Origin of the sequence: Pseudomonas sp. B21-019, from assembly GCF_024749225.1 — a bacterium.
Lineage (GTDB): Bacteria > Pseudomonadota > Gammaproteobacteria > Pseudomonadales > Pseudomonadaceae > Aquipseudomonas.
This window is the reverse complement of the sequence record NZ_CP087193.1, coordinates 1,082,501-1,139,884: the sequence shown is the minus strand read 5'-3', so window position 1 is coordinate 1,139,884 and position 57,384 is coordinate 1,082,501. Positions and strand designations below refer to the sequence as shown.

Below are 57,384 nucleotides of genomic sequence, written 5' to 3'. Positions count from 1 at the left end.
GCAGCACTCGTTGGCGAACTTTTGAAAGCCGGCGAGTATAACGTAATCACGCTGTCAAGGCAGCCCGCCTGGCGGCTTTAGGGGCGAATGGTTTACGGAATAACGCGGGGGGCCCGTAGCAGCTGCCGAGCCCGCGAGGCTGCATTCGGCGGCGCAGCCGTCGTAAAGTCAGACAACGCGGTCATTCAGGCAAACCGCATACACAGGACTTGCGAGGACTTCGTCCTCGAACGCAGCCTCGCGGGCTCGGCAGCTGCTACAGCGCTACAGTCAGCGGGTTACTCAATTCCCACCTGATTGCGCCCATTGTTCTTCGCCAGGTACAGCCCCTTGTCCGCCGCCAAGATCAATTGCCGGCAGTCGCTGCCCGGCTGCGGGATCACGGTCGACAGCCCGATGCTGATGGTCAGGCACGAACCTTCGGTCGGGAAAACGTGCGGGATCTTCAATCCGACCACGGTCTGGCGCAGTTTTTCCGCCACCAGCCGCGCACCGCCCGGCGAGGTGTTGGGCAAGACCAGGACGAACTCTTCGCCGCCGTAACGGGCCGGCAGGTCCGATGGCCTGGCGCTGGCGTCGCGAATGGCCGTGGCGACTTTGCGCAGGGCTTCATCGCCTTCGAGGTGGCCAAAACTGTCGTTGTAGGACTTGAAATAGTCGACATCGATCATCAGCAACGACAATTGCGTCTGGTCACGCAACGAACGCCGCCACTCCAGTTCCAGGTATTCGTCGAAGTGCCGACGGTTCGACAGCCCGGTCAGGCCGTCGGAGTTCATCAAGCGTTGCAGCACCAGGTTGGTGTCGAGCAACTGTTGCTGGCTGACCCGCAACGCACGGTACGCCGCGTCACGCTGCAGCAGGGTCATGTAGGAGCGCGAGTGATAGCGGATGCGCGCCACCAGTTCGATGTTGTCCGGCAGCTTGACCAGGTAATCGTTGGCCCCGGCGGCAAACGCCGCGCTCTTGATCAGCGGGTCTTCCTTGGTCGACAGGACAATGATCGGAATGTCCTTGGTCGCCGGGTGATTACGGTATTCGCGCACCAGGCTCAGGCCGTCCAGGCCGGGCATGACCAGGTCCTGAAGGATCACCGTCGGCTTGATGCGGATCGCCTGGGCGATGGCCTGGTGCGGGTCGGCGCAGAAGTGGAAGTCGATGTTCTCTTCGTTCGACAGACCACGGCGCACCGCCTCGCCGATCATCGCCTGATCGTCCACCAACAACACCATGGCGGCGTTTTCGTCGGTTTTGAAGTCGTCGAGCTGTAATTCATTCATGTGCGGTCACCTGAGTACTGCTTGGGCCACGATTGCTGCTAATGATAGTCATTTTTGGAAAATCTCCAGCAAACGTGGCGCTATCTTGTCCAGTGGACGGATTTCCACGGCAGCGTCGATGGCTGCGGCCGCCTTGGGCATTCCGTACACGGCACTGCTGTTCTGGTCCTGAGCGATGGTCAGGTAGCCCTGTTGGCGCATGAGTTTAAGCCCCTGGGCGCCGTCACGCCCCATACCGGTCAGTAGAACGCCCACGGCATCACCGCTCCAGTAGCTGGCCACACTCTCGAAAAACACATCGATAGAAGGCCGATAGATCTCGTTGACCGGTTCGGCGGTGTAGGCCAGCGTGCCGTTTTTCAGCAAGCGGATATGGTGATTGGTACCGGCCAGCAGGATCGTGCCGCTTTGCGGCGGTTCGCCTTCCTGGGCCAGGCGCACGTCCAGGCCGCTGGCGCTGGCCAGCCATTCGGCCATGCCGGCGGCGAACACCTGATCCACATGCTGGACCAGCACGATGGCCGCCGAAAAATCCCGGGGCAGGCCCTTGAGCAGCACTTCCAGCGCCGCCGGCCCGCCAGCGGACGAACCGATCGCCACCAGGTGCTGGCGCGAGGCCGAGTTGCGGTGCGGGCTCGGTGCCGATCGCTCCCGATTGCTGTGGTCACCGATCAACCAGCCAATGTTGAGGATCTTGCGCAGCAGCGGCGCAGCGGCTTCCTGAGGGTTACCTGCGCCCAGCGCCGGGGTATCGACCACATCCAGCGCGCCGTAGCCCATGGCTTCGAACACCCGGTGCACGTTCTGCTGACGGTCGACGGTGACGATGACGATCGCGCACGGGGTCTCGGCCATGATCCGCCGGGTCGCTTCCACGCCGTCCATCAACGGCATGATCAAGTCCATCAGGATCAGATCCGGGGTGTATTCGGTGCAACGTTGCACCGCCTCGGCCCCGTTGCTGGCAACCCAGACCACCTCGTGCGCCGGTTCGAACGCCAGGGCGCGGCGTAAAGCCTCTACCGCCATGGGCATGTCGTTGACGATGGCGATTTTCATGTTCGCGCCCCTCCAATGAGCTCAACGACTGCATCCAGTAAGGCGTCATCATGAAAACTGGCCTTGGCTAGATAATAGTCGGCGCCGGCGTCCAGTCCACGACGACGGTCTTCTTCGCGGTCCTTGTAGGACACCACCATCACCGGCAGCGATTGCAGGCGATTGTCGCGACGCAATAAAGACACCAGCTCGATGCCGTCCATGCGCGGCATGTCGATGTCGGTGATCAGCAGATCGAAATCCTCCGAACGCAGGGCATTCCAGCCATCCATACCGTCCACCGCCACGGCGACGTCGTAGCCGCGATTGAGCAGCAACTTGCGCTGCAACTCACGAACGGTCAGCGAATCGTCCACCACCAGAATCCGTTTGCGCGCGGCCTCAACGGCCTGATTGGCGTGCCGGGCAATGCGCTCCAGACGCCCGGTATTGAGCAGTTTGTCCACCGAACGCAGCATGTCTTCGACGTCGACGATCAGCACCACTGAGCCGTCGTCGAGCAAAGCCCCGGCGGAAATGTCCTGTACCTTGCCCAGACGCTCGTCCAGCGGCAGCACCACCAGCGTCCGCTCGCCGATAAACCGCTCGACCGCCACCCCGTAGATCGCCTCGCGCTCGCGCATGACCACGACTTTGAGGGTCTGCGCGCTGTTCTGGCTCGCCGGCCGATGCAACAGCTGACTGGCGGCGACCAGCCCGACATGCCGGCCTTCGTACCAAAAGTGCTGCCGGCCTTCGACCTGCACGATGTCTTCCGGCTCCAGGTCGCACATGCGCTCGATGTGCGCCAGCGGGAAGGCATACGCCTCGTCACCGACTTCCACCACCAGACTGCGCACCACCGACAGCGTCTGCGGCACTTCAAGATGGAAACGACTGCCCGCGCCCGCCGTCTGCTCCAGCACCACGGCGCCGCGCAACTGCCGGACCATGTGCTGAACCGCATCCAGCCCGACGCCGCGCCCGGACACTTCGGTGACCGTGTCGCGCAGGCTGAAACCCGGCAGAAACAGGAACGTCAGCAGCTCTTCTTCGCTCAACTGCGCGGCAGTCTCGGCTGGGGATAACTGCCGCTCGACGATCGTGCGGCGGACCTTTTCCAGGTCGACGCCATTGCCATCATCGCTCAGTTCCAGCACCAGCAGACCGGCCTGATGGGAGGCTCGCAAACGGATCACGCCTTCCTCCGGCTTGCCCGCCAAGCGTCGCTGTTCCGGGGTTTCGATGCCGTGATCCACCGCATTGCGCAGCAGGTGTGTCAGCGGTGCTTCGAGTTTTTCCAGTACGTCGCGGTCGACTTGGGTCTTGTCGCCCTCGATCTCCAGCCGCACCTGTTTGCCAAGGTTGCGCCCAAGATCGCGGACCATGCGCACTTGACCGCTCAGCACGTCGGCGAACGGCCGCATGCGACAGGCCAGCGCGGTGTCATACAACACTTGTGCGCGCTGACTGGCGTGCCAGGCGAACTCGTCCAGTTCGGCGTTTTTTTCCACCAGTAATTGCTGGGACTCGGCCAGCAATCGGCGGGCATCGCCCAAGGCTTCCTGGGCTTCGAGGCTCAAGGCATGGTCCTTGAGATGAACGTTGAGGCTTTCCAGCGCCCGCAGGCCATTGCTCTGCATGCGTTTAAGGCGCTGCATGGTGGCCAGGTGCGGCTTGAGGCGCTGGGTTTCCACCAGAGATTTACTCGACAGGTCGAGCAGGCTGTTCAAGCGCTCGGCCGTGACGCGCAATACGCGCTCGCCAGTGTCGGTGGCGCGCCTGGTCTTGGACGCAGGCTCGGCGGGCTCTGCCTGGGGTGTTTCAATGAGTGTGTCGACGGGTGTTTCGGCGGCACGACCGGGCGGCTCGACCTTGGGTGTCGGCGGTTCGAGCTGAGGTTCTGCCATCGGCAGCGCGATGGGGGCAACCGTCGCCATGTGTTCAAGCAGCCGTCCCATCAAGACGACATAAGCGTCGATATCCGCAGGCGCCGGAGCATTGTTCGGCGTCGCAATCCGCATCAGCAGATCGGTGCCCTGCAACAGCGCATCAATGTGTTCGGGTCGCAGGTACAGGCGCCCTTCCTGGGCGCTGACCAGGTAATCCTCCATCACATGGGCAACGCTGACCCCGGCATCGACGCCGACAATCCGCGCCGCGCCCTTGAGCGAATGGGCCGCGCGCATGCACGACTCGAGGTAATCAGCCTGGGTCGGATCGCGCTCCAGCGCCAGCAGACCGGCGCTCAGCACCAGGGTCTGGGCCTCGGCTTCCAGGCTGAACAGCTCCAGCAAGGAGGCGTCACGCATTTGGTCGGGGGTCATGTGAGGCTCCGGGTCACGGCAGACAGCAGCTGCTCTTCATCCAGCCAACGCAGGCTGCGACCTTTGAATGGCAAGACTCCGCGGGTGTATTTGGCGCTGGCCTGGGTGCCGGACTGGGACGCTGCATCGAGAATGCGCTCGTCGATGGCGTGAATCCCGTCCACTTCGTCCACCGGCACCACCACCGGCCCGCCGTGGGCGGCGATGATCAGCATCCGCGGCGTTACCCGCGCGCCGGGCGCCACGCTACTGGTGTCGTCGAGCCCCAACAGCTCCACCAAAGACAGGCACGCCACCAAGGCACCGCGCACATTCGCCACGCCGAGCAATGCCCGGGAACGCTGGTGCGGCAAGGAATGGATCGCTTGCAGCGGCGCCACTTCGACCAGGCTGCGAGTGGCCCAGAGTGTGTAAAAACGCCTTCGCGAACACTTGCTATGATTTCTGAGGATTTCATCGCAGGGATCGCCCATGAAGCGCTTCATCCAAGGTGAACATCGAGGCCAAGGCACCTTACTTCCCGAGAGCCTCGACGACTACGTCAGCGATACCAATCCGGTGCGCGTAGTCGACGTCTTTGTCGACGAACTCGACCTGGTCAATCTGGGTTTTGACGGTGCCATTCCAGCCGATACTGGCCGGCCTGCTTACCACCCCGCGATATTGCTAAAGATCTACATCTACGGCTATCTCAACCGCATCCAGTCGAGCCGACGTTTGGAGCGAGAAGCTCAACGCAACGTCGAGCTGATGTGGTTGACCGGTCGTTTGATGCCGGACTTCAAGACCATCGCCAACTTCCGAAAAGACAACAGCAAAGCCATCCGAGGCGTCTGTCGCCAGTTCGTCGTGCTGTGTCAGCAGTTGGGACTATTCGGAGAAAATCTGGTCGCCGTCGATGGCAGTAAATTCAAAGCAGTCAACAACCGCGACCGCAATTTCACCAGCGCCAAACTGAAACGGCGAATGGAAGAAATTGAATCGAGTATCAACCGTTATCTAGCGGCACTCGATGCTGCCGATCGGCAAGAACCAACAGCTTCCGAGCCCAGCGCGGTGCGACTGGAAGAGAAAATCGCCAAGCTAAAAACGCAAATGAAAGAGCTTCAGGCGATCGAAATCCAGCTCAATGAATCGCCGGATAAACAGGTCTCACTGACCGATCCAGATGCCCGCTCCATGATGACGCGCGGCGCGGGAATCGTCGGCTACAACGTGCAGACTGCGGTCGATACTCAGCACCATTTGATCGTTGCTCACGAGGTGACTAACGTCGGTTCCGACCGCGACCAACTCAGCTCGATGGCCAAGCAGGCCCGCGAGGCGATGGCGTCAGATACGTTGTCGGTAGTGGCTGACCGAGGTTACTTCAAAAGCGAACAAATCCTGGCTTGTCACGATGCAGGCATCACCGCCTATGTGCCCAAGCCGATGACCTCCGGAGCCAAGGCTGACGGGCGCTTCAATAACGATGCCTTCATCTATGACGCGGCAAAAAACGAATACATTTGCCCGGCTGGAGAAGCGCTGATCTGGCACTATTCCTACGTTGAAAAAGGCCTGAAGTTGCATCGTTACTGGAGTTCGAAATGCCAGGGCTGCGCGTTGAAATCGCAGTGCACACCGAGCACGGAACGACGAGTTCGACGCTGGGAGCATGAAACCGTATTGGAGGAAATGCAGCTTCGGCTGAGCAAAGCCTCGGAGATGATGCGAGTCCGAAAACGGACGGTTGAGCATCCCTTCGGGACGCTCAAACAATGGATGGGTGCGACGCACTTCCTGACCCGAAAGCTGGCCGGGGTGAGTGCGGAGATGAGTTTGAATGTGCTCGCCTACAACATGAAACGGGTCATGAAAATCATCGGTACCCATCACTTGATGAAGGCGTTAACGGCATAAAAGCCGGCCTGTTTTTTACTTCTCCCAATGATCTGGAGCATTGCCGGGACCGGTTTAGCTCATCAGTAAGGCATCGTGCCCTTGATCAGGCTGCGAAGCGGGACTGCCTCTCAGCCTTGAAGATCGAAACGGGATCTAGCGTTTTTACACACTCTGGGCCAGGCCCAGCCACTCTTCGCCGAGGCGAAACATCAGCAGCGAGCGGGTTTTCACCTCGCTCTCGGCCACCGTCGAGATTTGCCCACGATCGCCCTGCGACAAGGCGTAACGGTCGAGCAAGCGTGTGGCGGCAGCCGAATACACCGCGCAATTGCGGCAATGAATGTGCTCGCTCAGCAGCGGACAGGACTGGTCGCCGTGGATACCGATGCGGTTCCAGCAATCGTCGATGGCCTGGGCATCTTCATGGGTGACGCTCAAGGTGTCGGAGGCGTTCATCGTTTACGCTCACTGTCAGCGGCGCGCTCGCTGCGGGCGGCGCGGGCCTGCAATCGTCTGGCACCCGCCGTGTCGCCCTGGGATTGTAGCAAGACCGCCAGGTGCATCAACGCGTCGGGATGTTGCGGTTCGAGGTACAACGCCTTGCGATAAAAACCCTGGGCCTCCAGGGCACTGCCGGCGACATCGCTGAGCAGCCCCAGCCAATAGAACACTTGGGCCACCGGTTCGTGACTGCGCAAATAACTTTCGCACGCGGCGCGGGCCTCGGCACTTTTGCCTTCATTGGCCAGCGCGGCGATATTCGCCAACAGCGTGGCGGCGTCCGAAGAAGTGGCCGAAGGGGTGGCGGCAGCCTGAGGCATCGGCACGACCGTCGCGAAAGGCCGACTGCGCACAGGCGGCGGAGTCACGCTGCGCAACGGTTGCTGCACTGGCAGCGACATCGGCGCGAAGGTCGCAGGCAGCTCGAGCGCGCTCTGGCGACTGAAGGCAAACGACTGCGGGATACCGATCGAGCGCATGCCGAAACGGCCGAGCAGACTGCCCTCGGCCGGGCCGATAAATAGCACGCCGTCGACGTGAGTCAGACGCTTGAGCACTTCGAACACTTGCTGCTGGGTCGGCTGGTCGAAATAAATCAGCAGGTTGCGACAGAACACGAAGTCATAGGGCGGCTCGTTGACCAGCAAGGTCGGATCCAGCAGGTTACCGACCTGTAAACGCACCTGTTCAAGCACGCGCCCGCTGAGGCGATAGTTGTCGTGTTCAGCGGTGAAATGGCGCTCGCGAAACTCGATGTCCTGGCCACGAAACGAATTTTTGCCGTACAGCGCGAGCCTGGCCTTTTCCACCGACAGCGGACTGACGTCTATGCCGTCGACCTTGAACTGGTGCGGCGCCAGCCCCGCATCAAGCAATGCCATGGCGATCGAGTACGGTTCTTCGCCGGTAGAACACGGCAAGCTGAGAATCCGCAGGGCGCGCATGTTGTTGATCGCCGCCAGCCGCTTGGCTGCCAGCTTCGCCAGCGTGGCGAAGGATTCCGGGTAACGGAAAAACCAGGTTTCGGGGACGATCACCGCTTCGATCAGCGCCTGCTGTTCGTCGCGCGAGCCCAGCAAAGTGTGCCAGTACTCATCGGCCGTCCGCGCCCGAACCGCCGTGATGCGCTGGCGCACCGCGCGCTCGATGAGCGCCGGGCCGACCGAGCCGACATCCAGGCCGATACGCTCCTTGAGGAAATCGAAAAACCGTTGATCGCTGCTCATCCCTGCTCCTCAAACTGCGCCAGGTCCAGCGGCGGCGAGGGAAACAATAAGGCGCGAACCTGTGCATCCAGTAAATCGGCAACCCGCACCCATTGCAGTAGCCCCTGGGCATCTTCGCGCACCGGGCCGAGGTACGGCGCCTGGCGATTGTCCAGGCCATAAGGCTGAAAGTCCGCCGGGTTGCAGCGCAACGTGTCGGTGACCTGCTCCAGAATCAGCCCGAGCAATTGCGCAGGCGTCGCCTCATCCGGCCGATAGTGCACCAACACCAGCCGCGTGCTGGTGCGGGCCTGGGCCGGTTGGCCAAACGTCAGCGCGCTGAGGTCGATCACCGGCACCACCGCGCCGCGATAGGCGAACACCCCCGCCACCCAGTCTGGCGCCCGGGGAATGGGTTTCAACGGCAGTTGCGGCAGCACTTCGGCCACCTCGATGGCCTGCAAGGCGTAGCGCTCGTTGCCGATGCGGAACACCAGAAACAACGACTGCTTCGCCGGCATCGCCACGCCGCGCCTGGCCGTAAGTTCGCTCATCAGACTTTGAATCGCGAGACACCGCCACGCAGCCCGACGGCCACCTGGCTCAGTTCGTCGATGGCGAAACTGGCCTGGCGCAAGGACTCAACCGTCTGGCTGCTGGCATCGCCCAACTGCACCAGCGCGTGATTGATCTGCTCGGCGCCGGTGGCCTGGGCCTGCATGCCTTCGTTGACCATCAACACCCGTGGCGCCAGCGCCTGGACCTGATGAATGATCTGCGACAGCTGCTCGCCCACCTGCTGCACCTCGGACATGCCGCGGCGCACTTCCTCAGAGAACTTGTCCATGCCCATGACCCCAGCCGACACCGCCGACTGGATCTCGCGCACCATCTGCTCGATGTCGTAGGTAGCCACTGCCGTCTGATCTGCCAGACGCCGCACTTCGGTGGCGACCACGGCAAACCCGCGACCGTATTCACCGGCCTTCTCGGCTTCGATCGCGGCGTTCAGGGACAACAGGTTGGTCTGGTCGGCGACTTTGACGATGGTCACCACCACTTGGTTGATGTTGCCGGCCTTCTCATTGAGGATCGCCAGTTTGGCATTCACCAGATCTGCCGCGCCCATCACCGAGTGCATGGTGTCTTCCATGCGCGCCAGGCCTTGCTGGCCAGAACCGGCCAGCACCGAAGCCTGGTCGGCGGCGGTGGAGACTTCGGTCATGGTGCGCACCAGGTCGCGTGAGGTGGCGGCAATTTCACGGGATGTCGCACCGATTTCGGTGGTGGTGGCTGCGGTTTCGGTGGCGGTAGCCTGTTGCTGCTTGGAGGTCGCGGCGATTTCGGTGACCGACGTGGTGACCTGCACCGAGGAGCGCTGGGCCTGGGACACCAACGAGGTGAGCTCGGTCATCATGTCGTTGAAGCCGGTTTCCACCGCGCCGAACTCGTCCTTGCGATCAAGATTCAGGCGACTGCTGAGATCGCCCGTGCGCATGACTTCGAGGATATCCACAATGCGATTCATCGGCGCCATGATCGCGCGCATCAACAGCAGGCCGCAGAGGCCGGCGGCGATGATTGCCACCAGCAAAGAGACGCCCATGCTGATTTTGGCGGCCGTCACCGCGTCACTGATGGCCAGCGTGGATTGTTCAGCCAGGGCGTGATTATTTTCAAGAAGGCTGTTCAATTGCTTGCGCCCATTGACCCAGGCCGGCGTCAGTTTTTGCTCCAGGGCAAGAACCGCCTGGTCGTACTCTTTGCGCTGATAGAGATCGAGAACGTTGGTCATTTCTTTGTTGTAGAGCTGGTGACGCACTTCGAACTCGTCGAACAGGACCCGATCGTCCTCCGTGAAAATGGTTTTGCGGTAGTTGCCTATTTGCTCGTTCAAGCGCTCTTCGAAGCTTTTGTACATGGTCTGGTCGGCGACGGTCATTTCGCGATGCCCGGAAAGGCCGACAAGTTGTTGGGTGAGGTTAAAACTGTCGACCCACGCACCGCGGATCATCGAACTGTAATACACCCCCGGGACCGCATCGGTGCGGACCGATTCTGCGCCGGCGTCGATCTTCATCAGCCGAGAAAAAGACACCACAACCATCAGCAGCATGATTGCGATAATTACCGCAAAGCTCGCCAAAATGCGTTGGCGCAACGTCCAGTTCTTCACAGTCAGTCCTCGGTGCGGGTCAAATTGCGGGGGAGTATAGCTGAGGGCGATGTTTCATTTATAAGACGCTGAGCATCGTTTCTCATCCCGCCAATAAAAAGCCGGGATTCGGCAGAAACATCAAATCCCGCATTGGAAATTTGTCGACCGTGACATCGGGCACTAGTCTGGATAAACCCATGACACAGCCCGGCCTCAGTCAGCCTCCCACAAAGCGCACTACGCTAATAACAAGCCACTCGTGGCGAACTACCCCGTTCAACGCTGTCCCGACCCTAATTAAAGAAGAGGGAAACCCCATGTTCGAACACAAGACCGCACTGCTCAGTGCAATCGCTACGGCGCTTCTGGCCAGCGCCAGCCTGCAGGCCGCCGAACCGCTGAAAGCCGTCGGTGCCGGCGAAGGTCAGCTGGATATCGTTGCCTGGCCCGGCTATATCGAACGGGGCGAAAGCGACAAGGCCTACGACTGGGTCAGCGCTTTCGAGAAGGAAACCGGCTGCAAGGTCAACGTCAAGACGGCCGGCACGTCCGATGAAATGGTCAGCCTGATGGCCAAGGGCGGTTACGACCTGGTGACGGCGTCCGGCGATGCCTCCCTGCGCTTGATCGCCGGCAAGCGTGTCCAGCCGATCAACACCGCATTGATCCCCAACTGGAAGAATCTCGATCCGCGCCTGAAGGATGGGCCGTGGTACGTGGTCGACAAGCAAACCTATGGCACCCCGTACCAATGGGGGCCGAATGTGCTCATGTACAACACCAACGTGTTCAAACAGCCGCCGACCAGTTGGAGCGTGATACTCGAAGAGCAGAAACTGCCCGACGGCAAATCCAACAAGGGCCGCGTGCAGGCGTATGACGGCCCGATCTACATCGCGGACGCGGCGCTGTACCTGAAAACCGCCAAGCCGGAACTGGGCATCAAGGACCCTTACCTGCTCAACGAAAAACAGTACCAGGCCGTTCTCGACCTGCTGCGCAACCAGCAAAAGTTGATCCACCGCTACTGGCACGACACCACCGTGCAGATGAGTGACTTCAAGAACGAAGGCGTGGTGGCTTCCAGTTCCTGGCCGTATCAGGTCAACGGCCTGATGAACGAGAAACAGCCAGTCGCCTCGACCATCCCCAAAGAAGGCGCCACCGGATGGGCCGATACCACCATGATGCACGCTGAAGCCAAGCACCCGAACTGTGCTTACAAATGGATGGACTGGTCGCTGACGCCGAAGGTCCAGGGCGATGTATCCGCCTGGTTCGGCTCGCTGCCGGCGGTTCCGGCGGCGTGCAAGGCAAGCGAACTGTTGGGGACCGAGGGGTGCAAGACCAACGGTTTCGACCAGTTCGACAAGATCGCCTTCTGGAAAACCCCGCAGGCTGAGGGTGGCAAGTTTGTGCCTTATAGCCGCTGGACCCAGGATTACATTGCGATTATGGGAGGCAGGTAATACACCCCCTTGTGGCGAGGGAGCTTTGTGGCGAGGGGGCTTGCCCCCGTTGGGTGGCGAAGCCGCCCTGGAACCAGTCACCGCGGTCTAGCAGATAAACCGCGCTCTCCTTTTCAGGGCTGCTACGCAGCCCAACGGGGGCAGGCCCCCTCGCCACAGTGAGCATTCCAGCTAAAAAAGCACACCGATTCAGCTTTTTCAGAAGTCCAGGCAAGGGCCGCTGTGATGGCCCCCGCTTTTTGGGAGCACCGTATCCATGACGCTTGCAGTCCAGTTCACCAACGTTTCCCGTCAGTTCGGTGAGGTGAAGGCCGTTGACCGGGTTTCCATCGACATCCAGGACGGCGAGTTCTTTTCCCTGCTGGGCCCTTCTGGCTCGGGTAAAACCACCTGCCTGCGCCTGATCGCCGGTTTCGAACAGCCGAGCACCGGCTCCATCCGCATCCATGGCTTGGAGGCCGCCGGGCTGCCGCCGTATCAGCGCGACGTGAACACCGTGTTCCAGGATTACGCGCTGTTCCCGCACATGAACGTACTCGACAACGTCGCCTATGGTTTGAAAGTCAAAGGCGTCGGCAAGACCGAACGCCACAAACGTGCCGAAGAAGCCCTCGACATGGTCGCCCTCAATGGCTACGGCGAGCGCAAACCGGTGCAACTCTCGGGCGGCCAACGCCAGCGTGTAGCCCTGGCTCGCGCGTTGGTCAATCGCCCTCGCGTGTTGTTGCTCGACGAACCACTCGGGGCGCTGGACCTGAAGCTGCGCGAGCAAATGCAAGGCGAACTGAAGAAGCTGCAACGTCAGCTCGGCATCACCTTTATCTTCGTCACCCACGACCAGACCGAAGCGTTGTCGATGTCCGACCGCGTGGCGGTGTTCAACAAGGGGCGTATCGAACAGGTCGACACGCCGCGCCACCTCTATATGAAACCGACAACCACCTTCGTCGCCGAATTCGTCGGCACGTCCAATGTGATACGCGGTGATCTGGCCCGGCAGTTGAGCGGCAATCCTCAGCCGTTTTCGATCCGCCCCGAACACGTGCGTTTCGCCGAAGGGCCGCTGGCCAGCCATGAAATAGAAGTCAGCGGCCTGCTCCACGACATCCAGTACCAGGGCAGCGCCACCCGCTATGAACTGAAACTGGAAAACGGCCAGACCCTGAACATCAGCCAGGCCAACGTCCAGTGGCTGGACGTCAGCGCGCAACACCAGCCCGGGCAACGCATCAGCGCTCGTTGGGCGCGCGAGGCGATGATCCCGCTGCACGACAATGTTGTAGGCGGGGTATGAGATGGACAGCGTGATCTCTCGAACCCCGGCCAACGGCTCGCCGCTGCGCCGGTTTTCCAACCTGCTGTACCGGCGGCCGAACCTGTATCTGTCGCTGCTGCTGGTGCCGCCGCTGTTGTGGTTTGGCGCGATCTACCTCGGCTCGCTGCTGACGTTGTTGTGGCAAGGCTTCTACACCTTCGATGACTTCACCATGACGGTCACCCCCGACCTGACCCTGGCGAACTTCGCAGCGCTGTTCCAGCCATCGAACTTCGACATCATCCTGCGCACCCTGAGCATGGCCATCGTCGTGTCGATCGCCAGTGCAATCGTGGCCTTCCCGATTGCCTACTACATGGCGCGCTACACCAGCGGCAACACCAAGGCGTTTTTCTACATCGCGGTGATGATGCCGATGTGGGCCAGTTACATCGTCAAGGCCTATGCCTGGACCTTGCTGCTGGCCAAGGGCGGCGTGGCCCAATGGTTCGTTCAATACCTCAACCTGGAGCCGGTGTTGCAGTTCGTACTCGGGATGCCGGGAGTGGGTGGCAGCACCCTGTCGACCTCGCATCTGGGGCGGTTCATGGTGTTCGTTTATATCTGGCTGCCGTTCATGATCCTGCCTATCCAGGCGTCACTGGAACGCCTGCCGCCGTCCTTGCTGCAAGCTTCGGCGGATCTGGGCGCCAAGCCGCGTCAGACCTTCATGCAAGTGATTCTGCCGCTGTCGATTCCGGGGATCGCGGCCGGTTCGATTTTCACGTTTTCACTGACACTGGGCGACTTCATCGTGCCGCAACTGGTGGGCCCACCGGGCTACTTCGTCGGCAGCATGGTCTACGCCCAGCAAGGGGCGATCGGCAACATGCCGATGGCGGCGGCCTTCACGCTGGTGCCGATCGTGCTGATCGCCATTTACCTGTCCATCGTCAAACGCCTGGGGGCCTTCGATGCGCTCTGACGCTTCCTCTCAAGACCGGGCATCCCTGGGCCTGCGCATCGCCGCCTGGGGCGGGTTGCTGTTCTTGCACTTCCCGATCCTGATCATCTTCCTCTATGCCTTCAACACCGAAGACGCGGCGTTCAGCTTTCCGCCCAAGGGCTTCACCCTGAAGTGGATCGCCGTGGCGTTCTCGCGGCCCGACGTACTGGAGGCGATCAAGCTGTCGCTGCAGATCGCCGCCATCGCCACACTGATTGCGCTGATCCTCGGCACCCTCGCCTCGGCGGCGTTGTACCGGCGGGACTTCTTCGGCAAGCAAGGTATTTCGCTGATGCTGATCCTGCCGATCGCATTGCCGGGGATCATCACCGGGATCGCGTTGCTGGCGACCTTCAAGACGCTGGGGATCGAGCCGGGGGTATTCACCATCGTGATCGGTCACGCGACCTTCTGTGTGGTGATCGTCTACAACAACGTCATCGCCCGGTTACGCCGCACGTCATATAGCTTGATCGAGGCGTCGATGGACCTCGGCGCCGACGGCTGGCAGACCTTCCGCTACATCGTCCTGCCGAACCTCGGCTCGGCGTTGCTGGCTGGCGGCATGCTGGCGTTTGCCCTGTCGTTCGACGAAATCATCGTCACCACCTTCACCGCCGGCCACGAACGCACCTTGCCGTTGTGGCTGCTCAACCAGCTCAGCCGCCCTCGGGACGTGCCGGTGACCAATGTCGTGGCGATGCTGGTCATGATGGTGACCATGTTGCCGATTCTCGGCGCGTATTACCTGACCCGTGGTGGGGAAAGCGTTGCGGGCAGTGGCGGGAAATAACTGACAACTCATTTCCCACAGAGGAAATACAACAGCTTCGGAGGACAACGCCATGCAAACCAAACTCTTGATCAATGGCCAACTGGTCGCCGGCGACGGCCCCGCCCAAGCCGTGTTCAACCCGGCCCTCGGTCGTGTGCTGGTGGAAATCAACGAAGCCAGCGAAGCCCAGGTCGACGCCGCCGTGCGCGCTGCCGATAGCGCCTTCGAAGGCTGGTCGCAAACCACGCCGAAAGAACGCTCGCTGTTGCTGCTCAAACTCGCCGACATCATCGAAGCCCATGGCCAAGAGCTGGCCAAACTGGAGTCGGACAACTGCGGCAAACCCTACAGCGCCGCGCTGAACGACGAGATCCCGGCGATTGCCGACGTGTTCCGATTCTTCGCCGGCGCCAGCCGTTGCCTGAGCGGAGCACTGGGCGGTGAATACTTGCCCGGCCATACCTCGATGATCCGCCGCGACCCGGTGGGCGTGATTGCCTCTATCGCGCCGTGGAACTACCCGCTGATGATGCTCGCCTGGAAAATCGCCCCGGCCCTGGCCGCCGGTAATACCGTGGTGCTCAAACCGTCGGAACAAACCCCGCTGACCGCCCTGCGCTTGGCAGAACTGGCGTCGGAAATTTTCCCGGCGGGCGTGCTTAACCTGGTGTACGGCCGTGGTCCTACGGTCGGTACCCCACTGGTCACTCACCCGAAAGTGCGCATGGTGTCGCTGACCGGCTCTATCGCCACCGGCTCAAATATCATTTCCAGCACTGCCGGCAACGTCAAACGCATGCACATGGAACTGGGTGGCAAGGCGCCGGTGATCATCTTCGACGATGCCGACATCGACGCCGCCGTGGAAGGCATTCGCACCTTCGGTTTCTACAACGCCGGGCAGGACTGCACCGCCGCCTGCCGCATCTACGCCCAGGCTGGCATCTACGACACCTTCGTCGAGAAGCTCGGCGCCGCGGTCAGCAGCCTCAAGTACGGCGTGCAGGATGATCCATCGACGGAGCTGGGCCCATTGATCAGCGCGCAACATCGCGACCGCGTGACCGGGCTTGTCGAGCGAGCCATGGCGCAACCGCACATTCGCTTGATCACCGGCGGCAAGCCAGTGGAAGGCAATGGCTTCTTCTTTGAGCCAACGGTGTTGGCCGACGTGCAACAGGACGACGAGATCGTGCGCCGCGAAGTGTTCGGGCCGGTGGTATCGGTAACCAAATTCACCGATGAAGCGCAGGCGCTGGCCTGGGCCAACGATTCGGACTACGGCCTGGCGTCGTCAGTCTGGACCTCGGACGTCGGCCGCGCCCATCGCCTGTCTGCGCGCCTGCAGTATGGCTGCACCTGGGTAAACACCCACTTCATGCTGGTCAGCGAAATGCCGCACGGTGGTCAGAAACTGTCCGGTTATGGCAAGGACATGTCCATGTATGGGTTGGAGGATTACACGGTTGTAAGGCATGTGATGTTCAAGCATTAAAAGCAAAAAGATCGCTGCCTGCGGCAGTTCTCCTGTAAGCGCTGCCGCAGGCCGCGATCTTTTGCTCAACGGACAAAGCCTTTACACCTCAAAACCGCGAAACACTCCTCATCGCATCCACCAGATAGCGCATCGCAATCCGGTCACTCTCCGACAGCTCGCGATAGCGCTCCACCAACTTCAACTCCTCCGAACTGAGACGACGCCTTCGCCGCCCGGTGGCCAGGCAGGGAAAGAGTCCTAACATTTCAGTGATGCCTTGTACTTTCGACATGGACGATGTCCTTCTATACGTCAGAGAAAACTGCAAAACCGCATCGCCCTATCACTTTCAGCGGCCGTCTTGTGTGCACTGAACCCACCGGCCTGAAGGGCCGAAACCGGTCATGCCCATAGAATAGAAATTAAATCGGCGCTGAAAAGCGGTTTTTAGAGTAATTAGTCGAAAAAAGCAGATATGCCCTATAAATCAGAAAGTGCTGTGAGAAACGTTACCTGACATGTCTTGTTTCATTGCCGCGCTGTCGCGGTGCTATCAATCATTTTTGCTCTGTAATCGAACGGTTTAAGCTATTTGGCATCTGTTCTAAAGTCCGTAGCGTTTGGCCGAAGGCATGTCCGAACCGTTATTTCTGATCCAGCACGTGCCAGGAACGGCGCGGGATTATTCACGACAGGTTGTACTTATGCACCGCAGGAATTTGCTCAAAGCCTCCATGGCCATCGCGGCTTACACCGGTCTCTCGGCCACCGGCCTGCTGGCCGCAAACGCCTGGGCCGGTAGCGGCACTGCCGATGGCGACGCTCAGGCGTTCGACTTCGAAGCGCTGAAGAGCCAGGCCAAACAGCTCGCCGGCAAGCCGTATCAGGACACCAAACAGGTGCTGCCGCCGACGCTGGCGACCATGACGCCGCAGAACTTCAACGCAATCCGCTACGACGGCAATCACTCGCTGTGGAAGGATCTGAAAGGTCAGCTGGACGTGCAGTTTTTCCACGTCGGCATGGGTTTCAAGCAGCCGGTGCGCATGTACAGCGTCGATCCCAAGACTCGACTGGCGCGCGAGGTGCATTTCCGCCCGTCGCTGTTCAACTACGAAAAAACCACCGTAGACACCCAACAGCTCAAGGGCGACCTGGGGTTTTCCGGGTTCAAGCTGTTCAAGGCCCCGGAGCTGGATCAGCACGACGTCTTGTCGTTCCTCGGCGCCAGCTATTTCCGTGCGGTAGACGCCACCGGTCAGTACGGTTTGTCGGCCCGCGGCCTGGCAATCGACACCTACGCCAAGAAGCGTGAAGAATTCCCGGACTTCACCAAGTTCTGGTTCGAGACACCGGACAAGGACAGCACCCGATTCGTGGTGTACGCCCTGCTCGATTCGCCAAGCGCCACCGGAGCCTACCGTTTTGACATCGATTGCCAGGCCGAGCGCGTGGTGATGGAAGTCGACGCCCACGTCAATGCCCGCACCGCCATCGAGCAACTGGGTATCGCACCGATGACCAGCATGTTCAGCTGCGGCACCCACGAGCGCCGTATGTGCGACACCATTCACCCGCAAATCCACGACTCCGATCGCCTGGCCATGTGGCGCGGCAACGGCGAGTGGATCTGCCGTCCGCTGAACAACCCGGCCACCCTGCAATTCAACGCCTTCGCCGACACCGACCCGAAAGGCTTTGGTCTGGTGCAGACCGACCATGAATTCGACAGTTATCAGGACACCGTCGACTGGTACAGCAAGCGCCCGAGCCTGTGGGTAGAACCTACGACCGCGTGGGGCGAAGGCTCTATCGATTTGCTGGAAATTCCTACGACCGGCGAAACCCTGGACAACATCGTCGCGTTCTGGACGCCGAAGAAACCGGTCGCCGCCGGTGACTCCCTGAACTACGGCTACAAGCTCTACTGGAGCGCCCTGCCACCGACGGGTACGCCGCTGGCACGGGTCAACGCGACCCGTTCGGGCATGGGCGGCTTTGTCGAAGGCTGGGCACCGGGTGAGCATTATCCTGAAGTCTGGGCACGCCGCTTTGCCGTGGACTTCACCGGCGGCGGGCTGGACCGCTTGCCCGAAGGCGCGGGGATCGAACCGGTGGTGACCTGCTCGAACGGTCAGGTGAAGGATTTCAACGTGCTGGTGCTCGATGACATCAAGGGCTACCGAATCACCTTTGACTGGTACCCGACCAATGACAGCGTGGCGCCGGTAGAACTGCGGTTGTTCATTCGCACCAATGACCGCACGTTGAGTGAAACCTGGCTGTACCAGTATTTCCCGCCGGCGCCGGATAAGCGCAAGTACACCTGATATAGCAAAATCAAAAGATCGCAGCCTTCGGCAGCTCCTACAGGGTTGCATGTATCCTACAAAATCGCGGTCGGACGCGGGCAATGTAGGAGCTGCCGAATGCTGCGATCTTTTGGCGTTAAAAAGCCCCGGACAACCCGACCGGGGCTTTTTGGTTTTACAGCGGCTTTCAGTCACGCAAATCCGATTCATGAATCGGCTGGTCACGATGGGTGGCCCGTTGGTATTGCGCCGGCCAGATAGCCTTGTGCCCACCCAGATCGTCATCGGCATGCAGCGGCCAATACGGATCACGCAACAACTCCCGGGCGAGGAAGATAATGTCGGCCTGACAGGTACGCAGAATATGCTCGGCCTGGGCTGGCTCGGTAATCATGCCTACCGTGCCGGTGGCAATGCCCGACTCTTTACGTACCCGCTCAGCAAATCGGGTCTGATAACCGGGCCCTGTAGGAATTTCGGCATTTACCGCCGTACCGCCCGACGAAACGTCGATCAGGTCCACACCCAGATCTTTCAAGCGTCGCGCCAGCTCCACGGTTTCGTCGGGGTTCCAACCGTCTTCCACCCAGTCGGTGGCCGATACACGCACAAACACCGGTAACTCTTCAGGCCACACGGCCCGCACCGCTTCGGTGACTTGCAGCACCAGCCGAATACGATTCTCGAATGAGCCACCGTACTGATCGCGCCGTTGATTGCTCAACGGCGAAAGAAATTGATGCAGCAGATACCCATGGGCGGCGTGCACTTCGACCACTTTGAAACCGGCGGTCAGCGCCCGTTTGGCCGAATCGACGAAAGCCTGGACGACCTCGGCGATCTCACTTTCATTAAGCTGCTTGGGTGGTGTGTGCTGGGGGTCGAAAGCGATCGGCGAAGGGCCGACCGGGATCCAGCCGCCGTCTTCCGGCTTGACGCTGCCATGCTTGCCCAGCCACGGCCGATGCGTGCTGGCCTTGCGCCCGGCATGGGCCAACTGGATGCCGGCAACGGCGCCCTGAGCGGCAATGAAGCGCGTAATACGTTGCAAGGGTTCGATCTGTTGATCATTCCAGAGGCCAAGGTCCTGGGCGGTGATACGCCCGTCGGCGGTGACCGCCGTGGCTTCGGTGAATACCAGACCGGCGCCGCCGATCGCGCGGCTGCCGAGATGGACCAGATGCCAGTCATTGGCCAGCCCATCGACGCTGGAGTACTGGCACATCGGTGACACCGCGATGCGGTTAAGCAGGGTCAATTGACGAAGGGTATAGGGTTCAAGCAGCAGACTCATGGGGCACCTCTCAAATCAGTGGGCAGGCTCCAGGGTTCTGTTTGAATAGTCGACGAGTGACAGGAAAAAGGTGCAGCACCCGCCCCCGCGGGCAAAAAATTCGACAAGACGTCACAAGGATAATCAAGCAGTGCTTAGAGCCTAGTCGACATCGCGGGATCAGGGAGGGTTCAAGAAATGAAACACCGCCAATTTGAGGTCTGGGCGATACCTGTGGCGAGGGAGCTTGCTCCCGCTCGGCTGCGCAGCAGTCGTCAACCAACCGACGCGGTACCACAGGAAAGAAGCGTTTAAAGGTTTAGGGCCGCTTCGCAGCCCAGCGGGAGCAAGCTCCCTCGCCACAAAAGCATCGTGCCGTTATCGCGGTTCGATGTGGGCAATCATCAACTGTACAGTCTCGTTCCCACGAAACTCGTTGAGGTCGAGTTTGTAGGCCAATTCGACCCACTTGATGGTCGGATTCGGCCAGATGTCCCGGTCGATCCCGAAGGCGATGCCATCCAGCTTCACCGAGCCGCATTCACTCTTCAGCACCACTTTGAGGTGCCGCTCGCCAACCACACGCTGCTCGACCAACTGGAACACCCCGTGAAACAGCGGCTCCGGGAAGTGTTGCCCCCAAGGCCCGGCGTGGCGCAGGGCGCGAGCCAGTTCCAGGTGAAACTCCTCAACCGCCAGGGTGCCGTCCGACAGCAGTCGCCCGGTCAGGTCTTCTTCACGCATTTGCCTGCGCACTTCGGCGTCGAAAGCTTCGGCGAACAACGGAAAATTCGCTTCCGGCAAGGTCAGGCCGGCCGCCATGGCATGGCCACCGTATTTGCTGATCAGGTTTGGATGCTGCGCCGCGACCACGCTCAAGGCATCACGAATGTGAAAGCCCTGAACCGAACGCCCCGAGCCTTTGAGCAGGCCGTCGCCAGCATCGGCAAAGGCAATGGTCGGACGGAAATAGCGCTCTTTCATACGCGAGGCGAGGATACCGATCACACCCTGGTGCCACTCGGGATCGAACAGGCACAGGCCGAACGGCATCGATTCCACCGGCAGATCCTTGAGTTGGGCCAGCGCCTCGCGCTGCATGCCCTGCTCGATGGATTTACGGTCCTGGTTCATGCCATCCAGCTGAGCCGCCATTTCACGGGCAGCGCCAGCGTCTTCGGTGAGCAGGCACTCGATGCCCAGGCTCATGTCATCCAGCCGCCCTGCCGCGTTCAGACGCGGGCCGAGGATAAAGCCCAGGTCAGTCGAGGTGATGCGCGAATGATCACGCTTGGCCACTTCAAGGATCGCCTTGATCCCCGGCCGCGCGCGCCCGGCGCGAATTCGCTCCAGGCCCTGATGTACCAGAATCCGGTTGTTGGCATCCAGCGGCACCACGTCGGCGACGCTGCCCAGCGCCACCAGGTCGAGCAATTCGCCAATGTTCGGCTGCGGCTTGCTCTCGTACCAGCCCAGGCTGCGCAGGCGCGCGCGCAGGGCCATCAGTACATAGAAAATCACCCCGACACCGGCCAGGGCTTTGCTCGGGAATTCGCAACCCGGCTGGTTCGGATTGACGATGGCATCGGCCAACGGCAGCTCGTCGCCGGGCAAGTGGTGATCGGTGACCAGCACCTTGAGCCCGGCCTTTTTCGCCGCTGCCACGCCTTCGACGCTGGAAATGCCGTTGTCCACGGTGATCAGTAACTGCGGCTCGCGGGTCAGCGCCACTTCGACGATTTCCGGGGTCAGGCCGTAGCCGTACTCGAAGCGGTTCGGCACCAGATAGTCGACATGCGCCGCGCCCAGCAGGCGTAACCCCAACATGCCCACGGTACTGGCCGTCGCGCCATCGGCATCGAAGTCGCCGACGATCAGAATCCGCTGACGCTGCTCCAGCGCCGTCACCAACAAATCCACCGCCGCCTCGATGCCCTTGAGCTGCTGGAACGGAATCAGCCGCGCCAGGCTCTTGTCCAGTTCAGCCTCAGACTGCACGCCCCGCGCCGCGTAAAGGCGGGTCAGCAGCGGTGGAATATCACCGAGAAATGGCAGGGTGTCGGGCAACAGGCGAGGTTCGATGCGCATGGGGTGACAGGTGCTTCTCTTGAATACGTAGGATAAAACCGGGTGACGCTGCCAAGCGGCGAATAATCAGCCGCGTTCGCCGGCCAGCCATTGCAACTGGACTTCGTGCTGACCACGGTCGTCGGTGACGAAAATCGTTCCTTCGCTGATCATCACGTCCCACTTGATAACGCGCGGCATGTCCTTGGCCAGGGTTTCCAGCACTTCCTGGGGCACGGCGGCGATGTTGACGTTTTTCAGGGTCTTGATCGCCGGGATCACTTTGCCTTCCCAGACACGCAGGCTGCCGTAGGCCAGCAGGCTGGTGCGTTCGGTGCGACGCGAGCACCAGGTCAGGCGATCGGCGTCTGGCTGGCCGACTTCGATCCAGTGCAGGACACGGTCGTCCAGGCTCTTTTCCCACAGCGCCGGTTCATCCACGTCTGACAGACCGCGGCCAAAAGACAACTGCTCGTTGTACCAGAAGGCGTAGGCCAGCAGCCGCACGGTCATGCGCTCTTCGGTTTCCGAAGGGTGACGGGCGATGGTCTGCTTCACGTTCTCGTAGACGCTGCGGTCGAGGTCGGTGAGGTTCAGTTCAAACTTGTAGGTCGTGGACGGCTGGGCCATGAACGGGCTTCTTGATACGGGGAAAGGCGGCAAGTCTAACCGATGCAAGAGGGCAATCAACGAATTGAAGGCGAATCAACTTTGGGCGATGGATGTCGGCCTATGATAAAACGCTGTATTCGCTCAGCCTTTGTCCTACAGGATTTCGCATGCCGTTCTCCAATAAACCGCTCTCGGGTCTGAAAGTCATCGAATTGGGTACGTTGATTGCCGGGCCGTTTGCCTCGCGTATTTGCGGCGAATTCGGCGCCGAAGTGATCAAGATCGAGTCACCGGACGGCGGTGATCCGTTGCGCAAATGGCGCAAGTTGTATGAAGGCACCTCGCTGTGGTGGTTCGTTCAGGCGCGCAACAAGAAATCCCTGACCCTGAACCTGAAACACCCCGATGGCCTGGCGATCCTGAAACAGCTGCTCAGTGAAGCGGACATCCTGATTGAGAATTTTCGCCCCGGCGTGCTGGAAAAGCTCGGCCTGAGCTGGGAAGTCCTGCACGCACTGAACCCGAAACTGGTGATGGTGCGGCTCTCGGGCTTTGGCCAGACCGGCCCCATGAAAGATCAGCCGGGCTTCGGTGCGGTCGGTGAGTCCATGGGCGGCCTGCGCTACATCACCGGGTTCGAGGACCGGCCGCCAGTGCGCACCGGGATTTCCATCGGCGACTCGATTGCCGCGCTCTGGGGCGTGATTGGCGCACTGATGGCCTTGCGTCATCGCGAGGTCAACGGTGGCTTGGGCCAAGTGGTGGACGTGGCGCTGTATGAAGCGATCTTCGCCATGATGGAAAGCATGGTCCCGGAGTTCGACGTGTTCGGCTTCATCCGCGAACGCACCGGCAACATCATGCCGGGCATCACGCCCTCCTCCATCCACACCAGCGCCGACGGCAAACACGTGCAGATCGGCGCCAACGGCGATGCGATCTTCAAGCGTTTCATGCTGATCATCGGCCGCGAGGACCTGGCCAACGACCCAGTGCTGGCCAGCAACGACGGGCGTGACAGCCGTCGCGACGAGATTTACGGGGTGATCGATCGTTGGGTCAACTCACTGCCGCTGGACGCAGTGATCGAGCAATTGAACCAGGCTGACGTTCCCGCCAGCCGGATTTTCAGCGCCGAAGACATGTTCAGCGATCCGCAGTACCTGGCCCGGGAAATGTTCCTGCAAGCCAAGCTGCCCGACGGCAAGGACTTCAAGATGCCCGGCATTGTGCCAAAACTCTCTGAGACACCCGGCACCTCGGAATGGGTCGGGCCGCAGTTGGGTGAACACAATGCGCAAGTCCTCCACGATCTGGGCTACGACCCGGCACAGATCGCACGACTGCGTGAAGACGGGGCCATTTAAGCTGAATCGCCTGCTTTCATCTGTCCTCGATTACGCCAGCATCGGGCGCCTGCTGGCGGCGCTCGGGCTGTTGTCGGGCCTGATATCCCCGGCCCTGGCGCAACCCAAGGAGCATTTGTTCTGGCTGTTGCGCGACCTGCCGCCACTGACGATCTTCGAAGGTCCGAAAAAAGGCCAGGGCGTTATCGACCAACTGATGCCCCTGCTGATCGCCGGTATGCCGCAGTACGAACACACCCTGATACGGGTCAATCGCGCCCGCGGCATGCAAATGCTTCACGAAGAATCCTTTACCTGCGATCCCTCGCTGGTCTGGAGCAAGGAGCGCGAACAATGGATCGCGTATTCCATTCCGGCCTTCCGGGTGGTCAGCAATGGGTTGGTGATCCGACGTGAAGATCGGCCAGTGCTGGAGCCGTTTCTTTCCAACGGTGAAGTCGATCTGGCCGCATTGTTGGCCAGCGGTCAACAGAAAGTCGGTGTGATCGCCGAGCGCCGTTACGGCGAGTTCCTCGACACACTGCTGCAACAGGCGCCAGCCGGCGCGCTGACGCCCCACTATGGCAATGACGCCCTCGGCAGCCTGCTGCAGATGCAACGCTTGGGTCGTTTGCAGGTGGTATTGGGTTACTGGCCGGAAATCCGCTATCAGGCCCATCAGGAAAACCTGGCCGATGAGCAACTGGAGTTCTACCCGGTCAAAGGCACGGGCAACTACATGCCCGTGTACATCGGTTGCTCGAATACACCTCAGGGTCGACAGGCGATCGGTGAAATCAACCGACTACTGCGCGCCCTGCCCCGCGAGCAACTGGCCCCGCTGTATGCCGACTGGCTCGACCCGCAAAGACGCAAGGATTACCTGGAAGAAACCAGGGCCTTTTTCGAGCATCAGGCCACGCAATGACAAATCGCAGGCAAAAAGAAACCCCGAGAAGTGGGGAGACAACTCGGGGTTAAACGTGGCCTGTATTACAGACCAGTAGCAGCAAGCTACAAGCACCGGAGCACAATGCTTGATCCTGCCGTTACATGGTCTGACTGACCTTGGTGCAGGAAGGTTCCCACAAAAAACACTTCAATTTCGGCTGGCCAGGCGCTTGTCCTGAGCCGCATTGCGCAACGCCGCGATGACACAGGGCTCCAGGCGTCCTTCAGCGATCAGCACGTCGCGGTGCAAGCCGTCGACGACATCCGTCAGCAGACGTTTATCGGTTAACTGGGCCTGATTGAACAGCCGTTCGACCACGATAGCGCCGGTCGCACTCTTGAGCGTCACCAGGCATTCGCCATGGGCACCCGATGGGGTCAATGTGACTTGGTACGGGCTCAGAGCCTCGCCGAGCAATAGACTGATACTTTCCATCTCGATCACCACTCAATAGTCCGCAAACAAAGTGCCTGGGGCGTATCCACAGTAAATGACCCCAGACCCGAGAAGAAAGTTCTGGATTCCAACGGCAGGCGCACCGGCGCCTCTGGTGGATAAAGCATGCCCGGAAAAGATGACAGTAAAAAAACAGCCGCTTTTAAACCCTTTCACCCGAGACGCATTCCTTGTAGCAGCTGCCGAAGGCTGCGTTCGGCTGCGCAGTAGTCGTGAATCCAGGCCACGCGGTGCTTCAGTCAGACCTTGCAAGCAGGTTTTACGACTGCTGCGCAGCCGAACGCAGCCTCGCAGGCTCGGCAGCTGCTACAGGCATCGCGCTTCACGCCTGCCTTGTCCGCTTGGCCAGATCGGTCCATCCGCCCAGCAGCCCTCGCAATTGACCGTCCGCGCTGTAAAACGGCACCGTCCACTGATAGATGTCCCTGACGCCGTCCTTGAACATCAACTGACGTTCGCTGAAGCGGGTCTTGCGCGTACCCAGCTGGGCCATGAACTCGGCGTGCAGTTGCTCGGCGGTTTCCTTGGGCAAGACATCAAGCTCGATCAGTCGGCGCCCCTGAATCTGGTCGAAACGGGTCGACAAACTCTCCTCATAACTTTTGTTGCACATGATCAAGCGCCCTTCCAGATCACGCACGAACATTGGATCGGGCATGGCGTCTATCAAGGCGTGCTGGAAGGCGAGCTGGTCATTGAGGTCTTTTTCGGCGTCCCGACGTTGCTGGATCAACATCGCGAGTCGTCGGTTCCACAACAGGGATAGCAGCACAAAAACACTGGCGAAAAAAATGCCCCAACAGCCCCATTCGGTTACTCGCTGCCAGGTCGAAGGCGTCTGTACAGGAACAATGCCATCGAGCCACTTCAAGCGAATGGCGCGTAACTCGGCAGGCGGAAACGCTTCGAGTGCCTTGTTGAGGATGCTCAACAATTGCGGCTGTCCTTTGCGTACCGCCAGATGATCGGCCTCCCATTTACCCTCTACCGTAGAGCCCACCTTGAGCTGCCCGGACGGATAGAGTTGCGCCCCGGTTTCGTTCTCGATGGTGGCGTAGGCTTCGCCGCTTTCGACCAGCGCCCTGGCCTCGGCGTAGGTTTTGACCGAACGCAGCTCGATGGACGGATAGTCGCGACGAATGGTCGCCTCCAGCGCATGCCGGGCTGGCAGCACCAGTACTCTTTTCGACAGCTGCTGCATGGATTGCACCGCTGGCGCGCCCGCTCGCCCGACGAACACCCAGCCCGCACCACCGAACGCATGACTGAAATCCAGGAACTCCTTGCGCTCCTCACTCATTGCCAGTGTGGTGCTCATGTCTGCCGCGCCGCTTTCCAGCCGCTCCAGCAACTGATCGGTGGAAAACGTCTCTTCATGGAGGAACGTCAGCCCTGTCATGGCGCTGATGCGGTTGAGCACATCGTTGTTCAACCCGCTCCAGTGTCCATGCTCATCCTTGAACAAATACAACGGGTACTGCGCCGACGCGACGATGACCGTCGGATGTTCCGCAATCCATTGCAGCTCCTGAGCGTCTAGCCCGATAGCGGCCTCGCCGACCGCCCCCCGGGGCTCATAAGCCGCCAATTGCGCCGCCAGCCCCCATTGAGCAACGCTCATGGCGCCGACCAGAAATATCCAGCACGCAGCTGGTTTAAACCCTCTAAAAAACAGCATTGCCACTTCCTTGGTGATCGTCTCGCCCGCCCTTCATGGGCGGCTCTTCATTTACGAAACCCGACAAGTGTGGCATGCAGAAATGAGAAAGCCCGTCAGGAGACGGGCTTCAAAATGTGACAGCTTTTACCGGTTACAGTGGCTTGCCGCGGTTGCCATGCTGGCTGACAAAGGCCTGCACAGCTTTCAGATCATTCGGCAACACGGTGCAACGCTCATCTCGCTCAAACAAATCAGAAAGATGTGCAGGTAGTTCGAGCGCTTTTCCTACACCAGCTTTTTCCACCGCGTCCGGGAATTTGACCGGATGAGCCGTGCCCAGGATCACCATCGGGATATCCAGGCTGCGACGGCATTCGCGCGCGGCCTTCACGCCGATGGCGGTGTGCGGGTCCAGCAGCTCGCCGGTTTGCTCGAAGACTTCGGCAATGGTTTCGCAGGTTTGGGCGTCGTCCACGGCCAGCGAATCGAACAGTTTGCGTGCTTCGGTCCAGCGCTCCTGTTCGACGCTGAAACCGCCACCCTGCTTGAAGGTGTCCATCAAACCGGCAATCGCCGCGCCGTTACGACCGTGCAGGTCGAACAGCAGGCGTTCGAAGTTCGACGAGACCATGATGTCCATGGACGGCGACAGCGTGGCGTGCAGGGTTTCCTTGACGTACTGATTGCCGCTCATGAAGCGGTGCAGGATGTCGTTGCGGTTGGTGGCGACGATCAACTGGTTGATCGGCAGGCCCATGTTGCGCGCCAGGTAACCGGCGAAGATATCGCCGAAGTTGCCGGTCGGCACCGAGAACGATACCGAACGCGCCGGGCCGCCCAACTGCAGGGCTGCGTGGAAGTAATAAACGATCTGGGCCATGATCCGCGCCCAGTTGATCGAGTTCACCGCTACCAGGCGAGTGCCCTTGAGGAAGCTCTGGTCGGCGAAGCTCGCCTTGACCATTTCCTGGCAGTCATCGAAGTTGCCTTCGATGGCGATGTTATGGATGTTCTCGCCGAAGATGGTGGTCATCTGGCGACGCTGCACTTCGGACACGCGGTTGTGTGGGTGCAGGATGAAGATGTCGACGTTTTCGCAATGCTTGCAGCCTTCGATGGCCGCCGAACCGGTGTCGCCGGAGGTAGCGCCGACGATCACCACGCGCTCACCGCGTTTTTCCAGCACGTAGTCGAGCAGGCGACCGAGCAGTTGCAGGGCGAAGTCCTTGAACGCCAGGGTCGGGCCGTGGAACAGCTCCAGCACCCATTCGTTGCTGTTCAGCTGACGCAACGGCGCCACGGCGTTGTGGGAAAACACGCCATAGGTTTCTTCAAGAATCTTTTTGAAATCGGCATCGGGGATGCTGCCGGTGACGAAGGGGCGCATCACCCGGAAGGCCAGTTCGTGATACGGCAGGCCGGCCCAGGAAGCGATTTCTTCCTGAGTGAAACGTGGCAGGTTTTCCGGGACGTACAGACCGCCGTCGGTGGCTAGACCGGCCAGCAGGACGTCTTCGAAATTCAGGGCCGGTGCCTGGCCGCGGGTACTGATATAACGCATGACTGGCTCCAATAGACAGTGTTCGCAAACCCGGGCCCGCACGCGGGCCCGGTGAACGATAACGGCTTAGTTCAGGTGCTCGACGCGGATCCGTACAACCGGACCGACCACGCCCGCCAGGGCTTCCAGGGCAGCGATCGCATCGTTGATGTGCTGTTCCAGCACGCGATGGGTCAGCAGGATCATCGGCACCAGGCCGTCGTGTTCCTCGACTTCCTTCTGCATGATCGATTCGATGTTGATGCCGCGCTCCGACAGGATGCTCGCCACCTGGGCCAACACGCCCGGATGGTCCTTGGCCTGAATGCGCAGGTAGTAAGCGCTTTCGCAGGCTTCGATCGGCAGGATCGGGTGGGCCGACAGCGAATCCGGCTGGAAGGCCAGGTGCGGTACACGGTTTTCCGGGTCAGAGGTCATGGCGCGAACCACGTCCACCAGGTCGGCGATTACCGACGAAGCGGTCGGTTCCATGCCGGCGCCAGCGCCGTAGAACAGGGTCGAACCGGCAGCATCACCGTTGACCATCACCGCGTTCATCACGCCGTTGACGTTGGCGATCAGGCGATCGGCCGGGATCAGCGTCGGGTGCACGCGCAACTCGATACCGGCCGCGGTGCTGCGCGCCACGCCCAGGTGCTTGATGCGATAGCCCAGCGCTTCGGCGTAGTTCACGTCAGCGGTGGTCAGCTTGGTGATGCCTTCGGTGTAGGCCTTGTCGAATTGCAGCGGAATGCCGAACGCGATGGACGCCAGGATCGTCAGCTTGTGGGCTGCGTCGATGCCTTCGACGTCGAACGTCGGGTCGGCTTCGGCGTAACCCAGGGCTTGCGCTTCGGCCAGCACGTCTTCGAAGGTCCGGCCTTTTTCACGCATTTCGGTAAGGATGAAGTTACCGGTGCCGTTGATGATGCCGGCCACCCAGTTGATGCGGTTGGCGGACAGGCCTTCACGGATCGCCTTGATCACCGGGATACCGCCGGCCACGGCCGCTTCGAACGCAACGATCACGCCCTTCTCGCGAGCCTTGGCGAAAATTTCATTACCGTGAACGGCAATCAGTGCCTTGTTCGCGGTGACCACATGCTTGCCATTCTCGATGGCCTTGAGTACCAGCTCGCGGGCAACGGTATAGCCGCCCATCAGCTCTATGACGATGTCGATCTCAGGGTTCGTGGCCACTTCGAAGACATCGTTGGTAATCGCAATACCGGTCGTCTGGAACTGAGGCTTTGGCGTGCGCATGGCAATTTGTGCCACTTCGATTCCACGCCCGGCACGACGAGCAATTTCCTCGGCGTTGCGCTGAAGTACGTTGAAGGTACCGCCACCGACGGTCCCTAACCCACAGATGCCTACTTTGACCGGTTTCACTGTGAACTCCCCATAAAACGGCCGACTCGAGGCCGGCCGTGAAAACAGCCGCAGGTTCGCGGCTCTCTATTGATGGCCCGGCAAATGCTGCCGCCGGACCACGCTCGTCAAAGGCTGGCCGTGACGATGCGAATTTACTTCGCGCCCAGTGCCAGTTTGGCGACTTGTGGCGCAGGCTGGTAGCCCGGAATGACCTGACCGTCAGCCAAAACGATGGCCGGTGTACCGTTCACGCCAATCGACTGACCGAGGGCAAACTGCCTGGAAACCGGGTTATCGCACTTGGCGGCCTTGATTTCCTTGCCATCGACCATTTTGTCCATGGCGGCTTTTTTGTCTTTGGAGCACCACACGGCTTGCAGTTGCTCGTCACCCGGCGAGCCCAGGCCCTGGCGCGGGAACGCAACATAACGCACTTCGATGCCGCGCTTGTTCAGCTCAGGCACTTCGGCGTGCAGCTTGTGGCAATACGGGCAAGTGGTGTCGGTGAACACGGTGATGTGCGACTTGGTTTCGCCGATGGCCGGATAGACCACGGTTTCCGCCACTGGAATGTCGTTGATCAGCTTGGCAATGCCCAGGCGTTCGGTCTTCTCGGTCAGGTTGACCGGTTTACCGTCCTTGAGCTGGAACAGGTAGCCCTGAACGACGTATTGGCCGTCGGCGCTGGCGTAAAGCACGCGGCTGCCCTTGAGCTTGACTTCGTACAGACCTGGCAGCGGGCTGGCGGTGATGGTTTCGACCGGCACGTCGAGCTGGAGGTTTTCCAGGCTTTTACGAATGGCTTTGTCGGCCGCGTCATCGGCGACGGCAAAGGTGCTGACCAACGCAATGGCTGCAGCGGCGAAAATCTGGGTCAGACGCATGAGAACTCCTGAAGGCGGACAAATGGGACGATCAGAACGCCCGTGCCGAAACACCGGGTCATAACCGCCCATCGTGCAAACCGGCAAAGCCTACCACATAAGGCCCCTGTGGCGAGGGGGCTTGTCGGAACGCCGCACCGCCCCGTTGGGTTGCGAAGCAGCCCCTCTTTGGCGATCCCTATCCGACATATGGACCGAGGCGTGAGGCTTGACGACTGCTGCGCAGCCGAACGGGGGCAAGCCCCCTCGCCACAGGGTTTGTAACCATCCCGAATTGGTCAGCCTCTGGGGTGATGCTTGGCATGCAGATCCTGCAAGCGCGCGCGGGCGACGTGAGTATAGATCTGGGTGGTGGAGAGATCGCTGTGGCCGAGCAACATTTGCACCACCCGAAGGTCGGCGCCGTGGTTGAGCAGGTGCGTGGCGAAGGCATGACGCAAGGTATGCGGCGACAGCGACTTGCCGATCCCGGCGACCTTGGCCTGGTGCTTGATGCGATGCCAGAAGGTCTGGCGGGTCATTTGCTCACCGCGCAGGCTGGGGAACAGCACATCGCTGGGACGCCCGCCCAGAAGCTCGCCACGGGCATCGCGCATGTAGCGCTCGACCCAGACAATCGCCTCCTCGCCCATCGGCACCAGCCGTTCCTTGCTGCCCTTGCCCATCACCCGCAGCACACCTTGGCGCAGGTTGACCTGCTCCAGCGTCAGGCTGATCAGCTCCGTCACCCGCAAGCCACACGCGTAAAGCACCTCAAGCATGGCGCGATCACGCTGACCGATGGCCTCGCTCAGGTCCGGCGCGGCCAGCAAGGCTTCCACATCGGCTTCCGACAAGGATTTGGGCAATGGCCTACCCAGCTGCGGCATATCCACGCGCAGGGTCGGATCCACGGCAATCAGCTTTTCCCGCAACAAATAGCGATAGAAACCACGCACGCCAGAGAGGAATCGCGCCGTAGAACGGGGTTTGTAGTTTTGCTCCAGGCGCCAGGCCAGGTGATCGAGGATCAACTCGCGCCCGGCGTTGATCAGCTCCAGGCCCTTCTCCTGCAACCAGCCGTTGAACAAGGCCAGGTCGCTGCGATAGGCATCGCGGGTGTTATCGGAAAGGCCTTTCTCCAGCCACAGGGCGTCGAGGAACAGGTCTATCAGGGGATGATCGATGGCAGGCATGGGGGCTCAGGACTGGCAGATGTAAGACTGCGAAAAAACAAGAGTCTTTCATAGCTCGTTGATGGTGAACATTAAATTCAGGCACAAAAAAAGCATCCCTTACGGGATGCTTCTTTTTGTGTGGGACGCTCAGCTCACTATTTGGCCGGTTCGTTCTGCCCCAGGATCAGCCTGCCTTCCTTGTCGACCGGAATCTGGTTGCCCGGATCGCGATCCATCCGCACTTTGCCTTCCTTGCCGTCCAGCGAATAACGAACGTCGTAGCCTACGACCTTGTCGCTGATGTCATTGACCGTGTTGCAGCGAGTCTGAGTCGTGGTGTAGGTGTCACGCTCCTGCATGCCTTCCTGCACCTTGTTACCCGCATAACCGCCGCCGACCGCACCGGCCACTGTGGCGATTTTCTTGCCTGTACCGCCGCCGATCTGGTTGCCCAACAGGCCGCCAGCCAAGGCGCCGACCACCGTACCGGCGATCTGGTGTTGATCTTTCACCGGTGCTTGCCGGGTCACCGTAACGTCCTTGCACACTTCACGTGGAGTCTTGATTTGTGTCTTGACCGGTTCAACGGCCAGCACTTGCGCATACTCAGGGCCGCTTTTAACCAGTTTGTAGGTGGCAACAGCGCCACCGGCAGTCACACCGACAGCACCCAATACCGCACCAACCAGCAACGACTTGTTCACATGAACCTCCTGGCTATAACAGACGGGACAAACCCGCGCTTCTCCCAGCCTTGGAGCATAAAAAAAGGCGCGAGTTCAACACTCGCGCCTTCTCGGCTTTCAGCAGGAAAGATAACCGTTATGGACGGTCGTCGACTTCCTTCTCGCTCGTCGCCACAGGAATCAGGTCTTCGCTGTTCAGGTTCAGCCAGATCAGCACCACGTTCGCGATGTAGATCGAGGAGTAAGTACCTGCCAGAACACCGATGAACAGGGCAATGGAGAAACCGAACAGGTTGTCGCCACCGAAGAACAGCAGGGCCGCGATCGCCAGCAAGGTGGAGATCGACGTCGCCATGGTCCGCAGCAGGGTTTGCGTGGTCGAGATGTTGATGTTCTCGATCAGGCTGGCCTTGCGCAGGACACGGAAGTTCTCACGAACCCGGTCGAATACCACGATGGTGTCGTTGAGCGAGTAACCGATGATCGCCAGCACCGCCGCCAGCACCGTCAGGTCGAAGGTGATCTGGAAGAACGACAGGATACCGATGGTCACGATCACGTCGTGGATCAAGGATACGATCGCGCCGACCGCAAACTTCCACTGAAAGCGGAAAGCCAGGTAGATCAGGATACCGCCCAGCGCCATCAGCATGCCGAGGCCGCCCTGGTCGCGCAGCTCTTCACCGACCTGCGGGCCGACGAACTCGACACGCTTGACCTGAGCCGGGTTGTCGCCGCCGACTTTCTGCAGCGCTTCAGCCACCTGGTGACCCAGTTGCGGGTCTTCGCCAGGCATGCGCACCAGAAGATCGGTGGTCGCACCGAAGTTCTGCACGATGGCTTCGTGATAACCGGCTGTAGCCAGTTGCTCACGCACCTTGGTGACATCGGCCGGACGCTCGTAGGTCAGCTCGATGAGCGTACCGCCGGTGAAGTCCAGGCCCCAGTTCATGCCCTTATGAAAGACACTGAACATTGCCAGCGCGGTAAGGAACAATGTGACGCCGAACGCAAAGTTGCGAACGCCCATGAAGTTGATTGTACGTAACATGGCAGCCCCTTAAATCCACAACTTCTTGAAGTCACGACCGCCGAAGATCAGGTTGACCATCGCGCGGGTCACCATGATGGCCGTGAACATCGAGGTAAAGATCCCGAGGGACATGGTCACGGCGAAACCCTTGACCGGGCCGGTGCCCATGGCAAAGAGAATCCCGCCCACCAACAAGGTTGTCAGGTTGGCGTCGAGAATCGCGGTGAATGCCCGGCCGAAGCCTTCGTTGATTGCCCGTTGAATGGTCATGCCGGCCGCGATCTCTTCGCGTATCCGCGAGAAGATCAGTACGTTGGCGTCGACCGCCATACCCATGGTCAATACGATACCGGCGATACCTGGCAGGGTCAGCGTTGCACCCAGCAGCGACATCAAGGCCAGCAGCATCACCATGTTCACCGCCAGCGCAACGGTGGCGATGAGGCCGAAGAAGCGGTAGATAGCCATGATGAATAGCGAGACAAACAGCATGCCCCACAACGATGCATCGATACCTTTGGTGATGTTGTCGGCACCCAGGCTTGGGCCAATGGTGCGCTCTTCAGCGAAGTACATCGGAGCCGCCAGACCACCGGCACGCAGCAGCAGCGCCAGCTCGGACGATTCGCCCTGGCCGTTCAGGCCAGTGATGCGGAACTGGGCACCCAGCGGCGACTGGATGGTCGCCAGGCTGATGATCTTCTTCTCTTCCTTGAACGTCTGGACCGGCACGTCTTTCTCGACGCCGTTGACCACTTGCTTGACGTAAGTGGTGACCGGACGCTGTTCGATGAAGATCACCGCCATGCTGCGACCGACGTTGCTGCGAGTCGCACGACTCATCAGCTCGCCACCGTGGCCATCCAGACGGATGTTCACTTCTGGCGTACCGTGCTCGCCGAAGCCCGCCTTGGCGTCAGTCACCTGGTCACCGGTGATGATCAGGCCACGCTCGATAAGCGCCGGAGGACGCTTGCCTTCACGGAACTCGAATTCCTCGGAAGTGGCTTTCGAAGCGCCAGGCTCAGCCGCCAGACGGAACTCCAGGTTGGCCGTCTTGCCGAGGATACGCTTGGCTTCTGCGGTGTCTTGCACGCCCGGCAGCTCAACCACGATGCGGTTGGCGCCCTGGCGCTGAACGATAGGTTCGGCAACACCCAGCTCGTTGACGCGGTTACGTACCGTGGTCAAGTTCTGCTTGATGGAGTATTCACGGATTTCCGCCAGCTTGGCCGGGGTCATCGCCAGACGCAGTACCGGTTGGCCATTGAGGTCGGCCGGAACAATGTCGAAATCGTTGAAGTTCTTGCGGATCAGCGCACGGGCCTGTTCGCGGGAGTCTTCATCAGTGAAGCCCAGCTGAATGGCACCGCCCAGTTGCGGCAGGCTGCGATAGCGCAGTTTCTCTTTGCGCAACAGGCTCTTCACATCGCCTTCGTAGACTTTCAGGCGTGCGTCGAGGGCTTTGTCCATGTCCACTTCCAGCAGGAAGTGCACACCACCGGACAAGTCCAGACCCAGCTTCATCGGGTGCGCGCCCAGGCTGCGCAGCCATTGCGGGGTGGTTTGCGCCAGGTTCAGTGCAACGACGTAGTCATCGCCCAATGCCTTGCGCACAACGTCTTTGGCTGGCAACTGGTCTTCAGCCTTGACCAGGCGAATCAGACCGCCCTTGCCGTTTGCCGCCAGCGTGGCCGCCTTGACGTTGATCCCGGATTCCTTGAGCGCGGTGCTCACACGGTCCAGATCAGCCTGATTGACTTGCAGCGCAGTGCTTGCACCGCTGACCTGAATGGCCGGGTCATCAGGATATAGATTGGGAGCGGAATAAATCAGACCGACCGCCAGCACCGCCAGGATCAGAATGTATTTCCACAGAGGGTATTTGTTCAGCATCACGCCGCCCGCTTATGACGCGGGGCGCCTTGCGCGCCCCGTCGATTGAGTAGAAGTTGTAACTTAGATCGCTTTGAGCGTGCCTTTTGGCAGCGTGGCGGCGATGGCGCCTTTCTGGAACTTCATTTCAACAGTGTCGGACACTTCCAGAACCACGAAGTCGTCGGACACTTTGGTGATTTTGCCGGCGATACCACCGGTGGTCACAACTTCGTCACCTTTTTGCAGGCTGCTCAGCAGGTTCTTCTGCTCTTTGGCGCGCTTGGCCTGTGGACGCCAGATCATCAGGTAGAAGATGACCAGGAAACCGACCAGGAAAATCCACTCAAAGCCGCCGCCCATCGGGCCTGCCGCAGGTGCAGCAGCGTCAGCCATGGCATTAGAGATAAAAAAGCTCATTTAGCACTCCAGTTGCAAATGTTGAATCTTGGGGTCAGAAAACTCAGTCCAAAGGCGGAACAGGCAACCCGCGTTTGGCGTAGAAGGCATCGACAAAGGCGGCCAATGTACCCTGTTGAATAGCCTCGCGCAAACCAGCCATAAGCACTTGATAATGGCGCAAGTTATGGATGGTATTGAGCATGCTTCCCAGCATTTCGCCGCACTTGTCCAGGTGATGCAGATAAGCGCGGGAGAAGTTCTGGCAGGTATAGCAATCGCAGGTCGGATCCAGCGGCGAATCATCATGGCGATGGAACGCGTTACGGATCTTCAGCACGCCTGTATCAATGAACAGATGCCCGTTGCGGGCATTACGGGTTGGCATCACGCAATCGAACATGTCCACACCGCGGCGCACACCCTCAACCAGATCCTCCGGTTTGCCAACGCCCATAAGGTAACGAGGTTTGTCAGCCGGCATCTGACCCGGCAGGTAATCGAGCACCTTGATCATCTCGTGCTTGGGCTCACCCACCGACAGACCGCCGATGGCCAGGCCGTCGAAACCGATCTTGTCGAGGCCTTCCAGCGAACGCATGCGCAAATCCTGATGCATGCCGCCCTGCACGATGCCGAACAACGCCGCCGTGTTGTCGCCATGGGCGTTTTTCGAGCGCTGAGCCCAGCGCAACGACAGCTCCATCGATACGCGAGCGACGTCTTCGTCGGCCGGGTACGGGGTGCATTCGTCGAAGATCATCACGATGTCCGAGCCCAGATCACGCTGGACCTGCATCGACTCTTCCGGACCCATGAACACTTTGGCGCCGTCGACCGGAGAGGCGAAGGTCACGCCCTCCTCCTTGATCTTGCGCATGGCGCCCAGGCTGAACACCTGGAAACCGCCGGAGTCGGTCAGAATCGGGCCTTTCCACTGCATGAAATCGTGCAGGTCGCCGTGCTTCTTGATCACTTCGGTGCCAGGACGCAGCCACAAGTGGAAGGTGTTGCCCAGAATGATTTCCGCGCCGGTGGCGACGATATCCCGCGGCAGCATGCCCTTGACCGTGCCGTACGTGCCCACCGGCATGAAGGCCGGGGTCTCGACGGTACCGCGCGGGAAGGTCAAACGACCGCGACGCGCCTTGCCGTCAGTAGCAAGCAACTCAAACGACATACGACTTTGGCGACTCATTCTTTGTCCTCAGGGCCACGTGGTGCGGGATTACGGGTGATAAACATCGCATCACCGTAGCTGAAAAAGCGGTATTCGTTGTCGACGGCGGCCTTATAGGCGGCCATGGTCTCGGGATAACCGGCGAACGCCGAAACCAGCATCAACAGCGTGGATTCGGGCAAATGGAAGTTGGTGACCAGGGCATCGACCACATGAAACGGCCGCCCCGGGTAGATAAAGATATCGGTGTCGCCACTGAACGGCTTGAGCACGCCATCGCGCGCGGCGCTTTCCAGGGAACGCACGCTGGTGGTCCCCACGGCCACCACACGACCGCCGCGAGCGCGGCAGGCCGCAACGGCATCGACCACGTCCTGGCCGACTTCCAGCCATTCGCTGTGCATGTGGTGATCTTCGATCTTCTCCACACGCACTGGCTGGAAAGTGCCTGCGCCGACGTGCAAGGTCACGAATGCGGTCTCGATGCCCTTGGCGGCAATCGCCTCCATCAGCGGCTGATCGAAATGCAGCCCCGCCGTCGGCGCCGCCACCGCGCCCAGGCGCTCGGCGTACACCGTCTGATAACGCTCGCGGTCCGAGCCTTCATCCGGGCGGTCTATATAAGGAGGCAACGGCATGTGCCCGACGCGGTCGAGCAGCGGCAACACCTCTTCGGCAAACCCCAGTTCGAACAACGCATCGTGACGCGCCAGCATCTCGGCCTCGCCACCGCCGTCGATCAAAATCTTCGAGCCGGGCTTGGGCGACTTGCTGGAACGCACATGGGCCAGCACGCGATGACTGTCGAGCACCCGCTCCACCAGAATTTCCAGCTTGCCGCCGGAAGCTTTCTGGCCAAACAGCCGCGCCGGAATCACCCGGGTATTGTTGAACACCATCAAATCGCCTGGGCGCAAATGCTCAAGCAAATCAGTGAATTGACGGTGTGCCAGGGCGCCGCTGACCCCATCCAGGGTCAACAGGCGACTACCGCGACGCTCGGCCAAAGGATGGCGAGCAATCAGCGAATCAGGGAGCTCGAAGGTAAAGTCAGCAACGCGCATGATGGGGTTCGTCTAGCAGGGCCGGGAAGTCTAGCGGAAATATCAAAAATTCTCCATGTACCTGATTGACCAGCGGTATTCACCTCTCTATACTTCGCCGCCATTGAGCCCTGATGGCGGAATTGGTAGACGCGGCGGATTCAAAATCCGTTTTCGAAAGGAGTGGGAGTTCGAGTCTCCCTCGGGGCACCAAAATTAAGAAAGGTCTTGCTTAGCAAGGCCTTTTTTTTCGCCTGTAGAAAAGCCATTGCCCGCACCGCTGTCGTGTGACGGCTGCCGAAGGTTGCGATCTTTTGATCTTGCTTCTCTTACGCACGTCCCGCACCGGTGGAACATTTCACAAGGATTCCCTCATGGAATTGCAGCTGGAAAGCGTCGCCCTCTTCTCCCTGAAACTGGCTTACGAGACGGAAGATTCAAGTCCGATTTTGCGTGATGATCTGGTCATGGGTGATTACCAGCGGGATGTGTTTGAGCTGCTGGTGCGGCGGGGGGATGTCGAGGCGATTCAGTTGAAAGTGGATGAGTGTGTGGGGTTGGCGCTGGACGCCATCGGTGGTGTGGATAAGCCGTTGGGGAGGGAGCTGCAGAGGTTGGCGGCTGAATTTGCCGGGATTCAGACGATGGGGCAACTTGATGGTCCGCTCGTTGCGCTCAAGGATTATTTGAAAGACATTCAATAAAGGCGGGCGGCCTAAAAAGCTGGAACGCCCGATAACCGGACCGTGGGCTAGGTCGCAAGAACTGGCTCTTCGCAGGTTCACTGCGCAGCGAAAAATGGGCAGCGGGCGATTGAGATCGAAGAGCTTCCACCTCATAAATGGAGCGAATCACAGTCGGACTGGATTGGTGAGCGCTACGTCCCGAATCGGGCCATTCCAAGCGATGGGTGAGAGTAGGAATACTACGATAAGGAAAGCTACCTGGGACAGGTAGAACGGCTCCAGCCACTGCTGCTTCAATGCGACGTAAAAAGTGTTATGGGTTACGTCGACCAAAATAATCGCTACCGTGAGCACGATTCCGGCTCTTGGTTTGATGAAAAGTAACAGTGCTGCAAGCGGATCAAAAAACGTAAGCGCTCCCCAGAAAATACGGCTACCCAAGTAAGCGTCAGGCCCGTATCCGTAGTGCCAGAGCAATCCATGCGAAACGTCTGCACGGATGTGATTAGCGGTTGCAATGAAAAGGCAGCATGCGAACAAAATCCTGACAGCGAATGACAATCTTGGCATAGCGTTATCTACATTCGTGATCTACGCCCTGCATGATAGCGGGATCGACCAACGACGCGAGCAATTGCAAACTGGGAAGGTCTGATAGATAAACGCTTACGGGAGCTACTGGAGATTGGCGGCTGATTTCGGAGCGACGTAGACGATTGAGCGTAAGCGTCTGCCCAACACATCTTGCTCAATGTTCAGCTTTTGTCTGGGAGCAGGAAATCTACCTCATAGATTCCCCGTTCCGCACGGATGGTCACAGGGTGTGTGATTGGCCTTACGTCACTCAACTCCCATGCGAGCCAGCCATCCTCAAAATAGCTTGCACAGGCCGCTTGCATGTCAGCGAGGATGAAGGGGCGCACGGCCTTCACGCGCACAATTGCGACGGCAATACCCTCATCGTCTTCGTCCCCATCGGTATGCAGAAATCGCTCGTTTTCCACAATCAGGAGATCCTCGGAAGGATCTAAGTCTGGATGCCAACGACGGACTTCGAGGATTTTCTCGCCAGAAGCGATTCGGCCGCCACTGGGCCGTACAATTGATAACGCCTTTATGGTTCTCTCCTAAAAATTAGACGCTTGGAAAATAGTCGCTTCGATAGGGTTCCACTCATGCGGCAGAAGCTCGCCGATCCGCTTCCAGCTTCTATAAGGCTCCGTCTCGCTAAGAGGTGTGAGTAGGTCGTGGGAGCGATGCGATCATTTGATCAAAGGCCGCCGCCGCATACCTTCCATCAATGCTTTTCAAGGTTGGCATTTCTAAAGGAAAGCCAAATCGTACTCTGCCGGGAAGCACTTTATTCATAGCTGAATACCAGGCCAGCAGAGCTTCTTGGAGGCGCACGTGTAGCTCGAACTTACTCCGACGACGGGTAGTGTCTGCTTTGGCTCGCTCTCGCGCGAGCTGAGGATCTATGCGACCAACAATGTAACAGTCAGCAAAACCAATACGCCCTTGTGCGATAGTTTCTCTTGTGGCATCCAACTCTGTTCGCCAGTCGTGTTCGCTCGCCTCACCGATCTGCCACAGGCTCCAAATGTAGTGGAGTTTGAGAGGGTCACTGTCACACAAAGCCCACGAAGCAGCGGCTTCCATGGCCAGCGCTTTTTGCCAGCGATCCACGTTTCGTTCCGCCCAAAAAACGGCTGCTCCGGTTGGATTTTTTATGCGATCCGGTTCGTCTTCAAAGCGGCCATTTTCAGCAACGACGTGCTGTCCTCCATGCTTGGCGCACCAAGTGGTTTTCCCGCTGGCACTGATACCTTCAACAACCAAAATCATACTTCCGACTACTCCGTTCGTTGCGTCATTTCTGTAAGTCTCTAAGCATCGGGGGGCTTACGTGGTTTCTATCGCCATCCACTGATGCGGTAGAAGCTGTCCGATTTCTTTGGCCCGCTGCGTCGGCAGCCGCGTCAGCACATCTTTGAGATAGGTATACGGATCATGCCCATTCATGCGCGCCGATTGGATCAAGCTCATGATTGCAGCCGCCCGTTTACCGCTGCGTAGCGACCCGGCAAACAACCAGTTCGAACGTCCGAGCGCCCATGGCCGTATCTGGTTCTCAACCTGATTGTTGTCGATGGGCACAGCCCCATCGTCCAAGTAGCGCGTCAGCGCTACCCAGCGTTTCAAGCTGTAATCGAGGGCTTTAGCCGTAGCTGAGCCGTTGGGCACCAGATCGCGCTGGGCCAACATCCAGTCATGCAGTGTTTTGATGATCGGTACCGCCATTTCCTGACGTATTCGCCAACGATCTTCATCACTCATGTCCCGCGCTTGGCGTTCGACCTCATACAAACCGCCAATCGAGTGCAAGGCCTGTTCAGCCAACTGACTTTTGCTCGCCACGTGCAGATCGAAAAACTTGCGACGGGCGTGGGCCATGCAGCCGATTTCAGTGATGCCTTGTTCAAAACCGGCTTTGTAGCCAGCGAAATCATCGCAGACCAACTTGCCGTTCCAGTCGCCCAAGAAGCTGCGCGCATGTTCTCCGGCACGGCTCGGGCTGAAGTCGTAGACCACCGCGTTGAGCGCTGAAAACGGCGTAGTGCTGTAGGCCCAGACGTAGGCCCGGTGGGTTTTCTTCTCTCCTGGCGCAAGCATTTGCACCGGTGTTTCATCAGCGTGAACCACGCCTTGGCTCAGCACCGTTTCACGCAGTGCATCGACCAGCGGCTGGAGTCGCACGCCGGTTTGGCCGACCCACTGGGCCAAGGTCGAGCGAGCAATGGCCAGCCCGGCGCGGCCGAAGATTTTCTCCTGCCGGTAGAGCGGCAAGTGATCGGCAAACTTGGCCACCATCACGTGGGCCAGCAGGCCTGCGGTTGGAATACCTTTGTCGATGACCTGGGCTGGCACCGGCGCCTGAGTCAGGGTTTCGCACTGACGGCAGGCCCATTTGCCACGCACATGTTGCTCGACCGTGAATACCCCTGGCGTGTAATCCAGCTTCTCGCTGACGTCTTCGCCGATGCGTTGAAGTTGGCAGCCACAGGCGCACTGGGTGCTTTCTGGTTCGTGACGAATCACCGTGCGCGGAAACTGCGGCGGCAATGGCGCACGCTTTGGAGATTGCCGTGGCTCGGCCTGTGGTGAAGCTGGGAGGAGCTGTTTTAGCTCGGCCTCGATAGCTTCAAGGTCTGTGTCGAGCAGGTCATCCAGCAAGCTGCCTTGCGCTGGGCTGATTTGCTCGCTGCGCTTGGCAAACTTGTGGCGCTTGAGAAGGGCGATTTCGTAAGTGAGCTGTTCGATGATGGTTTCATCGTTCTGGATCTTCCTGCTCATCGCCTCGACCTGGGACTGCAACTGCAACGCCTGTGCCGCCAAGGCACGAAGCTGTTCCTGGGTCATCTGGTCGAGATTGGGCGAGAAAGTCATGCCGCCGATTGTGCCAGAGCAGAAACGGGACGACGACAAGTAGACCGGCCAAAAGGCCGGCGTTTACAGTATGCTAATCACACCGCCTGCGCCGACTCGCTGCCACGGCAGGCCCAGTACCAGCGCCTGGAGTTGTTCGCTGTCGAGTTCGACCTCGCAGCCATGGCGAATGCCGGGCCAGTGAAACTTGCCTTGATTCAGTCGCCGCGCTGCAAGCCAGACTCCCACGCCATCGTGCACCAGCACTTTCATCCGGTTAGCCCGGCGATTGGCGAAGAGGTAAGCGCAGTGCGGCTTCGCCGCACCGAACACCGCGATCACCCGGGCTAATGCCGTCTCGGTGCCGGCGCGCATGTCCATCGGTTCAGTGGCCAGCCAGATCGCATCAAGGCGGATCATTGAGCGACAGCCCGAATAAATAGCGCGCAGCCCTCAGGGTCTGAGGGTGGCCACTTCACCGTTAACACTTGTCCGGCCATGGGCAACTCAATGACCACTGACGTTTCGGCTGGCCGTTTAGGTGCAGCCTTCAGCGGGACAAATGCTGGCAGCGAGGTTGCTGCGGGCTGGTCTCGAAAGAGCGGCATCCATTTGCGGATGACGTTGGCGTTGATGCCGTGGCTGATGGCGACACTGGACACGGTTGCGCCAGGTTGCATGCATTCCTGAACGACTTGGGCTTTGAACGGTTTCGGATAAGAGCTTCGTTGGCGCATGGGAATCCTGGCAAATAAGGGTGATCGCGTCCGCTTGAAAATACGCGGACACCATCGCCCTTAATGCTGGAGTTCGGAAGGTGAGTTCGCCGGACGCTTACGATTGAGCAGCTGTATTTGAAAAGCATTCTGTGAAAAACAAGCGAAAAGCGCGGCAGAGCACTCTGCGTAAAAACCACCAACTTTTGAATAAATTAAGCAGGCAACACAAACCTCGCTTCAAGCCTATGCAACAATTCAAACGTATTCAAATAAGGAACATCAAGCTCCTGGCAAATATTAGGAATAATAAATTTCCGTTTTGCGTCGAGATTCAGCACTTCATGAGTAACGACTGTAGCCCCTGTAGTCAACGCTTTCGCAATTAACCATGGGTCAGCCCCCGCTAAAAACTCTTCCATTGCGCCTATTTTCATCTTAGGCGCTTGACCAGCCACAAGCCCCGCAACCTGCGCGAATGCCAGTTGCGTATCCTTATCGGTGGTGGAGTGAAAGAAATCAGAATTGTCCTTCGCCCAACCCGCCAGGTCGTCATGCCCTTTTGTTAGCTCATCCATTACAGGTCCAATACTGGCTAAAGCCAATGCTTTATTTTTCAGCAGTAACCATTGCCAGAAGCCAGGACAGATAGCCATTCCGTAGTAACGGTTCTTGGCTTCGATCAGTGTGTTAGCGTCAAGTAAATGATTCATTCCGTAATCTTGTTGGCTAGAGTCCTTAATTTAGCAGGTTGCACGCCGAGCAAACTTCCCGCCTCGCGTAGCAGCATCCGGCCACTCATTGCTTCAGTCAGCACTGCCTTGCTTAGGCGAGGGCTGTTTTTCGCGGTGGCGTTACGGTAATAGTCACCCGCGCCACCTTTTTCATCCTGGAAAGCCTTGAGGATCATTCGATAGTAAGCGCTATAAAGTGCTTGGCTTATATAACCAAGATCCAGTGCGCGGCGACCGACAGCTAATTTACTGATGTGAAACCGAGTGGCTAGCGGAGCTAAATTCTCTTCCCAGTTAACATCTGGGTTCCACAGGGCTCGGAATGGGGCTTCAGGAGCCAGAAATTCACCTGCCACTGCATTGCAGAAACGCTCCTCGTCTCGACCATTTGCAGTGTTTCCGTCAGACACTCCACTGCTACCAATCCATATATGGGCCAGCTCGTGAAGTAAGGTGAACAGCCTGGCGGTGGGGGCATCGGAACTGTTGATGAATACAACGGGGGCGTAGGCATTACTGATGGCAAAACCCCGAAACTCGCTCACTTCAAGTTTGCGATGAGTATTCCCTAGCGCAATGCCACTGCGCATAACCAAAACTCCAGCCATTTCTGCGGCTTCGATCAAGGCACGGCTGTATTTTTCGTAATCCAATCGAGCAATGTCAGGATTCACGCCAAGGATTCGGCGGATATCGTCCACCACCTCTCTGACTTGAGATCTGCTATTGAAGCGAGCTACAAAAGCCAGCGGCTGATGCTCCTGGTGTTGCAGATACTCCAGATACCAATCCTGCTTACGTATGGCATCCCTCACGGTGTCCAACAGTTCCAGACTGGGACGTTGAGGTGCAATCCCACCGACGGTCCGCAGATCAGGCAAAGGCAATTGTTCGACGGGCGGCTGCTGAAGAAACAGGAAACCAAACGGGATGTGAGCGACATTCGCCCACTTTTGAGCCTGAAGGAATGTTGGTTTGGTCTCGCCAGCCTCCCATTCCTCTACTCGATCAGGTTTCACTGGCAGCTTTTTAGCAACCTGCTCAGTGGAGAGACCTGCGCGCTCACGAGACCATGTGAGCAGGCTTGGATTGACGAAGGCAGCTTGGCTCATAGGGTCGCAGGCAAATCAGATGGGGCCAGTAAACGTTCGAGAGCATCTTTAACAGATGCATCCGACTGACGCTGGTTCCAGTTATCTGGCATTGCCTTTCTCCTTGGCTATTAAAGGTCTGGTGGTAGCGACTACAGATTAGTAGAGAAGCAGAGCTACCGACGGTAGAAGCGCGCGATTATGAGGTAAATCCGGAATGACCCGAAGCGCAAATATGTAACCCGCAGACAGATGGCATTACCCTGTTTCAATGTGTTTCATGACGCAGCACACCTTTCTCCATCCCTCCGCCCCTTCTTCATCCCCCGAATATCCTCTGTGACTGATCATATAATCACCCAGCGCTCTCGAAGGTTGCAGGAAAAGGGTCTGCACGATACCCTCCCACCGTCGCTGCAAATTCAGCGACCGGGCTTGGTAACCCGAGGTAAATCACTGCGCAACAGTGCCATGCGTCCGCAGGCGCTTTTTTTTCGCCTGCGATCTGCGTTATGGCGGCTGTGCGTGGGACGTCTTCGGGCGTGCCGGTTTCCTTGATTTCCCGGTTTACCAACCTGCGCACAGCTGCCACCCATTCGCTTGGTAACGAATTGTGGCAGCTCTTCAAATTAAGGAGCTTTGCAATGCGCAGTATGGATCCGTACAAAATTTGGCTATTACCTCAACGCGATTCCCAATCGCATAACGCCCCACCATCCACCCTCTCCCACCGCATCTCCATCATTGGAGGTGGCAAATGACCGATCAATCAGACCTCAAAACCATCGGCTTAACCCCCGCCATCTACTGCTCCGATCAACCACTCTTCCACGTCACTCACGGCGTCCCGCTCGGCGATGCGTTATCGATGGCTTCTGATTTTCTGTTCCTCGCCAAGAAGCTGACCGAAGATGCTGCCTACGCCAGGGACACCGACCGTCACGCCTGGGCTGCGCATTATTTGACAGCGATGAGTAAGGCGCTGGTTGATGATGCGGTGAAGGTGCTTGCGCAGGATCGGGATTCTGCATCGACAGCTAAGCAGTCGGAGGCGGAGAAGTCTGAAGCGTAGCGGTTGAACGATGGCGGGATTGTTTTGATGCCTGTCGTTGGCTGGGATGACGCCTGGGGGAGTGAGCTGCTTGGGATTTTGGCCAAATATCAGCATTGATGTTGGCTGGGTTGACGCTATCGCGGGCAAGCCCGCTCCCACAGGGGTTGTGTGTGCTGACTGGGATTTTGGATTAGCCCCTAGGTTTTTCGGGGCTTTTTATCACTCGGTTCAGCGTGAATGTTTATAGGGCTCTTGGGTTATAGAGCAATAAATCGACGCATCTGCTCCCTGAAATCACCCACAGATCTGATGCTGTTTCTCACCCGTAATGCTTGCTATACATCCTCCATCGACAAGCCCTCAAAGCATTGAGCCAGTGCGTGAACGCCCCACGCCCCGCTCATCTAGACTTAATGGATAGTCGTAGGCAGAACCGAACACGTCGCTTTGGTGCGGATGATTCAAAGGCGGCGTGGCAAGCTGCGTGATATGCCTGAAGAGGTGCGGCAAAGACCGCGCCGGGCACAACAAGATGCCCACTCAGGGTGCCCTGGCCAACGGTCTGAAAATGCCACGAAACCGTGACGTGGCGTGAACGCCGCAGCCGACACTTTCGGACGACCGACAACCGCCTGGTTTGTCCGTGACCGTGAGGAATGCTGTATGTCTGATGAGATGTTGCACCTGCCTATGGTCAACAGCCTGCTGGAGCGCCACAAGGGTTTGCCCGGCGCATTGTTGCCGATCCTTCATGAAATTCAGGAGGGCATCGGTTATATCCCCGATGCCGCCGTTCCCGAGATTGCCCACGCCCTCAACCTGAGTCAGGCCGAGGTTCGCGGGGTGATCAGCTTCTACCATGACTTCCGTACCGCGCCTCCGGCCCGGCATATCCTGCGTCTGTGCCGGGCCGAGTCCTGCCAGAGCCGCGGCGCCGAGCAGCTCGCGGCGCAATTGCGCGACCGCCTGCAACTGGACGACCACGGCAGCAGTGCCGACGGCAACATCAGTCTGCGCCCGGTGTATTGCCTCGGCGCCTGCGCCTGCTCGCCTGCCCTGGAGCTGGATGGTCAGGTGCATGCGCGGCTCACTGCCGAACGCCTGGATGCCCTGCTCAACGCTTGCCAGGAGGACGCATGATGCCGACGCTTTATCTGCCCTGTGATTCTCTTGCCCGTGCCGTAGGCGCCGATGAGGTGGCCGTGGCCCTGACCACTCAGGCCCGGGAGCGCGGTCTGTCGTTGGACTTGCAACGCACCAGCTCGCGCGGCCTGTACTGGCTGGAACCGCTGCTGGAAATGGATAGCCCGCAAGGTCGTATCGGCTTCGGCCCGCTGACCACTGCCGATGTGCCGTCCGTGCTCGATGCGCTGCAAGGCGAGCCGTCCGCTCATCCGCTGGCCTTGGGGCTGGTGGAGGAGTTGTCTTATCTGAAGAGCCAACAACGCCTGTTGTTCGCCCGCGCCGGCATTACCCGGCCGCTGTCCCTGGAAGATTACCGGGCTCATGGCGGTTTCGAGGGCTTGACCCAGGCCATCGCTCTGGGCGGCGAGCAGACCGCGACTGCAGTGTTCGATTCGGGCCTGCGTGGCCGTGGCGGCGCGGCTTTCCCGGCCGGGATCAAATGGCGCACGGTGCGCGGCACTCAGGCTGCGCAGAAATACATCGTGTGCAACGCCGACGAAGGCGACTCCGGCACCTTCGCCGATCGCATGTTGATGGAAGGCGACCCCTTCCTGCTGATCGAAGGCATGGCCATTGCCGGCATCACCGTCGGCGCCAGCTACGGCTACATTTATGTGCGCTCGGAATATCCACAGGCCGTGGCCACCCTGCGCGAGGCGCTGGACATCGCCCGGGCCGCGGGTTACCTCGGCGCCAATGTCGGTGGCAGCGGACTGGCCTTCGACATGGAAGTGCGGGTCGGTGCCGGCGCGTACATCTGCGGTGAGGAAACCGCGCTGCTGGACTCCCTCGAGGGCAAGCGCGGGATCGTCCGCGCCAAGCCGCCGATTCCTGCGCTGCAGGGCCTGTTCGGCCTGCCGACCCTGGTGCACAACGTGCTGACGCTGGCCTCGGTGCCAATGATTATGGCCAAGGGCGCGCAGTTCTATCGCGATTACGGCATGGGCCGTTCCCTGGGCACCATGCCCTTCCAGCTGGCGGGCAATATTCGTCACGGCGGTTTGGTGGAACGGGCCTTTGGCCTGACCCTGCGCGAACTGGTGGAAGACTACGGCGGCGGGACCGCCAGTGGCCGGCCGCTGAAGGCCGCGCAGGTTGGCGGCCCTCTCGGCGCCTGGGTGCCGCCGTCGCAATTCGATACGCCGCTGGATTACGAAGCCTTCGCCGCCATCGGCGCGATGCTCGGTCACGGTGGTGTGGTGGTGGCTGATGACACGTTGGACATGGCCCACATGGCGCGCTTCGCCATGCAGTTTTGTGCCGAGGAATCCTGTGGCAAATGCACGCCGTGCCGTATCGGCTCGACCCGGGGCGTTGAGGTGATCGACCGCCTGCTGGCCGCGCCTGACCAGAGCGGTCGCGATGAACAGGCAATCATCCTCAAGGACCTGTGCGACACAATGCAATACGGTTCGCTGTGCGCGTTGGGCGGCATGACCTCCTATCCGGTCGTCAGCGCCCTCAAGCACTTCCCCGCCGACTTCGGTCTGCAAGCCTCGGAGGCCGAGCAATGATCACTGTATTCGACCCGAAAACCGATATGGATCTGGGTACCCCGGCCCGCGAAAGCCAGGTGCAAGTCACCCTGAACATCGACGGCCAAAGCATCAGCGTGCCCGAAGGCACCTCAGTGATGCGCGCTGCCGCGTTGCTGGGCACCACCATTCCCAAACTGTGCGCCACCGACAGCCTGGAAGCCTTCGGCTCCTGCCGCATGTGTCTGGTGGAGATCGACGGCATGCGCGGCTACCCCGCATCCTGCACCACGCCGGTCAGCGAAGGCATGACCGTGCACACCCAGACGCCGAAGCTCGCGACCCTGCGCCGCAACGTCATGGAGCTGTACATCTCCGATCACCCGCTGGATTGCCTGACCTGCTCGGCCAACGGCAACTGCGAGCTGCAAACCGTCGCCGGCCAGGTCGGCCTGCGGGAAGTGCGTTACGGCTATGAGGGCGAGAACCATCTGGACGACGTGAAGGACACGTCCAACCCGTACTTCGACTACGACCCAAGCAAGTGCATCGTCTGCAACCGCTGCGTGCGCGCCTGCGAAGAAACCCAGGGTACGTTTGCCCTGACCATTACCGGGCGCGGATTCGAATCCCGGGTCGCGGCCGCCGGTGGCGAGGACTTCCTCGACTCGGAATGCGTGTCCTGCGGTGCCTGTGTGCAAGCCTGCCCGACCGCGACGCTGATGGAAAAAAGTGTGGTTGAACTGGGTCAACCCGAACACAGTGTGATCACCACCTGCGCCTATTGCGGTGTGGGCTGTTCGTTCCGCGCCGAGATGAAAGGCGACCAGCTGGTGCGCATGGTTCCGGACAAGAACGGCCAGGCCAACCACGGCCACTCCTGCGTCAAGGGGCGCTTTGCCTGGGGCTACGCGACTCACCCGGATCGTATCACCAAACCGATGATCCGCAAGTCCATTAACGACCCTTGGCAGGAAGTCAGCTGGGATGAAGCGGTGACTTACGCCGCCAGCGAATTCCGCCGATTGCAGCAAAAATACGGCCGCGATTCCATTGGTGGCATCACCTCCAGCCGCTGCACCAACGAAGAAACCTATCTGGTGCAGAAACTGGTGCGTGCGGCCTTCGGCAACAACAACGTCGACACCTGTGCGCGTGTCTGCCACTCACCGACCGGCTACGGCCTGAAACAAACCCTGGGCGAGTCCGCCGGCACACAGAGTTTCGACTCGGTGATGCAGGCTGACGTGATCCTGGTGATGGGCGCCAACCCCAGCGACGCTCACCCGGTGTTCGCCTCCCAGCTCAAGCGCCGTCTGCGTGAAGGCGCGCGACTGATCGTCATCGACCCACGCCGTATTGACCTGGTGGACACGGTGCATGCCCGCGCCGAACTGCACCTGGCCCTGCGTCCGGGCACCAACGTCGCCATGCTCAACGCTCTGGCCCACGTCATCGTCACCGAAGGCTTGCTCAACCAGGCCTTTATCGACGCCCGTTGCGAGGGCAACGATTTCGCCCACTGGAAAGAGTTCGTCAGCCGAGCGGAAAACTCGCCGGAAGCCCTTGGCCCTGTCTGCGGCGTAGAACCTGCCGATATCCGTGCCGCTGCGCGCTTGTATGCCACCGGCGGTAACGCGGCGATCTACTACGGCTTGGGCGTCACCGAGCACAGCCAGGGCAGTACCGCGGTCATGGGCATTGCCAACCTGGCCATGGCCACCGGCAACATCGGTCGCGAAGGCGTGGGCGTGAACCCGTTGCGTGGACAGAACAACGTTCAGGGCTCCTGCGACATGGGCTCCTTCCCTCACGAACTGCCCGGTTACCGTCACGTCTCCAACGAGGTGGTACGGACGCAGTTCGAACAGGCCTGGAACGTCACCCTGCAACCCGATCCGGGCCTGCGCATTCCCAACATGTTCGAGTCAGCACTGGCCGGCAGCTTCAAGGGCCTGTACTGCCAGGGCGAAGACATCGCCCAGAGCGACCCCAACACCCAACACGTCACCGCGGCGCTGTCGGCCATGGAATGCATCGTGGTGCAGGACATTTTCCTCAACGAAACCGCCAAGTTCGCCCATGTGTTCCTGCCGGGCGCCTCGTTCCTGGAAAAAGACGGCACCTTCACCAACGCCGAACGGCGCATCTCCCGGGTACGCAAGGTCATGGAGCCTCTGGGCGGCAAGGCCGACTGGGAAGGCACCGTGGCTCTGGCTAACGCCCTGGGCTATCCGATGAACTACAAGCATCCGTCGGAAATCATGGATGAAATCGCCAGCCTGACGCCGACCTTCACCAACGTCAGCTACGCCGCACTGGATAGTCACGGCAGCCTGCAATGGCCATGCAACGCCGCGGCACCGGACGGCACGCCAACCATGCACATTGAGGAATTCGTGCGTGGCAAGGGGCGCTTCATGCTCACCGGCTACGTGCCGACCGAGGAGAAGGTCAACAGTCGCTATCCGCTGCTACTGACCACCGGGCGCATCCTCAGCCAGTACAACGTCGGCGCCCAGACCCGGCGTACTGAAAACGTCGCTTGGCACGATGAGGACCGCCTGGAAATCCACCCGACCGACGCCGAGAGCCGTGGCATCAACGAAGGTGACTGGGTCGGCATCGGCAGCCGCGCCGGCCAGACCGTACTGCGGGCACGAGTCACCGAGCGGGTTGCCCCAGGCGTGGTGTACACCACCTTCCACTTCCCTGAGTCGGGCGCCAACGTCATCACCACCGACAACTCCGACTGGGCTACCAACTGTCCGGAGTACAAGGTCACTGCCGTGGAGGTCAGCCGCGTCTATCACCCTTCCGAGTGGCAAAAACGCTATCAGGCATTCAGCGACGAACAACAACGCCTGCTCAACGAACGTCGCCATGAACGTAGCGCCGGGACAAAAGCCGAGGTACGCCGATGAGTACGGACAACCTGATCAAGATGGTCAACCAGATCGCCCAATACTTTGCCAGCGAACCGGATCAGCAACAGGCCGTGCTCGGCGTGCGCAATCATCTGCAGATGTACTGGACGCCCGGCATGCGCAAGGAGTTGCTGGCCTGGCAGACGGCGCATCAGGGGGCAGACTTGCACCCGCTGGCGCAGGCGGCGGTTAGTGGGGCGGGCTGGGAGGCTTAGGTTTACAGATCCCTTGGCCTGTTGAGACGGGCCAAGGGAGCGTTCCAGCGTTTTTAACGTCGACCCTTTATTCAATGAGTGACAGAGCCAAACGCAGCCAAAATCCACATCAATCAGCAACATCCTTCGGCATAACCCCATCGGTTTGATATCGTGTTGCCATCGCCTCATCTCATCAAAGATGAGCAATGGCGGTTTCAGGGTTATTGCGAACAAGGAAAAGGATTGAATGCTGCTAATTGGCGTATTGGTGTTCCTCGCTGCGACAGTGGGGATGTGGGTTTGGGTGGTGAAAAACCGCGGAGCTGTGAATCTATGGCTCGCCAACCTGGCAGGTGCCGTGGGTAGCTTTATTGTCGGGATAGCGGTGCTGGTTCTGTTCAATAGATGGCTTGCCCCCGGAGAAGCCTCCTCAGCACGGATCGTTTTATACGTACTCTATACGCTGATGGCGGTTATGGGCGCCTTCGTCGGCACATGGCTCTTGGTGATGGCCAGACTGAAGCAGTCTGAATACCCCGCCTTCCGTCATTTGATTGCCGGGACGTGTAGTCTGTTGGCGGCAGCGATCACTTTGGTAGTGTGGTCAGTAATCCTCCTCCCCAGCAAATGAGTATCTCCCCAGGCAATTGCTGAACCTCAGCCTGGGCCTGCATGATCATCGCCGGCGAGAGTCCTTGCCCGTCGGCGTGAAACTTCCAGAAGTCAGGCTCGCACGTAGACCCAGGCACTGATGCCGGACTTGAGGGTCACTCTGACGCGTTTGTAGTCCGCTACCTCGTATTCGTCGGCCGCGACCAGCTCTTGGGCCGTGATCTCGAAAACAGTGCCGGCGATCTCGTCCGACAGGTCGCCACTCTCCTGCACGATCGGATGATGGCTTTTCCCACTCGCCGCCAACACCGCCGGATCGGTTATCTCGACCAGGTTCTGCTTGTAACCTGGCAGGCTGTCCAGGCGCCCTTTCAACTCGCGCCCGAAGGTGGACAGCTGAACGGCCCGGTCCTGCAAAGTACCGTAAGAGAACAGCAGAACCGGTTGCTCTGTTTGGTTTGGCATGAGGTTTCCTTGATCAGATAAGCAAGTCTTCGTAGAACGCTCCGAAAGGGCGCTCAGGGTGGGCGATCTGGATTTCCAGAATCCACAGGCCGGTCGTCGGGCACTTGTCTAAATCCCCGAGGTCGCCACCACGGTGAATCGCATGAGGGAAATCGCTGACTCTGTGGCCTTTGATGTTGAGGTTGAGCTTCCACCCCATGGCTTGCGCCTGGTCAGCCGCATAGCGGTAAAGCTCCATGCCGGAAACCTGCTCACTACGCCAAAAGCCTTCGACCCGATTGAAAAGCTCCCGGGAGGCCGCGGCACAGGCGATCATTTCCGGGTCGGAACCGGTGGTGAAAGTCGCCCCTGCATCACCTTCGTGCTCTTGCCAGACCGCGCCCATGTCGACGAAGAAAATATCTTCGTCACCCAGCACAGGATCGCCATCGGAGCGCTGTTTGAACGTCTTGAGCGTATTGGCGCCAAAGCGGATCAGCAGCGGGTGCCAGATGCGATCCATGCCAAGTTCCGACAGAACCTGTTTACCCAGTAACTGGACTTCGGACTCGCGCATGCCGGGAGAAACAACCCGGGCAATCTGTTCGATGGCCTTCCAGGTCATCTGCTGCGCATGGCGCATCGTTTCCAACGTGTAATGCTCGCCTACTGCTTCTTTACCGCTCAGGGCCGCTGTCATCGATCATTCCTTTTGTACGAATTCTCGCTATATATTTTCATATACTGCGATATTCGATAAAAAAGATATAGCCATGATCCAGGCTGAAGAAACTTTCCTGCGGACAAAACAAAACCCCTACCTGCATACGCAGATAGGGGTTTCGGAATTTAATCTTGACGATGACCTACTCTCACATGGGGAAACCCCACACTACCATCGGCGATGCATCGTTTCACTTCTGAGTTCGGGATGGGATCAGGTGGTTCCAATGCTCTATGGTCGTCAAGAAATTCGGGTACCGAACCGTCTTTCGACGCTTCAGCAAATTGGGTATGCGATAGTTTGTGCGGCTTTTTGTGAATGGTTGCGAACTTTCGGTTCATTGCGTCTTCACACACCGCAATCTGGCCTCTTTCGAGTTCACAAATTGCTTGGGTGTTATATGGTCAAGCCTCACGGGCAATTAGTATTGGTTAGCTCAACGCCTCACAGCGCTTACACACCCAACCTATCAACGTCGTAGTCTTCGACGGCCCTTCAGGGGACTCAAGGTCCCAGTGAGATCTCATCTTGAGGCTAGTTTCCCGCTTAGATGCTTTCAGCGGTTATCTATTCCGAACATAGCTACCCGGCAATGCCACTGGCGTGACAACCGGAACACCAGAGGTTCGTCCACTCCGGTCCTCTCGTACTAGGAGCAGCCCCTCTCAAATCTCAAACGTCCACGGCAGATAGGGACCGAACTGTCTCACGACGTTCTAAACCCAGCTCGCGTACCACTTTAAATGGCGAACAGCCATACCCTTGGGACCGGCTTCAGCCCCAGGATGTGATGAGCCGACATCGAGGTGCCAAACACCGCCGTCGATATGAACTCTTGGGCGGTATCAGCCTGTTATCCCCGGAGTACCTTTTATCCGTTGAGCGATGGCCCTTCCATACAGAACCACCGGATCACTAAGACCTACTTTCGTACCTGCTCGACGTGTCTGTCTCGCAGTCAAGCGCGCTTTTGCCTTTATACTCTACGACCGATTTCCGACCGGTCTGAGCGCACCTTCGTACTCCTCCGTTACTCTTTAGGAGGAGACCGCCCCAGTCAAACTACCCACCATACACTGTCCTCGATCCGGATAACGGACCTGAGTTAGAACCTCAAAGTTGCCAGGGTGGTATTTCAAGGATGGCTCCACGCAGACTGGCGTCCACGCTTCAAAGCCTCCCACCTATCCTACACAAGCAAATTCAAAGTCCAGTGCAAAGCTATAGTAAAGGTTCACGGGGTCTTTCCGTCTAGCCGCGGATACACTGCATCTTCACAGCGATTTCAATTTCACTGAGTCTCGGGTGGAGACAGCGCCGCCATCGTTACGCCATTCGTGCAGGTCGGAACTTACCCGACAAGGAATTTCGCTACCTTAGGACCGTTATAGTTACGGCCGCCGTTTACCGGGGCTTCGATCAAGAGCTTCGCGTTAGCTAACCCCATCAATTAACCTTCCGGCACCGGGCAGGCGTCACACCCTATACGTCCACTTTCGTGTTTGCAGAGTGCTGTGTTTTTAATAAACAGTCGCAGCGGCCTGGTATCTTCGACCGGCGTGGGCTTACGCAGCAAGTGCTTCACCCTCACCGGCGCACCTTCTCCCGAAGTTACGGTGCCATTTTGCCTAGTTCCTTCACCCGAGTTCTCTCAAGCGCCTTGGTATTCTCTACCCAACCACCTGTGTCGGTTTGGGGTACGGTTCCTGGTTACCTGAAGCTTAGAAGCTTTTCTTGGAAGCATGGCATCAACCACTTCGTGTTCTAAAAGAACACTCGTCATCAGCTCTCGGCCTTAAGATCCCGGATTTACCTAAGATCTCAGCCTACCACCTTAAACTTGGACAACCAACGCCAAGCTGGCCTAGCCTTCTCCGTCCCTCCATCGCAATAACCAGAAGTACAGGAATATTAACCTGTTTTCCATCGACTACGCTTTTCAGCCTCGCCTTAGGGACCGACTAACCCTGCGTCGATTAACGTTGCGCAGGAAACCTTGGTCTTTCGGCGTGGGTGTTTTTCACACCCATTGTCGTTACTCATGTCAGCATTCGCACTTCTGATACCTCCAGCAAGCTTCTCAACTCACCTTCACAGGCTTACAGAACGCTCCTCTACCGCATCACCTAAGTGATACCCGTAGCTTCGGTGTATGGTTTGAGCCCCGTTACATCTTCCGCGCAGGCCGACTCGACTAGTGAGCTATTACGCTTTCTTTAAAGGGTGGCTGCTTCTAAGCCAACCTCCTAGCTGTCTAAGCCTTCCCACATCGTTTCCCACTTAACCATAACTTTGGGACCTTAGCTGACGGTCTGGGTTGTTTCCCTTTTCACGACGGACGTTAGCACCCGCCGTGTGTCTCCCATGCTCGGCACTTGTAGGTATTCGGAGTTTGCATCGGTTTGGTAAGTCGGGATGACCCCCTAGCCGAAACAGTGCTCTACCCCCTACAGTGATACATGAGGCGCTACCTAAATAGCTTTCGAGGAGAACCAGCTATCTCCGAGCTTGATTAGCCTTTCACTCCGATCCACAGGTCATCCGCTAACTTTTCAACGGTAGTCGGTTCGGTCCTCCAGTCAGTGTTACCTAACCTTCAACCTGCCCATGGATAGATCGCCCGGTTTCGGGTCTATTCCCAGCGACTAGACGCCCTATTAAGACTCGCTTTCGCTACGCCTCCCCTATTCGGTTAAGCTCGCCACTGAAAATAAGTCGCTGACCCATTATACAAAAGGTACGCAGTCACCCAACAAAGTGGGCTCCCACTGCTTGTACGCATACGGTTTCAGGATCTATTTCACTCCCCTCTCCGGGGTTCTTTTCGCCTTTCCCTCACGGTACTAGTTCACTATCGGTCAGTCAGTAGTATTTAGCCTTGGAGGATGGTCCCCCCATATTCAGACAAAGTTTCTCGTGCTCCGTCCTACTCGATTTCATGACTAAGAGATTTTCGCGTACAGGGCTATCACCCACTATGGCCGCACTTTCCAGAGCGTTCCGCTAATCTCAAAGCCACTTAAGGGCTAGTCCCCGTTCGCTCGCCACTACTAAGGGAATCTCGGTTGATTTCTTTTCCTCAGGGTACTTAGATGTTTCAGTTCCCCTGGTTCGCCTCTTGCACCTATGTATTCAGTACAAGATAACCATCTTATGATGGCTGGGTTCCCCCATTCAGACATCTCCGGATCAAAGTCTGTTTGCCGACTCCCCGAAGCTTTTCGCAGGCTACCACGTCTTTCATCGCCTCTGACTGCCAAGGCATCCACCGTATGCGCTTCTTCACTTGACCATATAACCCCAAGCAATCTGGTTATACTGTGAAGACGACATTCGCCGAAAATTCGCATGCTCAATTAAGAGCAACTCACAAATTTTACCTTAGCCTGATCCGTTACCAGTGAAAGTAACGTTCAGTCTATCTTTCTATCACATACCCAAATTTTTAAAGAACGATCTAGCCAAAGACTAGAAATCAACATTCACCATCATCACGATGGAATGCTCATTTCTAAGCTTTCAACAACAGAAGCAGTAGTGGTGGAGCCAAACGGGATCGAACCGTTGACCTCCTGCGTGCAAGGCAGGCGCTCTCCCAGCTGAGCTATGGCCCCGTATTTCTACAGGTATTCCCACACAAAATTGGTGGGTCTGGGCAGATTCGAACTGCCGACCTCACCCTTATCAGGGGTGCGCTCTAACCAACTGAGCTACAGACCCAATTTCGAGCTACTAAGGCCGACCTCACCCTGCTCTTTACCACACAGCATGGGGTGCGCTCTAACCAACACAGCTACAACCTGATACAGGCTGCTTCATATCGTCTTCTTCAATGAATCAAGCAATTCGTGTGGGAACTTATGGAGCAGCTGATGTCGTCGATTAAGGA

General features: G+C 59.0%; 47 protein-coding genes, 3 tRNA genes, 3 rRNA genes and 2 pseudogenes (1 of these 55 running past the window's edge). 17 read left to right on the top strand and 38 right to left on the bottom strand.

Annotated elements, in window-relative coordinates:
* Window positions 1-278 precede the first annotated feature (278 nt).
* The 4 genes and pseudogenes from LOY36_RS05025 to LOY36_RS05010 all read right to left on the bottom strand — a co-directional run.
* Complete coding sequence (locus LOY36_RS05025) at window positions 279-1,280, bottom strand: PleD family two-component system response regulator (protein WP_018926681.1); 1,002 nt, start codon at window positions 1,278-1,280, stop codon at window positions 279-281.
* Window positions 1,281-1,328: 48 nt separating this feature from the next.
* A complete protein-coding gene (locus LOY36_RS05020; RefSeq protein WP_258672453.1) occupies window positions 1,329-2,339 on the bottom strand; it encodes a chemotaxis response regulator protein-glutamate methylesterase in 1,011 nt (336 codons plus the stop codon).
* On the bottom strand, window positions 2,336-4,645 hold the full coding sequence (locus tag LOY36_RS05015) for a hybrid sensor histidine kinase/response regulator (protein WP_258672452.1): 2,310 nt from the start codon (window positions 4,643-4,645) through the stop codon (window positions 2,336-2,338). The genes LOY36_RS05020 and LOY36_RS05015 overlap by 4 nt, the downstream gene beginning before the upstream one ends.
* Window positions 4,642-5,046: pseudogene (locus tag LOY36_RS05010) on the bottom strand (chemotaxis protein CheW); the annotation flags it as partial. The gene LOY36_RS05015 and the pseudogene LOY36_RS05010, both read right to left, overlap by 4 nt.
* A 70-nt stretch (window positions 5,047-5,116) precedes the next feature.
* Between LOY36_RS05010 and LOY36_RS05005 the strand changes: the two are divergent.
* The gene (locus LOY36_RS05005; protein WP_258669015.1) at window positions 5,117-6,547 is read left to right on the top strand and encodes an IS1182 family transposase; all 1,431 of its coding nucleotides are present in this window, start codon (window positions 5,117-5,119) and stop codon (window positions 6,545-6,547) included.
* Window positions 6,548-6,703: 156 nt separating this feature from the next.
* Here the strand turns inward: LOY36_RS05005 and LOY36_RS05000 are convergent.
* The 4 genes and pseudogenes from LOY36_RS05000 to LOY36_RS04985 all read right to left on the bottom strand — a co-directional run.
* A pseudogene (locus tag LOY36_RS05000) lies at window positions 6,704-6,985 on the bottom strand (chemotaxis protein CheW); the annotation flags it as partial.
* Window positions 6,982-8,256 (bottom strand): protein-glutamate O-methyltransferase CheR, encoded by a 1,275-nt coding sequence (locus tag LOY36_RS04995; protein ID WP_258672451.1) that lies wholly within the window; start codon window positions 8,254-8,256, stop codon window positions 6,982-6,984. The pseudogene LOY36_RS05000 and the gene LOY36_RS04995, both read right to left, overlap by 4 nt.
* Window positions 8,253-8,789, bottom strand: a complete 537-nt coding sequence (locus LOY36_RS04990) for a chemotaxis protein CheW (RefSeq protein WP_018926686.1) — start codon at window positions 8,787-8,789, stop codon at window positions 8,253-8,255. Before LOY36_RS04990 ends, LOY36_RS04995 begins: the two co-directional genes overlap by 4 nt.
* The gene (locus LOY36_RS04985; RefSeq protein WP_258672450.1) at window positions 8,789-10,411 is read right to left on the bottom strand and encodes a methyl-accepting chemotaxis protein; all 1,623 of its coding nucleotides are present in this window, start codon (window positions 10,409-10,411) and stop codon (window positions 8,789-8,791) included. The genes LOY36_RS04990 and LOY36_RS04985 overlap by 1 nt, the downstream gene beginning before the upstream one ends.
* A gap of 299 nt (window positions 10,412-10,710) precedes the next feature.
* Between LOY36_RS04985 and ydcS the strand changes: the two genes are divergently transcribed.
* From ydcS to LOY36_RS04960, 5 genes are all read left to right on the top strand, one after another.
* Window positions 10,711-11,862, top strand: a complete 1,152-nt coding sequence (gene ydcS, locus LOY36_RS04980; protein ID WP_258672449.1) for a putative ABC transporter substrate-binding protein YdcS — start codon at window positions 10,711-10,713, stop codon at window positions 11,860-11,862.
* Window positions 11,863-12,118: 256 nt separating this feature from the next.
* Complete coding sequence (locus LOY36_RS04975) at window positions 12,119-13,156, top strand: ABC transporter ATP-binding protein (protein ID WP_258672448.1); 1,038 nt, start codon at window positions 12,119-12,121, stop codon at window positions 13,154-13,156.
* 1 nt (window position 13,157) lies between these two features.
* Window positions 13,158-14,102 (top strand): ABC transporter permease, encoded by a 945-nt coding sequence (locus LOY36_RS04970; protein WP_019581622.1) that lies wholly within the window; start codon window positions 13,158-13,160, stop codon window positions 14,100-14,102.
* A complete protein-coding gene (locus LOY36_RS04965; protein WP_019581623.1) occupies window positions 14,092-14,916 on the top strand; it encodes an ABC transporter permease in 825 nt (274 codons plus the stop codon). The genes LOY36_RS04970 and LOY36_RS04965 overlap by 11 nt, the downstream gene beginning before the upstream one ends.
* Before the next feature lie 52 nt (window positions 14,917-14,968).
* Window positions 14,969-16,393, top strand: coding sequence for a gamma-aminobutyraldehyde dehydrogenase (locus tag LOY36_RS04960; protein ID WP_258672447.1), 1,425 nt, complete (start codon window positions 14,969-14,971; stop codon window positions 16,391-16,393).
* 88 nt (window positions 16,394-16,481) lie between these two features.
* On the opposite strand, the gene LOY36_RS04955 is transcribed toward LOY36_RS04960, so the two are convergent.
* Window positions 16,482-16,667, bottom strand: a complete 186-nt coding sequence (locus LOY36_RS04955) for a hypothetical protein (protein WP_007940616.1) — start codon at window positions 16,665-16,667, stop codon at window positions 16,482-16,484.
* 412 nt (window positions 16,668-17,079) lie between these two features.
* Between LOY36_RS04955 and LOY36_RS04950 the strand changes: the two genes are divergently transcribed.
* A complete protein-coding gene (locus LOY36_RS04950; RefSeq protein WP_019581625.1) occupies window positions 17,080-18,705 on the top strand; it encodes a glucan biosynthesis protein D in 1,626 nt (541 codons plus the stop codon).
* 169 nt (window positions 18,706-18,874) lie between these two features.
* On the opposite strand, the gene LOY36_RS04945 is transcribed toward LOY36_RS04950, so the two are convergent.
* The 3 genes from LOY36_RS04945 to LOY36_RS04935 all read right to left on the bottom strand — a co-directional run bounded on the left by LOY36_RS04945 (window position 18,875) and on the right by LOY36_RS04935 (window position 22,657).
* Window positions 18,875-19,981, bottom strand: coding sequence for an NADH:flavin oxidoreductase/NADH oxidase (locus LOY36_RS04945; RefSeq protein WP_258672446.1), 1,107 nt, complete (start codon window positions 19,979-19,981; stop codon window positions 18,875-18,877).
* 357 nt (window positions 19,982-20,338) lie between these two features.
* The gene (gene recJ / locus LOY36_RS04940; RefSeq protein WP_028939499.1) at window positions 20,339-22,048 is read right to left on the bottom strand and encodes a single-stranded-DNA-specific exonuclease RecJ; all 1,710 of its coding nucleotides are present in this window, start codon (window positions 22,046-22,048) and stop codon (window positions 20,339-20,341) included.
* A gap of 66 nt (window positions 22,049-22,114) precedes the next feature.
* Window positions 22,115-22,657 (bottom strand): YaeQ family protein, encoded by a 543-nt coding sequence (locus LOY36_RS04935; protein WP_007940622.1) that lies wholly within the window; start codon window positions 22,655-22,657, stop codon window positions 22,115-22,117.
* Window positions 22,658-22,806: 149 nt separating this feature from the next.
* On the opposite strand from LOY36_RS04935, the gene LOY36_RS04930 reads away from it, so the two are divergent.
* Together LOY36_RS04930 and LOY36_RS04925 are read left to right on the top strand one after the other, a co-directional pair.
* Window positions 22,807-24,006 (top strand): CaiB/BaiF CoA-transferase family protein, encoded by a 1,200-nt coding sequence (locus LOY36_RS04930; protein ID WP_019651844.1) that lies wholly within the window; start codon window positions 22,807-22,809, stop codon window positions 24,004-24,006.
* Entirely contained in the window at window positions 23,987-24,913 is a 927-nt protein-coding gene (locus LOY36_RS04925) for a TIGR02285 family protein (RefSeq protein WP_258672444.1), read from the top strand. Before LOY36_RS04930 ends, LOY36_RS04925 begins: the two co-directional genes overlap by 20 nt.
* Window positions 24,914-25,084: 171 nt before the next feature.
* On the opposite strand, the gene LOY36_RS04920 is transcribed toward LOY36_RS04925, so the two are convergent.
* The 12 genes from LOY36_RS04920 to queA all read right to left on the bottom strand — a co-directional run bounded on the left by LOY36_RS04920 (window position 25,085) and on the right by queA (window position 38,245).
* Window positions 25,085-25,372: a DUF3509 domain-containing protein gene (locus LOY36_RS04920; protein ID WP_019581629.1), complete on the bottom strand. Its 288-nt coding sequence runs from the start codon at window positions 25,370-25,372 to the stop codon at window positions 25,085-25,087.
* 343 nt (window positions 25,373-25,715) lie between these two features.
* Window positions 25,716-27,071 (bottom strand): transporter substrate-binding domain-containing protein, encoded by a 1,356-nt coding sequence (locus LOY36_RS04915; protein WP_258672442.1) that lies wholly within the window; start codon window positions 27,069-27,071, stop codon window positions 25,716-25,718.
* Window positions 27,072-27,204: 133 nt separating this feature from the next.
* Window positions 27,205-28,614, bottom strand: a complete 1,410-nt coding sequence (gene thrC, locus LOY36_RS04910; protein ID WP_019651847.1) for a threonine synthase — start codon at window positions 28,612-28,614, stop codon at window positions 27,205-27,207.
* Between the two features lie 66 nt (window positions 28,615-28,680).
* On the bottom strand, window positions 28,681-29,985 hold the full coding sequence (locus LOY36_RS04905) for a homoserine dehydrogenase (protein ID WP_018926703.1): 1,305 nt from the start codon (window positions 29,983-29,985) through the stop codon (window positions 28,681-28,683).
* Between the two features lie 134 nt (window positions 29,986-30,119).
* Complete coding sequence (locus tag LOY36_RS04900; RefSeq protein ID WP_019651848.1) at window positions 30,120-30,851, bottom strand: DsbC family protein; 732 nt, start codon at window positions 30,849-30,851, stop codon at window positions 30,120-30,122.
* 278 nt (window positions 30,852-31,129) lie between these two features.
* Window positions 31,130-32,026: a site-specific tyrosine recombinase XerD gene (gene xerD, locus LOY36_RS04895; RefSeq protein WP_258672439.1), complete on the bottom strand. Its 897-nt coding sequence runs from the start codon at window positions 32,024-32,026 to the stop codon at window positions 31,130-31,132.
* 137 nt (window positions 32,027-32,163) lie between these two features.
* Window positions 32,164-32,712 (bottom strand): glycine zipper 2TM domain-containing protein, encoded by a 549-nt coding sequence (locus tag LOY36_RS04890; protein ID WP_019651850.1) that lies wholly within the window; start codon window positions 32,710-32,712, stop codon window positions 32,164-32,166.
* A gap of 118 nt (window positions 32,713-32,830) precedes the next feature.
* Window positions 32,831-33,745 carry a protein translocase subunit SecF gene (gene secF, locus LOY36_RS04885; protein WP_019651851.1) on the bottom strand — a complete coding sequence of 305 codons (915 nt, stop codon included), beginning with the start codon at window positions 33,743-33,745 and terminating at the stop codon, window positions 32,831-32,833.
* A 9-nt stretch (window positions 33,746-33,754) separates the two neighbouring features.
* Entirely contained in the window at window positions 33,755-35,623 is a 1,869-nt protein-coding gene (gene secD / locus LOY36_RS04880; RefSeq protein ID WP_019581634.1) for a protein translocase subunit SecD, read from the bottom strand.
* A 63-nt stretch (window positions 35,624-35,686) separates the two neighbouring features.
* Entirely contained in the window at window positions 35,687-36,022 is a 336-nt protein-coding gene (yajC, locus tag LOY36_RS04875; RefSeq protein ID WP_007934009.1) for a preprotein translocase subunit YajC, read from the bottom strand.
* 43 nt (window positions 36,023-36,065) lie between these two features.
* Window positions 36,066-37,181, bottom strand: coding sequence for a tRNA guanosine(34) transglycosylase Tgt (gene tgt / locus LOY36_RS04870; protein ID WP_019651852.1), 1,116 nt, complete (start codon window positions 37,179-37,181; stop codon window positions 36,066-36,068).
* Between the two features lie 14 nt (window positions 37,182-37,195).
* Entirely contained in the window at window positions 37,196-38,245 is a 1,050-nt protein-coding gene (gene queA / locus LOY36_RS04865) for a tRNA preQ1(34) S-adenosylmethionine ribosyltransferase-isomerase QueA (protein ID WP_105344839.1), read from the bottom strand.
* A 107-nt stretch (window positions 38,246-38,352) separates the two neighbouring features.
* Here queA and LOY36_RS04860 point away from each other — a divergent pair.
* Both LOY36_RS04860 and LOY36_RS04855 read left to right on the top strand, forming a co-directional pair.
* Window positions 38,353-38,437: transfer RNA gene (locus tag LOY36_RS04860), tRNA-Leu, on the top strand.
* Window positions 38,438-38,598: 161 nt separating this feature from the next.
* A complete protein-coding gene (locus tag LOY36_RS04855) occupies window positions 38,599-38,928 on the top strand; it encodes a hypothetical protein (protein ID WP_258672435.1) in 330 nt (109 codons plus the stop codon).
* Between the two features lie 737 nt (window positions 38,929-39,665).
* On the opposite strand, the gene LOY36_RS04850 is transcribed toward LOY36_RS04855, so the two are convergent.
* The 7 genes from LOY36_RS04850 to LOY36_RS04820 all read right to left on the bottom strand — a co-directional run bounded on the left by LOY36_RS04850 (window position 39,666) and on the right by LOY36_RS04820 (window position 44,898).
* A complete protein-coding gene (locus LOY36_RS04850; protein WP_258674140.1) occupies window positions 39,666-40,013 on the bottom strand; it encodes an ASCH domain-containing protein in 348 nt (115 codons plus the stop codon).
* A gap of 124 nt (window positions 40,014-40,137) precedes the next feature.
* On the bottom strand, window positions 40,138-40,755 hold the full coding sequence (locus tag LOY36_RS04845) for a hypothetical protein (protein WP_258672434.1): 618 nt from the start codon (window positions 40,753-40,755) through the stop codon (window positions 40,138-40,140).
* A gap of 57 nt (window positions 40,756-40,812) precedes the next feature.
* Complete coding sequence (gene tnpC, locus LOY36_RS04840; protein WP_258672432.1) at window positions 40,813-42,357, bottom strand: IS66 family transposase; 1,545 nt, start codon at window positions 42,355-42,357, stop codon at window positions 40,813-40,815.
* A gap of 63 nt (window positions 42,358-42,420) precedes the next feature.
* A complete protein-coding gene (gene tnpB / locus LOY36_RS04835) occupies window positions 42,421-42,756 on the bottom strand; it encodes an IS66 family insertion sequence element accessory protein TnpB (RefSeq protein WP_258672431.1) in 336 nt (111 codons plus the stop codon).
* Window positions 42,753-43,073 (bottom strand): IS66-like element accessory protein TnpA, encoded by a 321-nt coding sequence (gene tnpA, locus LOY36_RS04830; RefSeq protein WP_258672430.1) that lies wholly within the window; start codon window positions 43,071-43,073, stop codon window positions 42,753-42,755. Before tnpA ends, tnpB begins: the two co-directional genes overlap by 4 nt.
* Before the next feature lie 194 nt (window positions 43,074-43,267).
* Window positions 43,268-43,765: a DUF4411 family protein gene (locus LOY36_RS04825; RefSeq protein ID WP_064616231.1), complete on the bottom strand. Its 498-nt coding sequence runs from the start codon at window positions 43,763-43,765 to the stop codon at window positions 43,268-43,270.
* Entirely contained in the window at window positions 43,762-44,898 is a 1,137-nt protein-coding gene (locus tag LOY36_RS04820) for an XRE family transcriptional regulator (RefSeq protein WP_258672428.1), read from the bottom strand. Before LOY36_RS04820 ends, LOY36_RS04825 begins: the two co-directional genes overlap by 4 nt.
* 736 nt (window positions 44,899-45,634) lie before the next feature.
* On the opposite strand from LOY36_RS04820, the gene LOY36_RS04815 reads away from it, so the two are divergent.
* From LOY36_RS04815 to LOY36_RS04790, 6 genes are all read left to right on the top strand, one after another.
* A complete protein-coding gene (locus LOY36_RS04815) occupies window positions 45,635-45,949 on the top strand; it encodes a DUF3077 domain-containing protein (RefSeq protein WP_258672427.1) in 315 nt (104 codons plus the stop codon).
* Window positions 45,950-46,594: 645 nt separating this feature from the next.
* The gene (locus LOY36_RS04810) at window positions 46,595-47,071 is read left to right on the top strand and encodes a formate dehydrogenase subunit gamma (RefSeq protein ID WP_018926718.1); all 477 of its coding nucleotides are present in this window, start codon (window positions 46,595-46,597) and stop codon (window positions 47,069-47,071) included.
* Window positions 47,068-48,630, top strand: a complete 1,563-nt coding sequence (locus tag LOY36_RS04805) for an NADH-quinone oxidoreductase subunit NuoF (RefSeq protein ID WP_258672426.1) — start codon at window positions 47,068-47,070, stop codon at window positions 48,628-48,630. The genes LOY36_RS04810 and LOY36_RS04805 overlap by 4 nt, the downstream gene beginning before the upstream one ends.
* Window positions 48,627-51,515, top strand: coding sequence for a formate dehydrogenase subunit alpha (gene fdhF, locus LOY36_RS04800; RefSeq protein ID WP_019581640.1), 2,889 nt, complete (start codon window positions 48,627-48,629; stop codon window positions 51,513-51,515). Before LOY36_RS04805 ends, fdhF begins: the two co-directional genes overlap by 4 nt.
* On the top strand, window positions 51,512-51,733 hold the full coding sequence (locus LOY36_RS04795) for a formate dehydrogenase subunit delta (protein ID WP_237886552.1): 222 nt from the start codon (window positions 51,512-51,514) through the stop codon (window positions 51,731-51,733). Before fdhF ends, LOY36_RS04795 begins: the two co-directional genes overlap by 4 nt.
* Before the next feature lie 229 nt (window positions 51,734-51,962).
* Entirely contained in the window at window positions 51,963-52,346 is a 384-nt protein-coding gene (locus LOY36_RS04790; RefSeq protein ID WP_019651861.1) for a hypothetical protein, read from the top strand.
* 92 nt (window positions 52,347-52,438) lie between these two features.
* On the opposite strand, the gene LOY36_RS04785 is transcribed toward LOY36_RS04790, so the two are convergent.
* From LOY36_RS04785 to LOY36_RS04755, 7 genes are all read right to left on the bottom strand, one after another.
* On the bottom strand, window positions 52,439-52,792 hold the full coding sequence (locus tag LOY36_RS04785) for a gamma-glutamylcyclotransferase family protein (protein WP_019651862.1): 354 nt from the start codon (window positions 52,790-52,792) through the stop codon (window positions 52,439-52,441).
* A 13-nt stretch (window positions 52,793-52,805) separates the two neighbouring features.
* Window positions 52,806-53,471: an aminopeptidase P family protein gene (locus LOY36_RS04780; protein WP_258672425.1), complete on the bottom strand. Its 666-nt coding sequence runs from the start codon at window positions 53,469-53,471 to the stop codon at window positions 52,806-52,808.
* Between the two features lie 153 nt (window positions 53,472-53,624).
* Window positions 53,625-53,740: ribosomal RNA gene (rrf, locus tag LOY36_RS04775) — 5S ribosomal RNA — on the bottom strand.
* 155 nt (window positions 53,741-53,895) lie between these two features.
* Window positions 53,896-56,787: ribosomal RNA gene (locus LOY36_RS04770) — 23S ribosomal RNA — on the bottom strand.
* A 246-nt stretch (window positions 56,788-57,033) separates the two neighbouring features.
* Window positions 57,034-57,109, bottom strand: a tRNA-Ala gene (locus tag LOY36_RS04765).
* 29 nt (window positions 57,110-57,138) lie between these two features.
* Window positions 57,139-57,215, bottom strand: a tRNA-Ile gene (locus tag LOY36_RS04760).
* Window positions 57,216-57,378: 163 nt separating this feature from the next.
* Window positions 57,379-57,384, bottom strand: a 16S ribosomal RNA gene (locus tag LOY36_RS04755); it runs 1,533 nt beyond the window's last position.
* Together the 16S, 23S and 5S rRNA genes with 2 tRNA genes alongside form the textbook arrangement of a ribosomal RNA operon.

What these genes read in the sequence shown, in the direction of transcription:
- LOY36_RS04815 (WP_258672427.1), top strand. Translation starts at nt 45,635, where the DNA reads ATGACCGATCAATCAGACCTCAAAACCATCGGCTTAACCCCCGCCATC.
- LOY36_RS04795 (WP_237886552.1), top strand. Translation starts at nt 51,512, where the DNA reads ATGAGTACGGACAACCTGATCAAGATGGTCAACCAGATCGCCCAATAC.
- tnpB (WP_258672431.1), bottom strand. Translation starts at nt 42,756, where the DNA reads ATGATCCGCCTTGATGCGATCTGGCTGGCCACTGAACCGATGGACATG.
- secF (WP_019651851.1), bottom strand. Translation starts at nt 33,745, where the DNA reads ATGTTACGTACAATCAACTTCATGGGCGTTCGCAACTTTGCGTTCGGC.
- LOY36_RS05005 (WP_258669015.1), top strand. Translation starts at nt 5,117, where the DNA reads ATGAAGCGCTTCATCCAAGGTGAACATCGAGGCCAAGGCACCTTACTT.
- LOY36_RS04805 (WP_258672426.1), top strand. Translation starts at nt 47,068, where the DNA reads ATGATGCCGACGCTTTATCTGCCCTGTGATTCTCTTGCCCGTGCCGTA.
- LOY36_RS04930 (WP_019651844.1), top strand. Translation starts at nt 22,807, where the DNA reads ATGCCGTTCTCCAATAAACCGCTCTCGGGTCTGAAAGTCATCGAATTG.
- recJ (WP_028939499.1), bottom strand. Translation starts at nt 22,048, where the DNA reads ATGCGCATCGAACCTCGCCTGTTGCCCGACACCCTGCCATTTCTCGGT.
- LOY36_RS04920 (WP_019581629.1), bottom strand. Translation starts at nt 25,372, where the DNA reads ATGGAAAGTATCAGTCTATTGCTCGGCGAGGCTCTGAGCCCGTACCAA.
- LOY36_RS04935 (WP_007940622.1), bottom strand. Translation starts at nt 22,657, where the DNA reads ATGGCCCAGCCGTCCACGACCTACAAGTTTGAACTGAACCTCACCGAC.
- LOY36_RS04825 (WP_064616231.1), bottom strand. Translation starts at nt 43,765, where the DNA reads ATGAATCATTTACTTGACGCTAACACACTGATCGAAGCCAAGAACCGT.
- LOY36_RS04970 (WP_019581622.1), top strand. Translation starts at nt 13,158, where the DNA reads ATGGACAGCGTGATCTCTCGAACCCCGGCCAACGGCTCGCCGCTGCGC.
- LOY36_RS04965 (WP_019581623.1), top strand. Translation starts at nt 14,092, where the DNA reads ATGCGCTCTGACGCTTCCTCTCAAGACCGGGCATCCCTGGGCCTGCGC.
- xerD (WP_258672439.1), bottom strand. Translation starts at nt 32,026, where the DNA reads ATGCCTGCCATCGATCATCCCCTGATAGACCTGTTCCTCGACGCCCTG.
- yajC (WP_007934009.1), bottom strand. Translation starts at nt 36,022, where the DNA reads ATGAGCTTTTTTATCTCTAATGCCATGGCTGACGCTGCTGCACCTGCG.
- LOY36_RS05020 (WP_258672453.1), bottom strand. Translation starts at nt 2,339, where the DNA reads ATGAAAATCGCCATCGTCAACGACATGCCCATGGCGGTAGAGGCTTTA.
- LOY36_RS04900 (WP_019651848.1), bottom strand. Translation starts at nt 30,851, where the DNA reads ATGCGTCTGACCCAGATTTTCGCCGCTGCAGCCATTGCGTTGGTCAGC.
- LOY36_RS04780 (WP_258672425.1), bottom strand. Translation starts at nt 53,471, where the DNA reads ATGACAGCGGCCCTGAGCGGTAAAGAAGCAGTAGGCGAGCATTACACG.
- LOY36_RS04845 (WP_258672434.1), bottom strand. Translation starts at nt 40,755, where the DNA reads ATGATTTTGGTTGTTGAAGGTATCAGTGCCAGCGGGAAAACCACTTGG.
- LOY36_RS05015 (WP_258672452.1), bottom strand. Translation starts at nt 4,645, where the DNA reads ATGACCCCCGACCAAATGCGTGACGCCTCCTTGCTGGAGCTGTTCAGC.
- LOY36_RS04915 (WP_258672442.1), bottom strand. Translation starts at nt 27,071, where the DNA reads ATGCTGTTTTTTAGAGGGTTTAAACCAGCTGCGTGCTGGATATTTCTG.
- thrC (WP_019651847.1), bottom strand. Translation starts at nt 28,614, where the DNA reads ATGCGTTATATCAGTACCCGCGGCCAGGCACCGGCCCTGAATTTCGAA.
- LOY36_RS04820 (WP_258672428.1), bottom strand. Translation starts at nt 44,898, where the DNA reads ATGAGCCAAGCTGCCTTCGTCAATCCAAGCCTGCTCACATGGTCTCGT.
- LOY36_RS04855 (WP_258672435.1), top strand. Translation starts at nt 38,599, where the DNA reads ATGGAATTGCAGCTGGAAAGCGTCGCCCTCTTCTCCCTGAAACTGGCT.
- LOY36_RS04990 (WP_018926686.1), bottom strand. Translation starts at nt 8,789, where the DNA reads ATGAGCGAACTTACGGCCAGGCGCGGCGTGGCGATGCCGGCGAAGCAG.
- LOY36_RS04790 (WP_019651861.1), top strand. Translation starts at nt 51,963, where the DNA reads ATGCTGCTAATTGGCGTATTGGTGTTCCTCGCTGCGACAGTGGGGATG.
- queA (WP_105344839.1), bottom strand. Translation starts at nt 38,245, where the DNA reads ATGCGCGTTGCTGACTTTACCTTCGAGCTCCCTGATTCGCTGATTGCT.
- tgt (WP_019651852.1), bottom strand. Translation starts at nt 37,181, where the DNA reads ATGTCGTTTGAGTTGCTTGCTACTGACGGCAAGGCGCGTCGCGGTCGT.
- secD (WP_019581634.1), bottom strand. Translation starts at nt 35,623, where the DNA reads ATGCTGAACAAATACCCTCTGTGGAAATACATTCTGATCCTGGCGGTG.
- fdhF (WP_019581640.1), top strand. Translation starts at nt 48,627, where the DNA reads ATGATCACTGTATTCGACCCGAAAACCGATATGGATCTGGGTACCCCG.
- LOY36_RS05025 (WP_018926681.1), bottom strand. Translation starts at nt 1,280, where the DNA reads ATGAATGAATTACAGCTCGACGACTTCAAAACCGACGAAAACGCCGCC.
- tnpC (WP_258672432.1), bottom strand. Translation starts at nt 42,357, where the DNA reads ATGACTTTCTCGCCCAATCTCGACCAGATGACCCAGGAACAGCTTCGT.
- LOY36_RS04995 (WP_258672451.1), bottom strand. Translation starts at nt 8,256, where the DNA reads ATGAGCAGCGATCAACGGTTTTTCGATTTCCTCAAGGAGCGTATCGGC.
- LOY36_RS04810 (WP_018926718.1), top strand. Translation starts at nt 46,595, where the DNA reads ATGTCTGATGAGATGTTGCACCTGCCTATGGTCAACAGCCTGCTGGAG.
- LOY36_RS04960 (WP_258672447.1), top strand. Translation starts at nt 14,969, where the DNA reads ATGCAAACCAAACTCTTGATCAATGGCCAACTGGTCGCCGGCGACGGC.
- LOY36_RS04955 (WP_007940616.1), bottom strand. Translation starts at nt 16,667, where the DNA reads ATGTCGAAAGTACAAGGCATCACTGAAATGTTAGGACTCTTTCCCTGC.
- LOY36_RS04950 (WP_019581625.1), top strand. Translation starts at nt 17,080, where the DNA reads ATGCACCGCAGGAATTTGCTCAAAGCCTCCATGGCCATCGCGGCTTAC.
- tnpA (WP_258672430.1), bottom strand. Translation starts at nt 43,073, where the DNA reads ATGCGCCAACGAAGCTCTTATCCGAAACCGTTCAAAGCCCAAGTCGTT.
- LOY36_RS04785 (WP_019651862.1), bottom strand. Translation starts at nt 52,792, where the DNA reads ATGCCAAACCAAACAGAGCAACCGGTTCTGCTGTTCTCTTACGGTACT.
- LOY36_RS04975 (WP_258672448.1), top strand. Translation starts at nt 12,119, where the DNA reads ATGACGCTTGCAGTCCAGTTCACCAACGTTTCCCGTCAGTTCGGTGAG.
- ydcS (WP_258672449.1), top strand. Translation starts at nt 10,711, where the DNA reads ATGTTCGAACACAAGACCGCACTGCTCAGTGCAATCGCTACGGCGCTT.
- LOY36_RS04945 (WP_258672446.1), bottom strand. Translation starts at nt 19,981, where the DNA reads ATGAGTCTGCTGCTTGAACCCTATACCCTTCGTCAATTGACCCTGCTT.